The sequence below is a fragment of the Pantoea sp. CTOTU46764 genome (genome assembly GCF_031974595.1).
In the GTDB taxonomy this organism is placed as follows: domain Bacteria; phylum Pseudomonadota; class Gammaproteobacteria; order Enterobacterales; family Enterobacteriaceae; genus Pantoea; species Pantoea trifolii.
Genome location: NZ_DALYOQ010000025.1, coordinates 1 through 51891, shown reverse-complemented (window position 1 = coordinate 51891; position 51891 = coordinate 1). Strand labels below are relative to the sequence as shown.

Below are 51891 nucleotides of genomic sequence, written 5' to 3'. Positions count from 1 at the left end.
CGCAACTGGTTTGGGACCAGTGGGTCGGAGGTTCGAATCCTCTCTCGCCGACCATATTCGAAAAGCCTGCTTGAAAAAGCAGGCTTTTTTCGTTTGTACCCACCTTCCGCGTTCGCCACTCATCCCATCATTTCCCTTAAAACGTAATTCTGCACATTGTCGCTATTCAGATACATATAACTCACTGATTTATAATGGCATGACAATTCCTTGCATAGCTTGTCGTTTTACGGAGACAGCTTTTGGGCTATGTGTCGCGATTTACCGACAGCGGCTAACACGTGGATCGTGTGGTGGGTTGTATCCTGTTGATAGAAAATAACTTATTGCGATAACTGCAACTTTGGCACGTCTTGTGCAATAATCTCCCTGTAGATGCTCATTCCACCTCTTATGTTTGCTGATGCTACATAAACCTGGGAATGATGCAGAGCCCCTTACGGCATCCGTTGTCCAGCCTGGCAGTAATTGCGCACGCTTTACTGCAGTAAGAAGGACATTACGTTGAGTCGGATGCCATCAGTTGTCTGAACGACCTGATCTTACACCTGCTTATGGCAGGTGTTTTTTTGTCTGCAGTTTATGACAGGCAAAAAAAAGCCGGGACCAGCCCGGCGTGCACAAAAGTAACAATCGTAAAATCAAGCGCTTGGATTGTTCTTCAGCGTAAGTAGCAGGCCTTCGCGACGCATTTTGGCGGCGTCTTCCGGGCGATGCAGGCGGTCGTAAACATCGGCCAGCCAGGCATAATCAAACGCATCAGGACGCTGAGCCAGCGCTTGCTGAAACGCTTCTGCCGCCTGCTGCCATTCTCCATGACGCATGAGCATCTGTCCCAGCGTGCTGTGCAGCAGGGGCGTGGCGCCATGCTGTTTAATCTGCTGACGCAATGCTTTCTCCAGAGATTGCGGATCGCCACTTTTGATGCGCGGCATCAGCAACACCAGACGATCGTCATATTGACGCTTCAGACCTTCCAGCACGATGCTCTGCGCGGTGTCCGGATCGTCACACTCAATCAGATGTTCTGCCATCGCCACCTGCAAGGCGGTTTCCTGACGCGTTTTGCGGCTCTGGTTCTGCCACCATTTTTTCAAACCGTCGCTGCCTTGATCGGCCATCGCCTGGTTCATCAGGCCCAGCCAGGCTTGCTGCTGCAAGGCATCGCGCTGTGCTTCATCATTGATCTGCACTTTCTGCATTGCAGGCAGAATGTCGAGCAATGCACCCCACGCGCCGGTACGAATGTAGGCTTGTTCTGCCAGACGCAACACTTCCGGATGGCGCGGCGCGACTTCCAGCAGGCGGTCAACGCCGTGACGTGCAGCGTGATCTTCGTTGCGCGCCAGTTGCAGACGTACGCGCGTGATTTCAACCGGAATCGTGTCGTTCACTGACAACTCAGAAGCGCGCTCCAGGTGCTGATTAGCACGGATTTCGTCTCCGCGTTGCTGCGCCGCTTCGGCAGCCAGCAAGTAGTTTGCCACCGGCTGATCGGCGTGATCGGCATTTTTCGACAGCAGTTTTTCAGCCTGTTTGAAGTCACCTTCCGCCAGTTTCATCAACGCGCTTTGCGTGTGGCGCTGTGCGCTACGACGCTTGCGGCCAGTGAACCAGCCGCGTGTACGTGCGCCGGTGCGGAACAGGCGACGCAGAATCCATTCCACCAACAAGATCACCAGCAGGCTGAGAATCAAAATGATTGCCAGGCCGGTAACGCTGGTTTCAATGTTCCAGTTGTCGGTCTGGATCAGCACGTAGCCCTGATGGCCTGCAACCATCGGTCCAACCACAATGCCGGCAATCAGCAGCAGGAAAAGCACCAATACTTTCAGCATGGTTAGCCTCCCTGTTGATCAGCAGCAACCGATGGCTGAGCCAGCAAATTACGCACGCGAGTTTGCATCAGTTTTTCCAGCAGCGGCTGGCTTTCCAGCGTATCCGGCACATCCATCGAAATGCTTTGCTGGCTCAGTTCATCCAGCTGCGCAAGGAAGGCTTTGGTGGCGGCATCGTTGGTGTCGTACCAGGCACGAACCCAGGTTGATACCGCATCGATAGACTGTTTGTAGATCTCATCCTGATGACGCGGTACGGCCTGGGCGGCAATCAGCAGGCGCGAACGAATGTTTTCGCGCAGGTAGACGTCCTGATTCGGAGCCAGCAGCGGCTGTGCGGTGTTATCGCGGCGGCGGATGGTGATGAAATCATCCATAAAGTTGTGCCAGCTTTTCACCAGATTTTGACGCCACTCGTGCAGCGAACTGGAGAGCTCACCGCCATCGGCGTCCATAGGTGAATCATCGCTGTCGTTGTCAGCCAGACGCAGATTATCGACGCCGTTCGACAGCTGATTGAGCTTGAGGATGGTGCCGTCATAATCAATCTGGCTGACGGCGGAGAGTGAACTGATGTCCTGCGTTAGGGCGCGACGCACGTTCATTACGCTTGGATCGTTCATGTCTGCCAGGCTGGTATCGGCACTTTTCAGTAACGCTGCTGCAGTGGTGACATCCTGATCGCTCCACAGTTTGCGGCCCGCCAGTTTGACGAGGTAATCCGCCTGCGCCAGCAGCCAGGTACGCGTGTCGTTTCCAGAGATGGTGGCGACTTTATCGCGCAGGGTTTCCAGCTCTTTAGCGCTGTTATCCTGCTGCGTGCGCGTCTCCTGCAAGGCGCTGTTGGCGCTAGCCAGCTGTTGCGTCAGTTGCTGTTTGTCGCTGCCCAGTTGCTGCTGCAAGGTGCTCAGCTGCTCACTGAGATTCTGATTAGTTTGAGCCTGTAAATCGGCCTGGTGTTTCCCATTAAGGTAAAGTCCCGCCCCAATCGCCAGCGCAATCACAATCGCCACTGCACTCAGCACCTTGCCATCGCTTTTTTTATCGCGTGGTGGCTTAGTTGCTGGAGAGGGAGAATTGTCCGCTGGGGTGGTTTCTTCAACCATGGCGGAGGAGGCTTTTTGTTCCGTCATTATGGCTCATCCCATTGTTAAGTTCAGCGTAACGCGCGCAGCAGCGCGTCGTTATCGGCACCATCGGCTACATCAATGTCCTGCCAGCCTAGTTCAGCGGCTTGCGTAGCCAAACGTTCACTGACGACCACAAGCCGACAGTGTAGTAACCATTCCCGACGATCAATTGGCGGAAACAGAGAAAAGAGTTGTTGTAACATTTCGCCGCTGGTGACCACCAGCGTTGTAATGCCGCGATCGCGCCAGCGGCGGCCTTCCGTCGCGCCGTTGTAGTGCTTTTCACAGCGCTGATAACACTCGCAATATTGCACCTCAGCGCCGCGCTCAATCAGCGTTTCCGCCAGCAGCTCGCGCCCTGGGCTGCCGCGCAGAATCAGTGCGCGTTTGCCGCTAACCTGCTGCAGACGATTCAGACGCACCAGCTCTTCACTGGTCTCCCGCGCATGAGGATAGTCTACTTTTAGATTACTGACGGTATGCAGGGCTAAAGCAGTGCTGCGGCCAATAGCATAATAGTTGAGTGCTTCAGGCCACGTAGTCGCGCTCTGCTGTAAAGCGGGTTCGGCGAACGTAACGACCTGCTGCGACAGCAAAAACACCAGATCGCCTGGCTGGAGCGCAGCAAGTTGCTTAGGTAAATGAATAAGATCGCGACCCGGCGTGAATTGAATCAGCGGAAGGCTCCATGCCAGTTTACCCAGGCTGCGCAAACGCGAGACCAGTTCAGTGGCGGCCGGTTCCGGGCGGGTCACGAGGATGGTCATGCTGGCGGTTGACCTTGATAGACTTCACGCAGAATGTCGCGCGCGCCGCCATCCAGCAGCTCTTCGGCCAGCGAAATGCCCATTTTTTCGGCGTGATCGCGTGGACCCCGGCGCTCGCCCACCACCATTTGACTGCCGTCCGGTGAGCCGACTAATCCGCGCAGCCACAGCTGATCGTCTTCCAGCACCGCGAAGCTGCCGATTGGCACCTGACAACCGCCTTCCAGCCGCGTATTCATCGCACGTTCGGCACGCACGCACACGGCGGTATCGTCATGATTCAATGCCTGTAGCAGCGTAATTAATTGCTCATCATCCACGCGGCATTCAATGCCGACGGCGCCCTGACCCACAGCGGGCAGGGAAATCTCTGCAGGCATTGCCTGACGAATGCGATCTTCCAGACCTAAACGCTTCAAACCCGCCGCCGCCAGAATGATGGCGTCATATTCACCTGCATCGAGTTTGCCCAGACGCGTACCGACGTTGCCGCGCAGCGAGCGAATCACTAAGTCCGGACGGCGGGCGCTAAGCTGACACTGGCGGCGCAGGCTGGACGTCCCGACAACCGCGCCTTGCGGCAGCTCATCAATACTGTTGTAACGATTTGAGACGAAAGCATCGCGCGGATCTTCACGCTCGCAAATGGTCACCAGACCAAGACCTTCTGGAAAATCGATCGGCACATCTTTCATCGAGTGCACGGCGAGATCGGCACGCCCTTCCAGCATTGCCAGCTCAAGCTCTTTAACGAACAGCCCTTTGCCGCCAACCTTTGCCAGTGGCGTATCAAGGATGACATCACCTTTGGTGACCATCGGCAGCAGCTCAACTTGCAGACCCGGATGAGCCGCCATCAGGCGCTGTTGGACATATTGTGCCTGCCACAGAGCAAGGGGACTTTGTCTGGTAGCAATTCTGAAAATTTTGTTTAACATGCTGTTAACCATTTTGATCGTTCATCGAATATCCTATCATTGATAGGGGAATGCTGTCAGTTTCAACGGATTGAAAAGGCCGCGATGTCAGACTGCGCCTGGATCTTGAGGGTCGCAGTTGAGAGTCGAAGTCTGAAAAAAGCAGAGCTACGGTCGGAACATGCTAAACTGTTAAGTAGCGCAACTTTCTTTACGGTCAATCCTCCAGGTGTTAGATTGATCACGTTTCCAGCAATTATTTGCCCAATATCTTTATTATTAAGCGGCAAAATTCGGAAACAGGGTGCTTAACACTGGGACAATCAGGCGAAACGTCTTGTACCTCTACATTGAGACACTGAAACAGAGACTGGATGCGATTAACCAGCTGCGTGTAGATCGCGCACTGGCTGCCATGGGACCTGCTTTCCAGCAAGTCTACAGTCTGCTGCCAACATTATTGCACTACCATCATCCACTGATGCCTGGCTACGTTGAAGGTAACGTTCCGCATGGCGTCTGCCTCTACACGCCCGATGAAAACCAACTTCAGCTGCTGCAGAACTTAGCGGGCGGTCAAGCGCTCGAGCTCAGCTCTGCCGTGGCGGGCGAACGTCCGATTACCGGCATTTACTCAATGGGCAGCACTTCGTCCGTTGGGCAAAACAGCATCTCCGATCTTGATATCTGGGTGTGCCACCAATCGTGGCTGGATAATGAAGAGCGCCTCAATCTGCAGCGTAAGTGTACGCTGTTGCAGAAATGGTGTGTGTCGATGGGTGTGGAAGTCAGCTTCTTCCTGATTGACGAGAACCGTTTCCGCCATAACGAAAGCGGCAGCCTCGGCGGTGAAGACTGCGGTTCTACCCAACATATTTTGCTGCTGGATGAGTTTTACCGTACCGCCGTGCGTATGGCGGGTAAACGCATCCTGTGGAACATGGTGCCTGGCGAAGAGGAGCACCATTACGACGATTACGTCATGTCGCTCTATTCACAAGGCGTTCTGACGCCAAATGAGTGGCTGGATCTCGGCGGGCTTGGCACGTTGTCAGCGGAAGAGTACTTCGGTGCCAGCTTGTGGCAGCTGTATAAAAGTATCGATTCGCCGTACAAAGCGGTGCTGAAAACCCTGCTGCTGGAAGCCTACAGCTGGGAATACCCCAACACGCAGCTGTTGTCGATGGACATCAAGCAGCGCCTGCACGACGGCGAAATTGTCTGCTTCGGTCTCGATCCTTACTGCATGATGCTGGAACGCGTAACGCGCTATCTCACCAGCGTTGATGACATGGCGCGTCTTGATTTAGTACGTCGATGTTTCTATTTAAAAGTGTGTGAAAAGCTCTCGAGCGAAGATCACCATCATCAGCGCACCGGCTGGCGTCGCGAGATTCTTTCGCAGCTGGTTAAAGAGTGGGGCTGGGATGAGGAGAAGTTAGCGGTTCTGGATAACCGCGCGCAATGGAAAATCGAACGCGTACGCGAAGCGCACAATGAGTTACTGGATGCGATGATGCAGAGCTATCGCAACCTGATTCGCTTTGCGCGTCGCAACAATTTAAGCGTCAGCGCCAGCCCGCAGGATATCGGCGTGCTGACGCGTAAACTGTATGCCGCGTTCGAGGCGCTGCCGGGTAAAGTCACCTTAGTGAACCCGCAGATTTCGCCCGATCTTTCGGAAGAGAATCTCACCTTTATTCACGTCCCGGCGGGCCGCGCCAATCGCGCCGGTTGGTATCTGTATAACCAATCGCCGGACATGAGTTCCATCATCAGCCATCAGCCGCTGGAATATAACCGCTATCTGAACAAGCTGGTGGCGTGGGCGTGGTTTAACGGTTTGCTGACCAGCAAAACGCGTCTGCATATGAAAGGCAACGATCTGTGCGACCTGCCGCGTCTGCAGGAACTGGTGAACGATGTGTCGAGCCACTTTCCGCTGCGCGTGCCGGCACCGACGCCGAAAGCGCTCTATAGCCCGTGCGAAATTCGTCACTTAGCGATTATCGTCAATCTTGAGCACGATCCTACCTCGGCGTTCCGCAATCAGGTGGTGCATTTTGATTTCCGCAAGCTGGATGTGTTCAGCTTCGGTCAGCAGCAGCAATGCCTGATTGGCAGCATCGATCTGCTTTATCGCAACTCGTGGAATGAAGTGCGTACGCTGCACTTCAACGGCGAGCAGGCGATGATTGAAGCGCTGAAAACCATTCTCGGCAAAATGCATCAGGATGCTGCGCCGCCGGATACGGTGGAAGTGTTCTGCTACAGCCAGCATCTGCGCGGTTTAATTCGTACCCGTGTGCAGCAGCTGGTTTCGGAATGTATTGAGCTCCGTCTGTCGAGCACGCGTCAGGAACCGGGCCGCTTTAAAGCGTTGCGCATGGCGGGCCAAACCTGGGGCTTATTCTTCGAACGCATGAGCGTGTCGGTGCAGAAGCTGGAAAACGCCGTCGAATTCTATGGCGCGATTTCTAACAACAAGCTGCACGGCTTGTCGATCAAAGTGGAATCAAACCAGACGCCGCTGCCACCGGTGGTAAACGGCTACGCCAGCGAAGGCATCATTCAGTTCTTCTTTGAAGATACTAATGACGATCGCGGTTTCAACATCTATATCCTCGACGAAACCAACCGCGTTGAGGTTTACCACCATTGCGAAGGCAGTAAAGAAGAGCTGGTGCGCGACGTGAGTCGATTCTATTCGTCGTCGCATGACCGTTTTACCTACGGCTCCAGCTTTATCAATTTCAACCTGCCGCAGTTCTACCAGATTGTGAATACCGGCGAACGTTTCCAGGTGATTCCTTTCCGCAGCCAAACGTTAACGCAGCTCTGCGCTACGCAGCCTGACAACGACAACGGCGACTTCCAGCCACGCTACCAAATGCATTGATCCCGCCTGCGTTCGCGCGGCGGGATGCGCTGTAACTCTGACCTGCCGCAGGAAATGCGGCTATTTCCTGTTGCTTTTACAACGTCAACTGCGATGATAAGCAACCATGGCTTAAGGACAGAAGAGCAGACAGAATGATACGAGTGATGAGTCAGCTGGGTATGGCGCTGGCACTGGTCAGCCTGATAGGCTGTGGCCTGAAAGGACCGCTGTATTTCCCGCCGCAAGATCAGCCAAACAAGCCGAAACAGCAGGTCACCGAGCAGCAGCAAAAAGCCGCTCAGGATGCTGATGTCGGTGGTTTGGTTACCAGCAAGCCTGGTTCGCAGGCGAACTAAAATCTATGAGTAATCCGGCGGAGCAGAAAATGCAGTTCTCAAAAATGCACGGTCTCGGCAACGACTTTATGGTTGTGGATGCTGTGACGCAAAACGTCTTTTTTTCGCCGGAACTGATTCGCCGCCTGGCGGACAGAAATCTGGGGATCGGTTTTGATCAGCTGCTGATCGTCGAGCCGCCCTACGATCCGGATCTCGATTTCCATTACCGCATTTTCAACGCCGATGGCAGCGAAGTCGCGCAGTGCGGCAACGGCGCGCGCTGTTTCGCCCGCTTTGTGCGTCTGAAAGGGTTGACCAACAAAAGCGACATTCGCGTCAGTACGCAAACCGGCCGCATGGTGCTCAGCGTCACCAATGATGAGCTGGTGCGCGTCAATATGGGCCAACCGAACTTCGAACCGCAAAGCGTGCCGCTGCGTGCCAATAAAGCAGAGAACCTTTATTTGCAGCGTGTGGCCGATCAAACCGTGATGTTTGGTGCGGTATCAATGGGCAATCCGCACTGCGTGATTCAGGTAGAAAGCGTGAAAACCGCGCCGGTGGAAACGCTCGGTCCAGAATTGGAAAGCCACGAGCGTTTCCCGGAGCGCGTCAACGTCGGTTTCATGGAAGTAGTCAATCGTGAACACATCCGTCTGCGCGTATACGAACGTGGCGCGGGCGAAACCCAGGCTTGCGGCAGCGGCGCGTGTGCGGCGGTGGCCTGCGGCGTTCAGCAGGGCATTTTGGCGGAGAACGTTCGCGTCGATTTGCCGGGCGGAACGCTGCATATTGCCTGGAAAGGGGAAGGGCAACCGCTGTTTATGACCGGTCCTGCCACACACGTCTACGATGGGTTTATTCATCTATGAAAAATGTCGAAGAGCAGACCGAAAGCGAGGTTTTGCTGGACGATCAATCGGTAAGCGCATTTCTGCGTCAAAACCCCGATTTCTTTATTCGCAATGCGCGTCAGGTTGAACAGATGATGGTGCCGCATCCGGTACGCGGCAGCGTTTCGCTGGTGGAGTGGCATATGGCGCGTCAGCGCAACCACATCCAGCAGTTGGAAGAGGAGATCACGCTACTGATGGAGCAGGCAACGGCTAACCATCAGCTGTTTGATCGCCTGCTGGCGCTGCAAGGTCATCTTGCCGCCGCCGACAGCTTACAAGAGATGCTGACGCGTCTGCATCGCTGGGCGCGCGAACTCGGTCTGGCCGGTGCGCACGTGCGCGTGTTCAATGACAAATGGCACATCGGCGCGCCATCAGACTTCACCCAACTCGGCTTATCGCGTCAGGCATTCGAACCGCTGCGCATTCAGCGCTTCGGTAATGAACATCACTATCTCGGCAGCCTCAACGGCCCGGAACTGCTGCTGCTGTTGCCGCAGGCCAAAGCGATTGGCTCGGTGGCGATGTCGCTGATGGGCGAACGTGGCGAGCTGGGCGTATTGATGTTCACCAGCCGCGATAATCAGCACTATCAGGCAGGCATGGGCACGCTGCTGCTACAGCATCTGGCGCAAATGTTGCCGGATCTGCTGTCACGCTGGATTGAACGCGCATGAGTCACGTCAGTCCGCTGCTGCCGGCCGTGGATGACTTTCTGCGTTATCTCAAGGTCGAACGCCAGCTCAGTCCGCTGACGCAAAAGAATTACCAACGGCAATTGCAGGCGATTATGGCAATGGCCGATGAGATGAAGCTGACGAGTTGGTCGCAGCTGGAACCGGCGCAGGTGCGCAGCCTGGCGGCGCGCAGCCGCCGTGGCGGTTTGGGCGCCAGCAGTCTGGCGCTGCGCATGTCGGCACTGCGCAGTTTTCTCGACTGGCAAGTCCATCAAGGCATGCTGAGCGCCAATCCCGCCAAAGGCATTTCCACGCCGCGTAACGCGCGCCATCTGCCGAAAAACATGGACGTCGATGAAGTTAACCAACTGCTGGAGATCGATCTCAACGATCCGCTGGCGGTGCGCGACCGCGCGATGCTGGAAACCATGTACGGCGGCGGCTTGCGTCTCTCCGAGCTGGTGAATATGGATTGTCGTCACATGGATTTGGACGCGGGCGAAGTTCGGGTGCTGGGTAAAGGCAGCAAAGAGCGCCGCGTACCGATTGGCGGCACGGCGGTCACCTGGATTCAGCACTGGTTATCGCTGCGTGATAGCTTTGCGCCGCAGGATGATGCGGTGTTTGTCTCCAGCCGCGGCAGCCGAATTTCGACGCGCAACGTGCAGAAGCGTTTTGCCGAATGGGGCATCAAGCAAGGCGTTGCCAGCCATATTCATCCGCATAAACTGCGCCACTCTTTTGCCACGCATTTGCTGGAATCGAGCGGCGATCTGCGCGCGGTACAGGAACTGCTCGGCCACGCCAATCTGGCGACCACGCAAATCTATACCCATCTGGATTTCCAGCATCTGGCGACGGTTTATGATGCGGCCCATCCGCGTGCCAAACGAGGAAAGTCTTAATGAAGTTTTATCGTCCGCTCGGCCCGATCAAAGCGATCACTTTTGATCTCGACGACACCTTGTATGACAACCATCCCGTGATCCGCAAAACCACCGCCGAATCGCATGCTGCACTGCAGGCGTATCATCCGGCGCTGCGTGAATTCACCCCGGCAGATTATCAGGCGCTGCGTAATGAGTTGCTGGCGCGTGAGCCGGAAATTTATCACGACGTGTCTGAATGGCGCCGCCGCTCGGTGGAGCTGGCGTTGCTCAATGTCGGCTTATCGGCATCAGAAGCCAGTGCCGGTGCCCGCGACGTGATGAGCGTGTTCCATCAGTGGCGCAGCGAAGTGACGATGCCGGAAGAGACGCATCAAACGCTGACGTGGCTGGGCGAGCGCGTGCCGCTGGTGGCGATCACCAACGGCAATGCCTGCCCGGAAAAGCTCGGCATCCATCACCACTTCCAGTTCGCGCTGCGTGCCGGTCCGCACGGTCGCGCTAAGCCGTGGCAGGATATGTATCATCTGGCCGCTGAGCGTTTGGACATCGCGCCGCAACACATTCTGCACGTTGGCGACGATCTCACTACCGATGTTGCCGGTTCGCTGCGTGCCGGCATGCAAGCCTGCTGGATCAACCTGCGTGAAGGCAATCTGATGAAGATCGACGATGCGCGTTTGCTACCGCATGTTGAAATTGATCGGTTGGCATCTCTGACCTCGCTGCTATAATCAACAGCTGTAAATACATCCAGTCGTATCCATCATCATTCGACTTGCCGCCGCGTTGGCTGCGCGTGCTCACCCCGGTCACTTACTCAAGTAAGCTCCCGGGGATTCACACACTTGCCGCCTTGCTGCAAGCCGAATGATTTTGGATACGTATCTCAATTGTTAAAACGGTGCTTATGGACGTTTCTGATCTGCTTGACGGCTTGAATGACAAACAGCGCGAGGCGGTCGCCGCACCGCGCAGCAACCTGCTGGTGCTGGCCGGAGCAGGCAGTGGCAAAACCCGTGTGTTGGTGCATCGCATTGCGTGGCTGCTGTCGGTAGAGAACTGCTCGCCGTATTCGATTATGGCGGTGACCTTTACCAACAAAGCGGCGGCAGAAATGCGCCATCGTATCGATCAGCTGATCGGCACCAGCCAGGGCGGCATGTGGATTGGTACCTTCCACGGCCTGGCGCATCGTTTACTGCGCGCGCATCACCTTGATGCCGGTTTGCCGCAGGATTTCCAGATCCTCGACAGCGACGATCAGCTGCGTCTGTTGAAGCGCCTGATCAAAGCCATGAACCTTGATGAGAAACAGTGGCCTGCGCGTCAGGGCATGTGGTACATCAACGGCAAAAAAGATGAAGGTCTGCGGCCAAAACACATCGAAAGCTACGGCAATCCGGTTGAGCAAACCTGGCTGCGCATCTATCAGGCATATCAGGAAGCCTGCGATCGCGCCGGTTTAGTGGATTTCGCCGAGCTGCTGCTGCGCGCCCACGAGCTGTGGCTCAACAAGCCGCATATCCTCAATCATTATCGCGAGCGTTTCAGCAACGTGCTGGTGGACGAATTCCAGGATACCAACAACATCCAGTACGCATGGATTCGCATGCTGGCGGGTGATACCGGCCGGGTGATTATCGTCGGCGATGACGATCAGTCGATTTACGGCTGGCGCGGGGCGCAGGTGGAAAACATCCAGCGCTTCCTGCAGGATTTCCCCGGCGCGGAAACCATTCGCCTGGAGCAGAACTATCGCTCGACCAACAACATTCTGAAAGCCGCGAACACGCTGATCGCCAACAACAATGGCCGCCTCGGTAAAGAGCTGTGGACCGACGGCAGCGATGGCGAAAAGATCTCGCTCTACTGCGCGTTCAACGAGCTGGATGAAGCGCGCTTTGTGGTCAATCGCATCAAAAGCTGGCATGAAAACGGCAACGCACTGCAGGATTGCGCCATTCTCTATCGCAGCAACGCCCAATCGCGTGTGCTGGAAGAGGCGCTGCTACAGGGCAGCATGCCTTATCGCATTTATGGCGGCATGCGCTTCTTTGAGCGTCAGGAGATCAAAGATGCGCTGGCCTATCTGCGTTTGATGGCCAATCGCAATGACGATGCGGCATTTGAGCGTGTGGTGAACACGCCGGTGCGCGGCGTGGGCGATCGTACGCTCGACGTGGTGCGCCAGACCGCACGCGATCAGCAACTCACTTTATGGCAGGCCACGCGTGAGCTGTTACAGAACAAAGTCTTAGCCGGACGCGCCGCGTCAGCGCTGCAGCGCTTCTGCGAGCTGGTCGATTCACTGGCCAGCGAAACATCCGAGATGCCGCTGCATGTGCAAACCGATCGCGTGATTAAAGACTCCGGTTTATGGGTGATGTACGAGCAGGAGAAGGGCGAGAAAGGCCAGGCGCGTATTGAAAACCTTGAGGAACTGGTCACGGCAACGCGCCAGTTCAGCTATCAGGACGAAGACGAAGATCTGATGCCGCTGCAGGCGTTCCTGTCGCATGCGGCGCTGGAAGCGGGCGAAGGTCAGGCCGACAAATGGCAGGACGCGGTGCAGCTGATGACCATGCACTCGGCGAAAGGGCTGGAGTTCAGCCAGGTCTTTATCGTCGGCATGGAAGAGGGCATGTTCCCCAGCCAGATGTCGCTGGATGAAGGCGGTCGTCTGGAAGAGGAGCGTCGTCTGGCTTACGTTGGCGTGACGCGTGCGATGGTCAAGCTGACGCTCACCTATGCCGAAAGCCGTCGTCTTTATGGTAAGGAAGTGTATCACCGTCCATCACGCTTTATCGGCGAGCTGCCGGAAGAGTGCGTGGAAGAGGTGCGTTTGCGCGCCAGCGTCAGCCGTCCGGTGAGCCATCAGCGCATGGGCACGCCCATCGCGCAAAACGACAGCGGCTTCACGCTCGGCCAACGCGTGCGCCATGCCAAGTTCGGCGAAGGCACCATCATCAACCTCGAAGGCAGCGGCGAACACAGCCGTTTGCAAGTGGCGTTTCAGGGCCAGGGAATCAAGTGGCTGGTGGCGGCTTACGCCCGTCTTGAGACGGTGTAGCGCGGTTGCGCTACCTTGACGACTTTTTCGTCTCAGCGTAACATGCGCGCACTATTATCATGAGAGGACAATGCCTTGGACGCGCCCAGTCGATGCTGGCTCAATCACCTGTTTAACAGGAACTCCTAAGGTTACCTCTTTTAGCTGGTAGCCTTAGCGGTTATCAGCGACCTCCCTTTTTTACTCTCGTCGCGTGAGTTAGCACTGATTTACCCTTGAAGCGAAAGTTTCCGTGTTCAGGCTTCGCCGTGCCCGTAATCTACAGTGGTCACCGCCTTGTCCCATTCCGAAAAATGGGGAGTTATTGCTATGCTGAGCGCATTTAAACTCGATCGTAATCGCCTGACGCGCATCGAGCTGGAAGAAGACAACGACAAACTCAACACCTCTGTTTGGGTCGATCTGATCGAACCCGACGACAGCGAACGCGATCGTGTGCAGTGCGAGCTCGGCCAGAGCCTGGCAACGCGTCCGGAGCTGGAAGACATCGAAGCCTCGGCGCGTTTCTTCGAAGACGAAGACGGCCTGCACATTCACTCCTTCTTCTTCTTTGAAGATGCCGAAGACCACGCGGGCAACTCCACCGTGGCATTCACCATCCGCGAAGATCGCCTGTATACGCTGCGCGAACGCGAGCTGCCAGCTTTCCGTCTCTATCGCATGCGTGCGCGCAACCAGATGCTGACTGATGGCAACGCCTATGAACTGTTGCTGGATCTGTTTGAGACCAAAATCGAACAGCTGGCGGATGAGATCGAGAACATCTATAGCGCGCTGGAGAAACTCAGCCGCGTGATCATGGAAGGCCAGCAGGGAGAAGAGTACGACCAGGCGCTGTCACGTCTGGCGGAACTGGAAGATATCGGCTGGAAAGTGCGTTTGTGTCTGATGGATACCCAGCGCGCCCTCAACTTTCTGGTGCGCAAAGCACGTCTGCCGGGCAACCAGCTGGAGCAGGCGCGTGAAATCCTGCGCGATATCGAATCGCTGCTGCCGCATAACGAATCGCTGTTCCAGAAGGTTAACTTCCTGATGCAGGCGGCGATGGGCTTTATCAACATCGAGCAGAACCGCATCATCAAGATCTTCTCGGTGGTTTCGGTGGTGTTCCTGCCGCCAACGCTGGTGGCATCAAGCTACGGGATGAACTTCGAGTTTATGCCGGAGCTGAAATGGAGCTTTGGTTATCCGGGCGCGATTAGCCTGATGATCCTCGCCGGGCTTGCGCCGTATCTCTATTTCAAACGCAAGAACTGGTTGTAACCTATCTCAAGTCCAGGTCGTCATGAATGACGACCCTACAAAAACGCTCATGACAAACGAAGGGTCGCCATTTATGGCGACCTGGTAGATAAACTTCAATTTTCTGCGTAACCTGTTGGCTCTGCTCACTATCTGATTCTTTCCTTATGGCGCGCTTCTCATTGCGACTGCAATGGACACTTCTGCTGATTGCTTCGTTAGTGCTGGGGATGATCCTCCAGCTGTTCCACCTTCCTGCGGCATTGCTGCTTGGCCCAATGATCGTCGGCACCGCAATGGGTTTGTCCGGCGCCACCGTGCGCATCGATAAACGCCTCTTCGTGCTGGCACAAGCGGTGCTCGGCTGCATGATCGGCCAGACTTTATCGCCGGGCATTCTCACACCACTGATCCAGGATTGGCCGGTGGTGCTGGCGGTGCTGGTGCTGACGTTAGCCGCCAGCGGCCTGTCTGGTTTTCTGCTGGTGCGCTTCAGTAATTTGCCCGGCCCAACGGGCGCATGGGGATCGTCGCCCGGCGGTGCTTCGGCGATGGTGGCAATGGCCGGTGATTTCGGTGCGGATGTGCGGCTGGTGGCGTTTATGCAGTATCTGCGCGTGCTGTTTGTCGCTACCGCTGCTGCCGTGGTGGCGCGCATTGGCTTGGGTTCCAACGGCGGTGCTGCTGAACTGGTGTGGTTTCCCGCGCTGCACAGCAGCTTTCTGCTGACATTGCTGGTGATGTTCGCCGGTGCGTGGCTCGGCCAGAAGCTGCGCATTCCTTCCGGTGCTTTGTTGCTGCCGGCACTGATCGGCGCGGTGCTGCACGGCACCGATGTAGCGACCTTGCAGGTGCCAGAATGGTTGCTGGCGCTGGCTTATGCGTTGATTGGCTGGAGCGTGGGATTGCGTTTCACCCGGCCGATTTTCAAGCTGGCGCTGCGAACGCTGCCGCAAATGTTGCTGTCGATTTTCGGTTTAATGCTGCTGTGCGGTGGATTAGCCTGGATGCTGACGCGCGTTTTGCACGTCGATCTGATGACCGCCTATCTGGCAACCAGCCCTGGCGGGCTGGATACCGTGGCGATTATTGCGGCCGGCACGCGGGTCGATATGGCATTTGTCATGGCGCTGCAGACGCTGCGTCTGTTCACCATCTTGCTCACCGGCCCGGCGCTGGCGCGTTTTATTTCACGCTATGCGCATGCGCGCCCGAGCTGAGAACGCGACCGCATCGATAATGAACACGGCGAGCGCCAGCCAGATAAAGCCGAAGGTCACCATTTTATCCGGCGTCAGGCTCTCGCCGTAGAACAGTATCGCCAGCAGGAACATCAGTGTCGGGCCGAGATACTGGAAGAAGCCGACAGTCGATAAGCGCAGACGCGCGCAGGCGGCCGCAAACAGCATCAGCGGAATGGTGGTGATAATGCCCGCCGCGACCAGCTTGAGATTAAGGCTCATAGCGTTGGCGCTGAGATGACTGGTGGCGCTGTCGGCAAAGCCAAACAGGTAAATTGCCGCCAGCGGAAACAGCCACAACGTCTCGATCAGCATGCCGCTCTGCGCATCGACCTGAATCTTTTTGCGCACCAAACCGTACAATGCAAAACTCAGCGCCAGGCCAAGGCCGATAATCGGCAGCGATCCAAACTGCCACAACTGCACCAGCACGCCGGTTGTCGCCAGCAATACCGCCAGCCACTGCAAGCGGCGGAAGCGTTCACGCAGGAACAGCATGCCAAACACCACGTTAATTAGCGGGTTGATAAAGTAGCCGAGGCTAGCTTCCAGCATGTGCTGATTGTTCACCGCCCAGATAAACAGCAGCCAGTTGCCGCCAATGGTCACGGCGGTCAGCGCCAGCAGCAGCACCTTTTTCGGCTGCGCCAGCACGCTACGTACCTGCGTCCAGCTACGCGTCAGGGTGATCAGCAGCAGCATAAACAGCGCGGACCAAATCACACGATGCGTCATAATTTCGGTGGCGGGCACCGCTTTGACCAGCTTGAAGTAGGCGGGCGCGATGCCCCAAATAAAGTAAGCGCCGAGCGCGTAGCCAATACCCTGGCGAGTTTGTTGCGAATCCATCATGTCATTCCAAAAGTACTGATTAGCCAATCATGTAGGTGGCGGTAGCGGTAGCGATGTAATCGCCTTGCTGGTTATGTAACTCCACGCGCGCCACGGCAACTTTATTGCCGCCGCGCAGCAGGCTGCTGGTGGCGATAAAGCGCTCGCCGCGGCCAGGGCGCAGATAGTCAACGCGCATATCGATGGTGCCCATGCGGGACAGGCGCTGACGCAGTTCTTCCTCGGTAATGCTCTCCTCACGCGTCAGCGCATAGCTGACACACACCAGCCCGGCGGCGACATCCAGTACCGAGGCGATCACGCCGCCATGCAAAATCTGCTGCGCCGCGTTGCCGACCAGCATGGTTTTATTAGCGAAGCCGAGTTCGGCATAATCCGCTTCCAGTCGATCCAGCTCTAATCCGAGCGCCTGATTGAAAGGCATGTGATAAACAAAAATTTCGCCAATCAGACGGCGCGCTTCCTGCTGTGTCAGCAACGGGGATAACATAATTCCTGCCTTAAAATGTTAACGAGTTGTGTATATTATGCCGCGTTCGAGCCGCTTTCCAGTTTCGGAAATCGGCGCTGATCAACCGCAGGTTTTGCGTGTAGAATGGCCTGCTTTTTGAACCGTCACTTGACGATTACGACACGCAGTTCTCTGGAGAATTCTATGCGTAAGCATTACGCCTTGCTGGCCGCGGCGCTGATCCTTCCTGGCCTGGTGCAGGCTGAAGAAGCCACGATAAAAGAGGTTCATGATGCACCGGCAGTGAAGGGCAGCATTATCGCTAACCTGCTGGAGAAACACGATAACCCGTTCGTACTTTATCCTTACGAAAACAACTATCTGCTCTACACCTACACCACCGACATGAACAAAGAGGCGATCTCTTCGTACAACTGGGCAGACAAAGCTAAAAATGATGAAGTAAAATTCCAGCTCAGCCTGGCGTTTCCGCTATGGCGCGGCATTTTAGGCGATAACTCGGTGCTGGCGGCGTCCTATACTCAGCGCTCGTGGTGGCAGCTCTCGAACCGTGGTGCGTCATCACCGTTCCGTGAAACCGATTATGAGCCACAGATTTTCCTCGGCTGGGCCACCGATTACACCTTCGCAGGCTGGACCTTACGCGATGTGGAAACTGGCTTAGTGCATCAGTCGAACGGCCGCAGCGAGCCAACTTCGCGCAGCTGGAACCGCGTCTACGCGCGCTTCATGGCGCAGAACGGCAATCTGCTCGCGGAGATCAAACCCTGGTATCGTCTGCCAGAAAGTGAAAGCAATGACGATAACCCGGACATCACCAAATACATGGGTTACTACCGCGCCAAGCTCGGCTATATGATGGGCGAGAACATTTTCAGCGTGGAAGGTAACTACAACTGGAACAGCGGCTTCGGCGGTGCAACCTTCGCCTGGAGCTACCCAATCTCTGAACACGTGCGCTTTTACACGCAGGTGTTCAGCGGTTATGGTGAATCGTTGATCGACTATAACCATCGCCAGACGCGCTTCGGCGTAGGCGTGACGCTCAACGATCTGTTCTAACCCGCAACAAAGACAGGATTACCGTGGCAACATCGGCAGTGCTTAATCAGGAAATGCTGGCGCAGCAGGTATTACAAGATACCTTCGGCTATCAGCAGTTCCGCCCAGGTCAGCAAAACATCATCGAAACCGCCCTGTCAGGACGCGATTGTCTGGTGGTGATGCCGACTGGCGGCGGCAAATCGCTGTGCTATCAAATCCCGGCGCTGGTGCGCGAAGGGCTGACGCTGGTGGTTTCACCGCTGATTTCACTGATGAAAGATCAGGTCGATCAGCTGCTGGCCAACGGCGTGGCTGCAGCGTGCCTCAACTCAACGCAGACGCGTGAGCAGCAGCAGCAGGTGTTTGCGGATTGTCGTACTGGCAAGCTCAAGCTGCTGTATATCGCGCCTGAACGCCTGATGATGGACAACTTCCTCGATAGCCTGCACCAGTGGAATCCGGTGATGCTGGCGGTGGATGAAGCACACTGTATTTCACAGTGGGGCCACGATTTCCGTCCGGAATATGGCTCGATCGGCCAGCTGCGTCAGCACTTCCCTGATTTGCCGGTCATGGCGTTGACCGCCACCGCCGATGAAACCACGCGTAACGATATCGCCCATCTGCTGCAGATGGACGATCCGCTGATTCAAATCAGCAGCTTTGACCGCCCGAATATTCGCTACACGCTGGTGGAGAAATTCAAACCCACCGAGCAGCTTCTGCGTTATGTGCAGGATCAGAGGGGCAAAAGCGGCATTATTTACTGTAACAGCCGCGCCAAAGTGGAAGACACCGCCGCGCGCCTGCAGAGCCGTGGTTTGAGCGTTGGCGCTTATCACGCCGGTATCGATAGCGCGCAGCGTGCCAGCGTGCAGGAAGCTTTCCAGCGTGACGATCTGCAAATTGTGGTCGCCACCGTCGCATTCGGTATGGGCATCAACAAACCCAACGTGCGCTTCGTGGTGCACTTCGATATTCCGCGCAACATCGAATCCTATTATCAGGAAACCGGTCGCGCCGGGCGTGATGGCCTGCCTGCCGAAGCGATGATGCTTTACGATCCGGCCGACATGGCGTGGCTGCGTAAATGTCTGGAAGAGAAAGTGCCTGGCCCGTTGCAGGATATTGAACGCCACAAGCTCAATGCGATGGGGGCATTTGCCGAAGCGCAAACCTGTCGTCGTCTGGTCTTGCTGAACTATTTCGGCGAAGGTCGCCAGCAGCAGTGCGATAACTGCGATATCTGCCTCGATCCGCCACGTCGCTACGACGGCTTGCTGGAGGCGCAAAAGGCGCTTTCGAGCATCTATCGTACCGGCCAACGCTTTGGCATGGGCTATATTGTTGAAGTTTTGCGCGGCGCCAGTAATCAGCGTATTCGCGACAACGGCCACGACAAACTGCCGGTGTACGGCTTAGGCCGCGAGCACAGCCACGAACACTGGATCAGCGTGCTGCGTCAGCTGATTCATCTCGGCATGGTGACGCAAAACATCGCCATGCATTCGGCGCTGCAATTGACCGAAGCGGCGCGTCCGGTATTACGTGCCGAAGTGCCGCTGATGCTTGCGGTGCCGCGTATCGTGACGGTGAAAACGCGCGGCAGCAGTTCGCCGAAGGTGCACAGCGGCAATTACGATCGCCAGCTGTTTGCCAAGCTGCGTAAGCTGCGCAAAGCGATTGCTGATGAAGAGAATATTCCGCCGTACGTGGTGTTTAACGACGCCACGCTGATTGAAATGGCAGAACAAATGCCGATTAGCGCGTCAGAAATGCTCAGCGTGAACGGCGTCGGTCATCGCAAACTGGAGCGTTTTGGTAAGCCGTTCCTGGTGATGATCAAAGAACATGTTGATGAAGGTTAAAGGAAAAATTCATGCTGATGTTATTCGCCACCGTCGCGCTGGTGCATCTGGTTGCGCTGATGAGTCCCGGCCCGGACTTCTTCTTTGTGTCGCAAACGGCGGCGAGCCGCTCACGCAAAGAGGCGATGATGGGCGTTCTGGGCATTACCTTGGGCATTGTGATTTGGGCCGGTGTGGCGCTGATGGGCCTGCATCTGATCCTGGAAAAAATGGCCTGGCTGCATGAAATCATTATGGTCGGCGGCGGATTGTATCTGCTGTGGATGGGCTGGCAGCTAATGCGTTCAGCGCGTCAACGTCACAAGCAGCCGCAATCGGAAGCGCCGGTGGTGGAGCTGCCGAAAAGAGGCATGAGCTTCCTGAAAGGTTTCCTGACTAACCTGTCGAACCCAAAAGCGATCATCTACTTCGGTAGCGTGTTCTCACTGTTTGTTGGCAACGACGTCGGCGCGATGGAGCGCTGGGGCTTGTTCCTGCTGATTATTGGTGAGACGTTCGCGTGGTTTACGCTGGTAGCGGCGATTTTCGCTATGCCGTGGATGCGTGATAAGTATCAGCGGATGGCGAAGTGGGTGGATGGTATGGCGGGCGTGTTGTTTGCCGGATTCGGTATTCACCTGATTATTTCGCGTTAAGCCAGGTCGCCATTAATGGCGACCCTACGTAGGGTGGGCATTTATGCCAACCGGGTTGAATATCACGCCATTCTGCGTGCGCTGGCTAACAGCGCGCCAACCGCCATAAACAATCCACCAAAGGTGCGGTTCAGCAGCTTCATCTGCTTCGGTCCTTTAATCCAGCCGGCGATACGCGTTGCCAGCGTGGCGTAACCAATCATCACGATGATATCGACCACAATGGTGGTCACGCCCAGCACCAGATATTGCATCAGCTGCGGCTGGTGCGGCTGAATAAACTGCGGGAACAGCGCGGCAAGAAACACGATGCTTTTCGGGTTGGTGAGGTTCACCAACACGGCACGCTTAAACAGGCGGCGACGCGGCATGGCTTTGGCAACGGCGTCGAGATCGATACCGCCCGCTGAGCGCCACTGCTGAATGCCCAGCCACACCAGATAGGCTGCGCCAGCCCACTTCAGGACTTCAAACGCCAGAATCGATTGGGAAAACAGCGCACCCAAACCGGCGCCGACCAGCACAATATGAATCGCCAGGCCAAGCTGCAAGCCGGTAATTGACGCTACCGCGCCGCGATAACCGTGGCTGATACCGGTACTCATGGTGTTAATCGCACCGGAACCGGGTGAAAGGCTGAGGATAGTTGTGGTCAGCAGGTACGTTAACCACCATTCAATGGTCATGTGTGACATTCCCTGAAGTTAGCGAAGTGTGACACAATACGACAGAAAATCGCCGCACGCTACGCAGCACGGGCGCGCGAATCACGTTTTTTTCAGGGGGACGGATGCAGCAGCATAAACAGAGTTGGCTCGGACGTGAGCGAGGCTTTTCGGCCTTTGCCACCGGTCCGCTGCTCGACTTCTGGCGTCGCCGTGAAGAGTGTGAATTCACTGGCGTCGGCAACCTGAAGATTCGCTACGTCCGTTTCACCTCACCGCAACATCGCCGTGTCATTCTGGTCGTGCCTGGCCGCATTGAGAGCTATATCAAGTATCCCGAACTGGCTTACGACCTGTTCATGTGCGGCTACGATGTGGTGATTCTCGACCATCGCGGTCAGGGGCGCTCCGAACGTCTGCTGGAAGATTCACATCGCGGCCATGTGGTGGAATTTGGCGACTACGTTGACGATCTGGAAACGCTGTATCTGAAAGAGATAGTCAGCAACCGTTATCAGCAGCGCTACGTGCTGGCCCACTCGATGGGCGGCGCGATTCTAGCGCTGTTTCTGGCGCGTCAGCCGCAGGCGTTTCATGCTGCGGTGTTCTCCGCGCCGATGTTTGGCATTGTGCTGCCGCTACCGGACTGGATGGCGCACCGCATTCTGGACTGGACCGAAAAACTGCCCACGCTGCGTGAGGGCTACGCATTGGGCACCGGGCGCTGGCGCGCCAATCCGTTTGGCATCAACCGCCTGACGCATAGCCGCGAACGTTATCGCCGTAACCTGCGTTTTTACGCCGACGATCCGGCGCTTCGCGTTGGTGGTCCCACTTATCACTGGGTGCGCGAAGGCGTGCAGGCCGGGCGGGACATCTTCAATCAGGTAGCGAACATCACCACGCCGACCTTGCTGCTGCAGGCCAGTGAAGATGATGTGGTGGATAACCGCTCACAAAATCTCTTTTGTACGGCGATGGCCGAAGCAGGACATCCCTGCGCGGGCAACGCGCCGTATGTGATAAAAGGAGCGCGTCATGAGATCCTGTTTGAAACAGACGCGATGCGTGCCGAAGCGCTAAACGCGGTGGTCGATTTCTTTGAACACCACGCTTAATCAATTTTACTTTCCGATATCAACACCCGAGGTTTACATGTATCACATCGTCGCATCCGACCTGGATGGCACGCTGCTCTCTCCGGATCACCGCCTGACGCCGTTCGCTCGCACTACGCTGCAGGAACTGGTGGCGCGAGACATCCACTTTGTTTTTGCCACCGGCCGTCACTATATCGACGTCGGACAGATGCGCGATAAGCTCGGTATTCCGGCTTACATGATCACGTCTAATGGTGCGCGCGTGCACAACGCCGAGGGTGAGCTGGTGTTCAGCCACAACCTCGACGCCGACATCGCCAGCGATTTGTATGGCCTGCAATATCATGACGAGCACATCCTGACGCACGTTTATCGCGACGATGAGTGGTTCATGAGCCGTCATCGCCCAGATGAGCAGGACTATTTCCGCGAATCGGTATTTAACTATCAGGTTTACCAGCCGGGCATGCTGCCGACCGACGGCATCAGCAAAGTGTTCTTCACCTGCGAAGATCCGGAGCGCCTGGTTCCAATGGAGCAGGCGATTGAAGCGCGCTGGGGCGATCGCGTGAATGTCAGCTTCTCGCTGCCAACGTGCCTGGAAGTGATGGCGGGCGGCGTTTCCAAAGGTCACGCGCTGGAAGCGGTAGCGAAGCAGCTCGGCCACTCGCTGAAAGCGTGCATCGCTTTCGGCGACGGCATGAATGATGTGGAGATGCTCAGCATGTCAGGCAAAGGCTGCATCATGCGTAATGCACAGCAGCGCCTGAAAGATACCTTGCCGACGCTGGACGTGATTGGCAGCAACGCGGATGACGCCGTACCGCACACGCTGCGTAAATTGTTCCTCGCCTAAAAAAATGGGCCGGTTATCACCGGCCCGTTCTGGCTTATGTTCACTGACCATGGTGAGCAGCAGCAGAATTACCGCCAGCACCGATCCGCCAATCATCACAATAAATCCGCCGTCCCAGCCGAAGTAATCCACGGTATAACCGACAATGGCACTGGCCGCTACCGATCCGCCGAGATAGCCAAACAGCCCGGTAAAGCCCGCTGCCGTTCCGGCCGCTTTTTTCGGCGCCAGCTCCAGCGCGTGCAAGCCAATCAACATCACCGGACCGTAAATCAGGAAGCCGATCACAATCATGCACAGCATGTCGATGCCTGGATTGCCTGGCGGGTTCAGCCAGTACACCACGGTGGCGATGGTCACCAGCGTCATAAAGAACACGCCGGTTGCGCCACGGTTGCCGCGGAACACTTTGTCCGACATCCAGCCGCACAGCAGCGTGCCGGGAATACCGGCATATTCATAGAAGAAGTACGCCCACGATGATTTATCCAGCGTGAAGTGCTTCACCTCTTTCAGGTAGGTCGGCGACCAGTCGAGAATGCCGTAACGCAGCAGGTAAACAAACACGTTCGCCAGTGCGATGTACCACAGCAGCTTATTGGGCAGAATGTACTGCATGAAAATCTGCTTCGCCGTCAGCTCCTGCTCGTGCTCCTCGTTGTAATCCGGGGGATAATCATTCTTCCACGCTTCAATTGGCGGCAAACCGCAGGATTGCGGTGTATCACGCATCAATGCAAAGGCGATAATGGCGATGAGAATGGCGCCAAACGCCGGCATATATAGCGCGGCTTTCCAGTCGTTAAACCACGCCATGCCGAGCAGGAACAGCAGTGGAGTAATACCGCCTCCGACGTTATGCGCGCAGTTCCACACCGATACAATTCCGCCGCGCTCCTTCTGCGACCACCAGTGCACCATGGTACGCCCGCACGGCGGCCAGCCCATGCCCTGGAACCAACCGCACAGGAACAGCAGCACAAACATCACCATGATGCTGGAGGTGGCCCACGGCACGAACCCCATCACCAGCATCACCGCCGCAGCGAGAATTAATCCGGCGGGCAAAAACACGCGCGGATTCGAGCGGTCCGATACCGAACCCATAATGAATTTTGAGAATCCGTAAGCGATGGAAATGCCCGAGAGCGCAAAGCCGAGATCGCCGCGCGAAAAACCTTGTTCCACCAGATAAGGCATCGCCAGCGCAAAGTTCTTACGCACCAAATAGTAGGCGGCATAGCCAAAAAATATTCCCAGGAAAATTTGCCAGCGCAGGCGACGATAGAGTGGATCGACACGATCATCGGCCACTTGCGGGCGATGCGGTGCAGGTTTGAAGATACTCAACATGAGTGTGGCCCTCCAGGGCGCAATATAGTTATGGATTCCCAGCAGGTTGGGGCAAAAGCAACAGACGTTAAAAATGGAAAAGCGAAGTTTCCATTTCGCGCAAAGGATAGTGATGGTCACGCGCGGTTACTGTGACATGTGACACATATGTTACAGTTTTATGACATTAGAGAGCGATAAAAACCAGGAAATGTTGTATTTCGCGCATTTTTATCCAGGCGAATAGGCGATCAGTTAAAACTAATTGTCGTCATTTTGTACAATCGTAAACCAGATAGTTCACGCCAATCGCGACAGTTTGTTTACACTAACGCCACTGTTCATTTTGAGATCGTTACCGTGCCGTTACTGATCGTTACCACCATTCTGTGGGCTTTTTCCTTCAGTTTAATCGGGGAATACCTCGCAGGTCAGGTGGATTCCTGGTTCTCTGTGTTAATGCGTCTGGCGCTCGCCGCCATCGTCTTCCTGCCGTTCCTGCGCTGGCGCGGATATCGTGCTTCCACCATCCTGCTGTATATGCTGGTGGGCATGCTGCAGCTCGGCATCATGTACCTGCTGAGCTTTGAAGCTTATCTCTATCTGAGCGTGACCGAATTCCTGCTGTTCACTGTGATGACGCCGCTGTACGTCACGCTGATCTACGATTTGCTCAGCCGACGTCCGCTGCGTATCGGCTATGCTTTCAGCGCATTGCTGGCGGTCATTGGTGCGGCGATTATTCGTTACGACAAAGTCAGCGATCATTTCTGGTTCGGCTTGCTGCTGGTGCAGGCGGCAAATATCTGCTTCGCCATCGGCATGGTGGGCTACAAGCGTCTGCAGGAAACCCGTCCGATGCCGCAGCACACCGCGTTTTCGTGGTTCTATCTGGGCGCAGTGATTATCGCGGTGATCGCCTGGAGCTTGTGGGGCAATCCGAACAAACTGCCCACCACCTCGCTACAGTGGGGCATTCTGGTTTGGCTGGGCGTGGCGGCATCAGGCTTGGGCTACTTTATGTGGAACTACGGCGCAACGCAGGTGGATGCCGGCACATTGGGCATTATGAACAACATGCATGTGCCTGCAGGCTTGCTGGTGAATCTGGCGATCTGGCAGGAGAAACCGCATTGGCCAAGTTTTATCGCCGGTGCCACCGTGATTTTCGCATCGCTTTATGTACATAAACGCTGGGTATTAGGTAAGAAAAGCAACGCATAAAGCCAGAAGGGAAGGAAGTGGCCGCTGCGAAAAGCGAAGCGTCCGAGCCATGGATGGCGAGGGCGATCCACATGGATGTGATATTTCTTCGCGATCGAAGCGGCCACTTCCTGACCAGGCTCCGATCTGAAAGCGATTAACCCTTCTTAGCCGGCCCCGGACGATGAATCATCGTCAAACCTTTCAGGAAATTACGCAGAATCTGGTCACCGCATTCGCGGAAATTCTTATGATCTGGGTTGCGGAAAATCGCGCCAACTTCAGCCTGTGAAATCTTAAAGTTCGCTTTCAGCAGCACATCCGGGATATCGGTGGTCTTCAGCTCAAACGCGATACGCAATTTCTTCATGAAAATGTTGTTATTCATGCGGCGCTCAATCGAAGGCGCGGGCGCATCTTCACTCTTACCGCGACGGTAAAAAATCAGACCGTTGAGGAAATAACCCATCAACACATCCGGCAGCTTACGAAACGCAGCATCGTCATCCTTCTTCATCCACGCCTGCACGTCTTCCAGCGGCACTTCACTCCCCGCTAAGGCAAAAATCTCCACCACTTTGCTATCGCTCAAATCAAGCATATAGCGCACGCTGCGCAGAACATCGTTACTCATCATGGTGAAACTCTCTTGGTCGCGGGTTGAGGCGGCGCATTATAGAGCAGGCGGGACAGGGATAACAGCGCGGGCGACCTTCGCCGCCCAACAACATCAGGATGAGAGGGTTTGCAGTGAGCCGGGACGCGCGGCATCGCGCACGAAGGGCAGGTGTTCACAGGCGTGCTGACGGGCAAACCGCACAAAGGCTTCCATCACCGGTTGACGCTGCTCGCCTTCGCGTACGGCGGCATACAGGCGGCTCCAAAGGCCATCACCCAAGGTCTTGGTCACCACCAAACCCTGCTGCTCAAAATTCTCGACCACCCAATGTGGCAGCGCGGCGATGCCCATGCGTGCCGACACCATCTGAATCAGTAACAGCGTATTGTCCACGCTCTTCAAAGCCGGGCTTACGCCCGCAGGTTGCAGGAAATGGCGCCACACATCTAAACGCTGACGCTGCACCGGATAGATCATCAATACCTCATCGGCCATATCTTCCGGGGAAATATGCTCAAGCTGCGCCAATGGATGATCCGGTGCCATCACCAAACGCACTTCAAAATCGAACATCGGTGAATAGAACAATCCGCTGCGCGGCAGAATATCGGAGGTCAACACCACATCCAACTCGCCCTGCTGCAATGCGGGTTGCGGATCAAAGGTCACACCGGATTTGAAATCCATCACTACCTGCGGCCAGCTCTGGCGGAAATTATTCAGCGCAGGCGTCAGCCACTGAATACAGCTGTGACACTCAATCGCGATACGCAACGTGGCCTGATGCGGCTCATGACACGCCTGCAAAGCCTGTTGAATCTGCGGCAAAACCTGCTCGGCCAACTGCAGCAAAATCTCTCCCTGCGGCGTAAAACGCAGCGGCTGGCTTTTGCGCACAAACAGACGAAAGCCCAGCCGCTGCTCCAGATCGCTGAACTGGTGAGACAACGCCGATTGCGTCTGATGAAGCTGTGAGGCGGCGGCGGCTAACGAGCCGGTGTTCCGTAACGCCTGCAGCGTCCGCAGGTGTTTGAGTTCGATCATGAGAATCCTTCACATCGAGATTGAACAAATTGCGCTTGAGGAACATACAGTACCCGCAGATTATGGCGGTGTAAACATCTGGACGGCTAAACATCTCTGCACCCTACTCAGTTAAGAATATCTGGAGAACAGAAAATGACCATTCTGAACCACACTCTCGGTTTCCCTCGCGTTGGATTGCGTCGTGAATTGAAAAAAGCACAGGAAAGCTACTGGGCAGGTAAAAGCTCACAGGAAGAGCTGCTGGCGGTGGGGCGCGAACTGCGCGCCCGTCACTGGCAACAGCAGAAACAGGCGGGCGTCGATCTGTTGCCGGTCGGCGATTTTGCCTGGTACGATCACGTGCTGACAACCAGCCTGCTGCTGGGTAACGTGCCCGCACGCCACCAGAACAAAGATGGATCCGTTGATCTCGACACGCTGTTCCGCCTCGGTCGTGGCCGCGCACCAAGCGGTACACCGGCGGCAGCGGCGGAAATGACTAAATGGTTCAACACCAACTATCACTATATGGTGCCGGAATTCACGCAAGGCCAGCAGTTCAAACTGACCTGGACCCAACTGCTGGATGAAGTCGACGAAGCGCTGGCGCTCGGCCACAAGATTAAACCGGTGCTACTCGGCCCGGTTACCTATCTGTGGCTGGGTAAAGTGAAAGGTGTGCCTTTCGATCGCTTGTCATTGCTCAAAGACATTCTTCCGGTTTACCAACAGGTGCTGGCGGAACTGAAAAAACGCGGCATCGAATGGGTACAAATCGACGAACCTGCACTGGCGCTGGAATTGCCGCAGGCGTGGCGCGATGCATACAAACCGGCTTACGACGCGCTGCAGGGTGAAAGCAAACTGCTGCTCACCACCTATTTCGACAGCATCGGCCAGAACCTCGACGTGATCAAAGTGCTGCCGGTGCAAGGTCTGCACGTTGACCTGGTCCACGGCAAAGACGACATCCAACAGTTAAACCAGCAGATCCCGGCAGATTGGCTGCTCTCCGTCGGCGTGATCAATGGCCGTAACGTGTGGCGCGCGGATCTCAGCAGCTGGTTTGAACGCTTGCAACCGCTGGTGAGCCAGCGTCAACAATTGTGGATCGGATCATCTTGTTCGCTGCTGCACAGCCCAATCGATCTCAGCGTGGAAACGCGCCTCGATGAAGAGGTGAAAAGCTGGTTCGCCTTTGCCCTGCAGAAGTGTGCGGAGCTTGCACTGCTGAGTCAGGCGCTGAACAACAACGATGCCACTTCGCTGGTGGAGTGGAGCGCACCGATTCGTGCGCGTGCCAACTCTACGCGTGTGCACAATGCCGCAGTCGGCGAGCGTCTGGCGAAAATCCAGGCCAAAGATGTTGAACGTACCAGCCACTACACCGAACGCGCCAAAGCGCAGCGTAACCGCTTCAACTTGCCAGCGTGGCCGACCACCACCATCGGTTCATTCCCGCAAACCACCGAAATTCGCGGCCTACGTCTCGACTTCAAAAAAGGCAACATTGATGGCGGTAACTACCGTACCGGCATCGCCGAACACATCAAACAGGCGATTGTTGAGCAGGAACGTTTGGGCCTCGATGTGCTGGTGCACGGAGAAGCAGAACGTAACGACATGGTGGAATACTTCGGCGAGAACCTCGACGGCTTCGTGTTCACCCAAAACGGCTGGGTTCAGAGCTACGGTTCACGCTGCGTTAAACCCCCGATCATCATCGGCGACGTGAGCCGTCCACAAGCCATCACCGTTGAGTGGGCGAAGTACGCGCAGTCGCTGACCGACAAGCCGGTGAAAGGCATGCTGACCGGTCCGGTAACGATTCTTTGCTGGTCATTCCCGCGTGAAGATGTGAGCCGTGAAACCATCGCCAAACAGATTGCGCTGGCGCTGCGTGATGAAGTGGAAGATCTGGAAAAAGCCGGGATCGGCATTATTCAGATTGATGAACCGGCACTGCGTGAAGGGCTGCCGCTGCATCAGTCCGATTGGGCCAATTATCTGACCTGGGCGGTGGATGCATTCCGTCTCAATGCCGCCGTAGCGCAGGATGACACCCAGATTCACACCCACATGTGTTACTGCGAGTTCAATGACATCATGGACTCGATTGCCGCGCTGGATGCGGACGTTATCACCATCGAAACCTCACGTTCCGATATGGATCTGCTGGATACCTTTAAGGAGTTCGACTATCCCAACGAAATCGGTCCGGGCGTGTATGACATTCACTCACCGAACGTGCCGAGCGTGGAGTGGATGGAAGAGTTGCTGCGCAAAGCGGCGCAGAGCATTCCGGAAGCGCGTTTGTGGGTGAATCCAGATTGTGGCCTGAAAACCCGGGGCTGGACGGAAACCCGTCAGGCATTGGCGAATATGGTCAAAGCGGCGCAAAACCTGCGGGGTGAAACGGCTTAGTCGCGGTAAATGAGATTGGGGCGCAGAGGCGCCCCTTTTTATTAGGCGTTCGGCGCCACGCCATGCTGCGCGAACCACGCCAGCATACGTTGCCAGCCATCTTTGGCGGAATCGGCGTGATAACTGGCACGATAATCCGCATTGAAAGCATGTCCGGCATCCGGATATACCACGATCTCTGCTTTGGCGTTGGCGGCGTGCAGCGCCTGACGCATCTTATCAATACTCTCCAGCGGAATGCCCTCATCCTGACCACCGTAAAGACCCAGCACCGGCGCATTTAAATCAACCGCAACATCAATCGGATGCTTCTGCTGCTTCAGCGTCTTTTCACCGTCTAAACGGCCATACCACGCCACCGCCGCGCGCACCTGCGGATTGTGCGCGGCAAACAGCCAGCTAATGCGTCCGCCCCAGCAGAAACCGGTAATCGCCAGACGACGGATATCACCATCGTGGCGTGTAGCCCAGTTGGCCACATGATCGAGATCGGACAACACCTGCGAATCTGGAACTTTGCTCACCAGCTCTTTGAACAGCGTGGGAATATCGTTGTAATCGTTGGGATCGCCTTCACGAAAATAGAGTTCGGGCGCGATCGCCAGATAACCTTCCAGCGCCAGACGGCGGCAGACATCGCGGATATGCTCGTGCACGCCGAAAATCTCCTGCACCACCAACACTACCGGCAAGGTGCCTTGATATTCTTTTGGTCGGGCATAATAAGCAGGCAGATTTTCGCCCTGGCTTGGAACCGAGGTCTCGCCAGCATGAATGGCGTCGCTGCTGGTAATAATGGTGCTGCTTGCGGTGGGCTGAACGGCCGGTGCAAAGCCGCCGGGTGCCGTTTTTTGTGCCATATTGTCTTCGGTTTTCATTGTTCTCTCCGTGCTAGCAAATGCGCAATCACGTAACTATAGCCTGGCGAAGTAAAGCAAGGCTGGCGTAAGGTGCAGAGGGATTTTTTTCACGTGTGCTGCTTCTCTATTAACATTGCCACCAACACTTACACAGCACCGCTTGTAGCAATTCAGAATTGCACAGCGCTAATGTGTGATGTAAATCACATAATGTTTTTCTGATAATGTAAGTTTCATTATTGATGGTGAATTGAGTCACATATTTATGCCACCTGCTGACGTAGAGTGGCGCGCACATCCCCAATTATCAGGAGTCTGTTATGCCCCAGTCTGACGTTTTCCACCTTGGCATCACCAAAGCTGATTTGAAAGGAGCCACGTTGGCCATCGTGCCTGGCGATCCTGAGCGCGTGAAGAAAATCGCCGCGCTGATGGACAATCCACAGCATCTGGCTTCACACCGTGAATTCACTACCTATCTGGCCGAAGTGGATGGCAAACCGGTTGTGGTGTGCTCCACCGGTATCGGCGGACCTTCAACGTCGATTGCGGTTGAAGAGCTGGCACAGCTTGGCGTGCGCACTTTCCTGCGCGTTGGCACCACCGGCGCTATCCAGCCGCATATTAATGTGGGCGATGTGCTGGTCACCACCGCATCGGTGCGTCTCGACGGCGCCAGCCTGCACTTTGCGCCGATGGAATTCCCGGCCGTAGCTGATTTCACCTGCACCACCGCGCTGGTGGCAGCCGCAGAGGCGTGCGGTGCGAAAACCCACATCGGTATTACCGCCTCATCTGACACCTTCTATCCTGGTCAGGAACGGTACGATACCTTCTCCGGCCGCGTGGTGAATCGCTTCCAGGGTTCAATGGAAGAGTGGCAGCAAATGGGCGTCCTTAACTATGAGATGGAATCCGCTACACTGTTAACCATGTGCGCCAGTCAGGGACTGCGTGCCGGCATGGTGGCGGGCGTCATCGTGAACCGTACGCAAAAAGAGATCCCGGATGCCGCGACCATGAAACAGACCGAAAGTGATGCGGTGAAAATTGTGGTTGAAGCCGCGCGTCGCTTAATTTAGTGCGCCAGTCAGGGATGAATTCGAGACCAGGCTTATAAGGATTCCCGCTATTTCCTGATTAGAATGCGCGCAATTTCAGCAGCTACTGAGAAATTTCTTATGCGCAAAATGGTTTCTGTCTCACGTCCCAATTTCATGAATAATCCCGCTACTGCACAATCACGCGTTGAAGGTGCAGCAGCGAGATTTCGCCAGGCGATGGCGGTGAATAACTATCCTCTTGCGCGTCAGTGCTGTGAAGAAGTGCTGCGCGTCTTACCCAATCATATGCAGGTGCTGAGCGACTACGCGTTAACCCTGATGCGTGTGGGCGAGCACAAAAAATCCTATAAAATTTACCAGAAGATCTATCAGGCTCCGGCCGCGCAACGCGCGCAGGCGTCGGAAACCTGGCTGGATGGATTAACGGAAGTGTGTGGCTGGCTGAATAAAGAGGATGAGGTGGCGCGTTACGGCCTCGAATCACTGCAGAATTCCGATGTGACCTTCAGCAAAGGGGCGAAAGTAGCATTTCCTTCTGACGCACCACCGCCGATCAACCGCAACAATCCAGCAGAAAATATCATCTCCTTTAGCCTGTATGGCGGCCAACCACGCTACTGCGAAACCTTGATTAAAAACATCGAAGTGGCGCGCGAGTTCTATCCCGACTGGATTTGCCGCATCTATCTTGACGACAGCGTGCCGCAACACGTCTGGCAGCGCCTGAAGCAGCCAAACACCCAGCTAGTGGATATGTCGCATGAGAAAACCATTTTCCCAACGCTGTGGCGTTTCCTGGTGATGGATGATGCCAGCGTCAAACGCTACATCGTGCGTGACGCGGATTCCTTGCTCTCCGAGCGCGAAGTGGTGGCGGTAGAAGCCTGGCTGGATTCGCCTTACTGGTTCCATCATATGCGTGATTACTTCTCGCATACCGAGTTGCTGCTGGCGGGCATGTGGGGCGGCTGCCACGGCGTGTTCCACAATGTTGAACAGCAGATGCGTGACTTCATCGCGCAATATGAAGGCAGCGAACGCTTCACCGATCAGTACTTCCTCAAAGTGGCGCTGTGGCCAACGGTACGCGAAAGCATATTGAATCATGACGATATCTTCCGCTTCCACCATGCACAACCGTGGCCAGAGCATCAGCCAATTCGCTGGCAAACCGACAGTTTCCACGTCGGCAGCAACGCCGGTTTTGCCAGCATGGCGGGCCAGGTCGAAAACGCTGAGAACGGTTGGCAGCAGGTTGAGATCACCTACGACGGGAAAAGCTGGACTTATCCGGCCAAAATCCAGGGCGAAACCGAATGGGTGTTGCCGATGCCCTTCTTCCTGATTGATGCGTGGAAAGCGGGCGATCTGACAGTGAAAGCGCTTTAACATTCTTCTGGACATTCATACAGTACACCTCTACCTTTTCCCTCAGCGAGACGATCCGCGGGGGGGATTATGGATCAGCAACTTATCATTAGCGGCGCGCTGGCGCTGGCCGGTTTGGGCATTGGCTGGATCATTGCCCAACTGCGCGCCGGCCATCAGCACGCCAGCTTCACTACCGAGCGTCGTCTACTGGAAGAGGCGCAGCAGCGTCAACAGCAGCAGCTTGAACAGTTACAGCAGCAAATCCAGCAACGCGAACAGGAGATGCGCCAGCTACACGGCGCGCTCAGCGGTGCGCAGGAACGTTTGCAGCAGCTTGATTACTGGCGCGGCGAAAGTGAACAGCTCAGTCGTGAGCTGCGCAATCAGCTGGAAGTGAACAGCGCACAGGAAGCCGAACTGCGTGAAGTGACCATTCGTCTTGAAGAGACACGCTACGGTGCAGAAGAGAAGCAGCGCCTGCTGACCAACAGCGAACAGCGTCTCAGCGCACAGTTTGAAAATCTTGCCAACCGTATCTTTGAAAACAGCGGGCGGCGCGTCGATGAACAGAACCGTCAAAGTCTGAATAGCCTGATTGGCCCGCTGCGTGAACAGCTGGACGGTTTCCGTCGTCAAGTGACTGATAGCTTTGGCGTGGAAGCGCGTGAGCGTCACACGCTGACCCACGAAATTCGCCAGTTGCAGCAACTCAACGCGCAGATGGCGCAGGAAGCGGTCAATCTTACTAAAGCGCTGAAAGGCGACAACAAAATTCAGGGCAATTGGGGCGAAGTGGTGTTGGCCCGCGTGCTGGAAGCCTCTGGCTTGCGTGAAGGCTATGAATACCAAACGCAGGTCAGCGTGCAGCTGGAACAGCAGGGCAGGATGCAACCGGATGTGATCGTGCGTTTGCCGCAGGGCAAAGATGTGGTGATTGACGCTAAAATGACGCTGGTTGCCTACGAGCGCTACTTCAACGCCGACGATGAAGCCACGCGTGAGCAGGCGATTCAGGAACACGTTAGCGCCATGCGCGGACACATTCGCCTGCTGAGCCGTAAAGATTACCAACAATTGCCCGGTTTACGCTCTCTGGATTATGTGTTGATGTTTATCCCGGTGGAACCGGCGTTTCTGTTGGCGATCGATCGTCAGCCCGAGCTGATCAGCGAAGCGTTACAGCAGAACATCATGCTGGTCAGTCCCACCACATTGCTGGTGGCGCTGCGTACTATCAACAACCTCTGGCGTTATGAGCATCAAAGCCGCAACGCACAGCGCATCGCCGACCGGGCCACGCGGCTGTACGACAAAATGCGGCTGTTTGTCGATGACATGAGCGGCATCGGCCACAATCTCGACAAAGCGCAGCAAAGCTATCATCAGGCGATGAAAAAGCTGTCTGAAGGGCGCGGCAACCTGATCGCGCAAAGTGAAGCTTTCCGTTCGCTTGGCGTGGAGATCAAACGTCCAATTAATCCGCAACTGGTTGAACAAGCGCAGCCGGAAGAGGCGGATGAAGATTGGGCAGACGATCGCACCGGGGATGAAAACGTTGCAGAACCAACAACAGACTCGCTGCGCCGCATCAATGAATAGCACGGTGGTCGCGTGCTCGTGTAGCGCGACTCTGATACACTTCGGCAAGAATTGTTTGTGGAACAGGTAAAACCGATGGCAGATGAATCACAGCAGGAAACTACCCATTTTGGCTTCCAGACCGTCGCGAAAAGCGAAAAGGCCGATAAAGTCGCGGACGTGTTTCACTCCGTTGCGGCAAAATATGACCTGATGAACGATTTGATGTCGTTTGGCATCCATCGTGTCTGGAAGCGTTTTACCATTGACAGCAGCGGCGTGCGCCGTGGTCAACGCGTGTTGGATCTGGCGGGTGGTACCGGCGATCTAACGGCAAAATTCTCACGTCTGGTGGGCGAGACCGGCCAGGTTGTGCTGGCAGACATCAACAGCTCGATGCTGAAAATGGGCCGCGAAAAGCTGCGTAATCTCGGCGTATCGGGCAACGTTAGCTATGTGCAGGCCAACGCCGAAGCGCTGCCATTCCCGGATAACTATTTCGATTGCATCACCATCTCCTTCGGCTTGCGTAACGTGACCGAAAAAGAGAAAGCGCTGGCGTCGATGTTCCGCGTGCTGAAACCGGGTGGACGTCTGCTGGTGCTGGAGTTTTCGAAGCCGCTGCTGGAGCCGCTCAGCAAAGCTTACGATACCTACTCATTCCACATTCTGCCGCGTATTGGTCAGCTGGTGGCGCAAGACGCTGAAAGCTATCGCTATCTGGCGGAGTCGATTCGTATGCATCCCGATCAGGAAACCCTGAAAGCGATGATGAATGACGCGGGCTTTGAAAATACCACCTACTTCAACATGACGGGCGGTATTGTCGCGCTGCATCGCGGATTTAAATTCTAATCCATCATGACTTTAACTCCTCTCATCACCGGCGGTCTTGAGACCGCCCTGAACCGTGTTCTCTATCGCGATCGCAGCCTGAAAGCCGCACGCCAGCGTCTGGCGGGCAAAGTATTGATGCTGCGTCTGCAAGAGCTCGATTTTCCTTTGGTACTGGTGTTTAGCGAATCGCAACTCGATGTGCTGAGTGATTGGCAGGACAACAGCGACTGCACGGTGAGTTTGCGTGTCAGTACCTTGCCGAAACTGCGCGATCGCCAGCAGCTCACCAGCTTGATTCGTAGCGGTGAACTGGAGGTGGACGGCGATTTGCAGGTGGTACAGCAATTCTCCGCGCTGATGGATCTTGCCGAGCTGGATCCGGCGGAATACCTCGCGCCGTGGATGGGCGATATCGCCGCGCAAGGTGTAAGTCAGGCCGCGCAGCAGGCGCTGAAATTCGTGCAGCAGCAGTTTACCCGCCGCCAGGATTATCTTGGCCAGGTGCTGACGGAAGAGTGGCGTGTCGCGCCGGGCGCACTGGAGCTGGCATGGTTTTGCGAGGAAGTGGAAGCGATGGAACGTTCGCTCAATGCGTTTGAAACGCGTTTAGCACAGCTGGAGGCGAAATGACGTTGGGAGAAATTCGGCGCTTATACTTCATCATCAAGATCTTTCTGACTTACGGCCTTGATGAACTGATTCCCCGTATGCGCTTCACACTGCTTTTACGCTTGTGGCGGCGCTGTATTTTCTGGATCCCTAACCAACATAAAGACGCTTCCGCCGGCGTGCGCATCCGTTTAGCGATGGAGCAGTTGGGTCCGGTATGGATCAAATTCGGTCAAATGCTCTCTACGCGTCGCGATTTGTTCCCACCCGCGATTGCCGATGAACTGGCGGTGCTGCAGGACCGCGTTGCGCCATTTGATGGCGTGAAAGCCAAAGAACAGATTGAAAAGTCGATTGGCGGCCCGGTGGAAACCTGGTTTGAAGACTTCGATATCAAACCGTTGGCGTCGGCGTCTATCGCGCAGGTGCATACCGCCACGCTTAAATCCAATGGCCGCGCGGTAGTGATCAAAGTGATTCGTCCCGACATCCTGCCGGTGATCAGAGCCGATATGCGACTGATTTACCGTCTGGCGCGTTGGGTGCCGCGTTTGCTGCCGGATGGACGTCGTCTGCGTCCGGTGGAAGTGGTGCGTGATTACGAAAAGACCTTAATCGATGAGCTGAATCTGCTGCGTGAAGCGGCGAACGCCATCCAGCTGCGTCGTAACTTTGACCAGAGCCGCATGCTGTATGTGCCGGAAGTGTTCTCGGATTATTGCAGCGAGTCGATGATGGTGATGGAGCGCATTTACGGCATTCCTATTTCGGATATCGCCACGCTGGAGCAGCATGGCGTCAATATGAAACTGCTGGCCGAGCGCGGTGTGCAGGTGTTCTTCACGCAGGTGTTCCGCGACAGCTTCTTCCATGCCGATATGCATCCCGGCAATATCTTCGTCAGCTACGATCACCCGGAAGATCCGCAATACATCGGCATCGACTGCGGTATCGTCGGTTCGCTGAATAAAGAAGATAAGCGCTACCTCGCTGAGAACTTTATCGCCTTCTTCAACCGCGATTACCGCAAAGTGGCCGAGCTGCATGTGGATTCGGGCTGGGTGCCGCCCGATACCAACGTTGAAGACTTTGAGTTTGCCATTCGCACCGTGTGTGAGCCGATTTTCGAAAAGCCGCTGGCTGAAATTTCGTTTGGTCACGTGCTGCTGAACCTGTTCAACACCGCGCGTCGCTTCAATATGGAGGTGCAGCCGCAATTGGTGCTGCTGCAAAAGACGCTGTTGTACATTGAAGGGATTGGTCGCCAACTCTATCCGCAGCTCGACCTGTGGAAAACCGCCAAGCCGTTCCTCGAAGATTGGATCAAAGATCAGATTGGTATCCCGGCGATTATGCGGGCGGTGAAAGAGAAAGCACCGTACTGGGCGGAAAAACTGCCGGAGTTGCCGGAGCTATTTTACGACAGCATGCGCCAGCACAAATTATTGAAGCACAGTGTCGATAAACTCGTCACCGATTTAAACGTACAGCGAACACGCAATCATCAGGCGCGCTATCTGTTTGGTGTAGGCGCTACACTGTTATTAAGTGGCACCGCCGTGCTGTTAAGTCGACCGGATTGGGATTTCTTCCCGGCGCTATTAATGGCCGCTGGCATCGTCACCTGGCTTATTGGCTGGCGCAAGACAAACTGATTGTCTGCCTGGTACAAATCGCGTAATGTCGCAAGCTAAAGCCCGAAATCATACGGGCTTTCTGTGCGTTACAGTCAACAGTTTTTCACAGAATATTAGAGGCATATCTCATGGGCGGTATCAGTATTTGGCAATTGTTAATCATTGCCGTCATTGTTGTTCTTCTGTTCGGTACCAACAAGCTTCGCAACCTGGGTTCGGATTTAGGATCTTCCATTCGCGGCTTCAAAAAAGCCATGGGCGATGAAGACGATAAAAAGGATCAACCGAAAGAGCAGGACGCTGACTTCAACGCCAAAACTCTGGCAGACAAACAGCAAACCACGGCGACTAAAGACGACGCCCGGAACGACAAGCAGGTATAACTGTGTTCGACATTGGTTTTAGTGAACTGGTATTGGTGTTCGTGATCGGGTTGATTGTGCTTGGCCCGCAACGATTACCGGTTGCGGTGAAAACCGTCGTCGGCTGGATCAGAGCCATTCGCTCGCTGGCCGCGAATGTACAAAACGAACTGGCGCAAGAGCTGAAACTGCAGGAATTGCAGGACAGCCTGAAAAAGGTGGAAGAAGCGGGCCGTGGCACGCTATCACCCGAGCTGAAAGAGTCGATGGAAGAACTGCGTAAAACCGCCGACTCGATGAAGCGTTCGGTGCAGCAGAGTATCGATGTCGAAAAAGAGGAAGATGAAGCCAACACCATTCATCAAACTCAACCAGCAGCAGCGCAGCCCGTGACTTCACCTGCGGTCACGCCTGCTGCAGCGGAACATCAAACCAGTGCACCCGCACAGGCTCCGCAGCCAGACAACGTCGCTTCAGAAGCAGAAACCCATCCCGTCGCCAGTGCTCCTGAAAGCACCGCGAAGATTTCTCTCGTAAAAGATGAACGATAAACATGGCCGTTGAAGATACCCAACCGCTCATTAGCCATTTGATTGAGCTGCGCAAGCGTTTGTTGAATTGCATCATCGCTGTTTTAGTCATCTTTTTGTGTCTGGTCTATTTCGCGAATGATATCTACCATCTGGTCGCGGCACCGCTGATTAGCCAGATGCCAGCCGGTGCGAGCATGATCGCCACCGACGTGGCATCGCCGTTCTTCACGCCGATCAAGCTCACCATTATTGTTTCGGTGTTTCTGGCCGTGCCGGTGATTTTGTATCAGGTGTGGGCGTTTGTGGCGCCTGCGCTCTATCGCCACGAGCGCAAACTGGTGATGCCGTTGCTGTTCTCCAGTACGCTGCTGTTTTACGTCGGCGTGGCGTTTGCCTATTTCATCGTGTTCCCGCTGGCGTTTGGCTTTTTCGCCAAAACCGCGCCGCAAGGTGTGACCATCGCAACGGATATCACCAACTACCTCGACTTCGTCATGACGATTTTCATGGCGTTTGGCGTGGCGTTTGAGGTGCCGATTGCGATTGTGCTGCTGTGCTGGACCGGCATTACGTCACCCGAAGATTTGAAGAAGAAACGTCCTTATATGTTGGTTGGCGCGTTCGTGGTTGGGATGTTGCTCACACCGCCGGATGTTTTCTCGCAAACTTTGCTCGCTATTCCGATGTACTGCCTGTTTGAAGTCGGCGTATTCTTCTCCCGCTACTATGTGGGTAAAGGACGTCAGTCTTCGGATGAGGAACACAACACCGAATCCTGATGTCTTCGGTAAGATGCATCTAAACCGCCCCGTTGGGCGGTTTTTTATTGGGGAGAAAACATGTTTGATATCGGTGTAAACCTGACCAGCACGCAATTCGCAAAAGATCGCGATCAGGTGGTAAAACGTGCGCGCGAAGCAGGCGTCACCGGCCTGTTAATTACCGGCACCAATGCATTAGAGAGCCAGCAAGCGCGCCAACTGGCTACGCAACATGCAGGATATTGCTGGTCAACCGCTGGCGTCCATCCGCACCATGCCAGTGAATGGTCGGCGGAAACCGCGAATACCTTACGTCGCCTGGCGGAAAGCGAGCAGGTGGTCGCAATTGGCGAATGTGGCCTGGATTTCAATCGCAATCTCTCGGCCCACGATCAGCAGGAATACGCTTTCGATGCGCAGCTGGCGTTGGCCGCTGAGCTGCAATTGCCGGTGTTTCTGCATTGCCGAGAGGCGCACGATCGTTTTGTCGCGGTGCTTGAGCCGTGGCTGCCCAAGTTGGTAGGCGCTGTCGTTCACTGCTTTACCGGTACGCGTGATGAACTGCAAGCGTGTCTGGCGCTGGGATTGTCGGTGGGCATTACCGGCTGGGTGTGCGATGAGCGTCGCGGTATGGAACTGCGTGAATTGCTGCCGCTGATTCCGGCTGAGCGCCTGTTACTGGAAACCGACGCACCGTATTTACTGCCGCGCGATATGCATCCACGTCCCACTTCACGCCGCAATGAGCCGTGCTTCCTGCCGCATATTGTGCAGCAGGTGGCGAACTGGCGTGGCGAAGAAGCAGAAGCGCTCGGCGCGCAGGTAAATCTCAACGCGCGTCAGCTGTTCAAACTCGCTTAGAGTTTGCGGAACTGCTTGTTATCCACGCTGCGCATCACCTGTTTGTTCAGCATGTTGAGCAGCAGAACGGAGCGCGTTTCACCATCCGGCTCGGCAAAAATGGCGCGCAGCCCTTCAAAAGTGCCATCGGTGATGATCACTTCATCACCGCTCTGCGGGGTTTCCGGATCCAGTACGATCTGCGGTGCATCAGTTTGCAGCGCTTCGATCACATCATGCGATACGGTGGCCGGCATGGTGCCAAAGCGCACGAAGTGGCTGACGCCGCGCGTGCTGCTAATGGTGGTGGTGTGAATCGCTTCGGGATCGAACTCGATAAACAGATAGTTAGGGAACAGCGGCTCACTCACGGTGGTGCGTTTACCGCGCACAATCTTCTCCAGAGCGATCATTGGGCTGAGGCAATTCACCTCTTGCCGCTCAAGATGCTCTTTCGCGCGCAACAGTTGTCCACGTTTGCAATAGAGTAAGTACCAGGATTCCATAATCGCTCCCAAATAATGGACGCTAAGAATATCAAATCAGTTGTCAGAGTTATAGCGCATCGGCGGGTGGAAACCGGGTGCTGAAAACAATTTCACTACGATTTATCCGATTGATGCGGCTTATTTACGCTTTCTTGCAAGAAAATTGACGGCTGACGACCATCTGTATCAGACTCCATCCCCATCTTTCGATTGAAAAGGAGTGGCTGATGGAACTGTTCCTGTTAAGTAACGGCAAAGTGGCTGACGATGCGCCGCTGTTAGGTTACGCCCACCCGCAGCTGCACGCGATGATCGCCCAGCGCGGTATTACCTCGGCGGTGCTGGTGCCGTACGCGATTATTCGTGGCGATCATGCGCAGCGCGCGCAGGATTTATCCGCGTCGTTAGGCATTGAGGTGCGCACCGTGCACGAGTTCGCCTCGCCCGTTGCGGCGATTGAACACGCTGAGCTGATTCTGGTGAGCGGCGGAAATACCTGGTTCCTCAACCAAATGCTGCATGAGCACGGCTTGATCGTTGCCATCCAACGCGCGGTGCGCGAGCGTGATGTGCCGTACGTTGGCTGGAGCGCCGGTTGCAATGTGGCAACGCCTTCCATTCGCACCACCAATGACATGCCGGTGCGCAGCAGCGTAGTGTTGCCCGCGCTTGGGCTGTTCCCGGTGCAGATCAATCCGCATTATCTTGATGCGCACGTCAGCGGCCATATGGGCGAAACGCGTGACGAACGTCTGGCCGAGTTCTGTGCCGTTAATCCGCATGAATCGGTGATTGCGCTGCGCGAAGCCAGCTTCCTGCACGTGAGCGAGAATCGCCTGCGTTACTACAGCGCTCGCGGCGAAGACTTCAAAGTGTTCCGCCACGGCGAGCCGATTGCTGCGTATCACGATGTATTGGCGATTCAGTCGCTGGTGCCGTTTTCCTGTCAGCCTGCCTGACGCAAAACCTCAACATGTCAGCGTGAAACGCCCCTATAATGGCGCTTCACTCTGGCCGGAAAGCTAAAGCCGCATGAAATATCAGGATTTACGAGACTTCCTCGCATTGCTGGAACAGCGTGGCGAGTTAAAGCGCATCACTCAGGAGATCGATCCTGAGTTAGAGATGACTGAAATTGCCGATCGCACGCTGCGCGCCGGCGGCCCGGCGCTGCTGTTCGAAAACCCGAAAGGCTACGACATGCCGGTGCTGTGTAATCTGTTTGGCACACCGAAACGCGTGGCGATGGGCATGGGCCAGGAAGAGGTCAGTGCGCTGCGCGAAGTCGGCAAGCTGCTGGCGTTCCTGAAAGAGCCGGAACCGCCAAAAGGCTTCCGCGATCTGTTCGATAAGATGCCGCAATTCAAGCAAGTGCTGAACATGCCGACTAAGCGCCTGCGCAATGCGCCGTGCCAGGAAGAGATTTTCAGCGGCGATGAAGTCGATCTGTCGCGCATCCCGGTGATGAAATGCTGGCCGGGCGATGCTGCGCCGCTGATTACGTGGGGATTAACCGTTACGCGCGGCCCGCATAAAGAGCGACAAAATCTGGGTATCTATCGCCAGCAGGTGATCGGCAAGAACCGCGTGATTATGCGCTGGCTGTCGCATCGCGGCGGCGCGCTGGATTTCCAGGAGTGGTGTAAAGCACATCCGGGCGAACATTTCCCGGTGTCGGTGGCGCTGGGTGCCGATCCTGCTACCATTCTCGGCGCGGTGACGCCGGTGCCGGATACCTTGTCCGAATATGCCTTTGCCGGTTTACTGCGCGGTAACAAAACCGAAGTGGTGAAGTGTATTTCGAACGAACTCGAAGTGCCGGCCAGCGCGGAAATGGTGCTGGAAGGTTATATCGAGCCGGGCGATGTCGCGCCGGAAGGTCCGTACGGCGACCACACAGGCTACTACAATGAAGTAGACAGCTTCCCGGTGTTTACCGTGACGCACGTAACGCAACGTCGCAACCCGATTTATCATTCAACCTACACCGGACGTCCACCGGATGAACCGGCGGTGTTGGGCGTGGCGCTCAATGAAGTGCTGGTGCCGATTCTGATTAAGCAGTTTCCGGAGATTGTAGATTTCTATCTGCCGCCGGAAGGCTGTTCTTATCGCCTCGCGGTCGTGACGATCAAGAAACAGTATGCGGGTCACGCCAAGCGCGTGATGTTCGGCGTGTGGTCGTTCCTGCGTCAGTTCATGTATACCAAGTTCGTGATTGTGTGTGATGACGACGTCAACGCGCGCGACTGGAATGATGTGATTTGGGCGATTACCACGCGTATGGATCCGGCGCGTGATACGGTGCTGGTTGAGAACACGCCGATCGATTATCTCGACTTCGCCTCGCCAGTTTCCGGCTTAGGCTCGAAGATGGGAATGGATGCGACCAATAAGTGGCCGGGCGAAACCACGCGCGAGTGGGGCACGCCGATTGTGAAAGATCCGGCGGTGACCGCGCGCATTGACGCCATTTGGGATGAGTTAGCTATCTTTGCCGAGCCGCCGCAGCGCTAACGGCGGCAGACCAATTAGATCCGAAGAAAAAGGGAACGCATGACAACGTTAAGCTGCAAAGTGACTTCGGTTGAAGCGATTACGGACACGGTTTACCGCGTTCGTTTAATTCCGGCGGCGGATTTTAACTTCCGCGCCGGACAGTATTTGATGGTGGTGATGGATGAGCGCGATAAGCGCCCGTTTTCACTGGCTTCTACGCCAATGGAAAAGGACATCATCGAGCTGCACATCGGCGCGTCGGATCTCAATCTCTACGCGATGGCGGTGATGGACCGCATCAAGAACGATCGCCAGATTACCGTTGATATGCCGCACGGCGATGCCTGGCTGCGTGAAGATAGCGAGCGTCCGATCATTCTGATCGCGGGCGGTACCGGCTTCTCCTATGCGCGTTCTATTCTGCTGACCGCGCTGGCACAGCAACCCGATCGCGAGATCGCGATTTACTGGGGCGGCCGTGAGCTGATGCATCTGTACGATCTGGATGAGCTGAATGCGCTGGCGGTGAAGCATCCGAACCTGAAAGTGATCCCGGTGGTTGAACAACCGGCGGATGACTGGACCGGACGCAGCGGCACGGTGCTGACGGCGGTGATGCAGGATTTCGCGTCGCTCAGCGAGCACGATATCTATATTGCCGGTCGTTTTGAGATGGCGAAGATTGCGCGTGAGCGTTTCTGTGCTGAGCGCGGCGCGCTGGAAGCGCAGATGTTCGGCGATGCGTTTGCGTTTATCTGATGGCCGCCATAAAAAACCCGCCCGAAAGGGCGGGAACACGTGCAACATTAACGTATTAAACCCGTTCGAACACTGTGGCGATGCCCTGGCCTAAGCCAATGCACATGGTCGCCAGACCAAATTGCGCATCGCGACGCTCCATCAGATTCAGCAGCGTGGTACTGATACGCGCGCCGGAACATCCCAGCGGATGACCGAGCGCAATCGCGCCGCCATTCAAATTCACTTTCTCATCCAGCTGTTCCAGCAAGCCCATATCCTTGATGCACGGCAGCGCCTGTGCAGCAAAAGCCTCGTTGAACTCGAACAAGTCGATATCCTGCACGCTCAATCCGGCACGCTTGAGCGCCAGCTTGCTGGCGGGAACCGGACCGTAACCCATAATCGACGGATCGCAGCCGACCACCGCCATGCTGCGAATACGCGCGCGCGGCGTCAGACCGAGTTCGTGTGCGCGGCTTTCGCTCATGATCAACATCGCCGCTGCGCCGTCGGAGAGCGCGGAGGAGCTGCCTGCGGTCACGGTGCCGTTGACTGGATCGAACGCCGGGCGCAGCGCAGCCAATCCTTCGAGGCTGGTCTCTTCGCGAATCACTTCGTCGCTCTCGAAACGTTTCAACACGCCGTCGGCGTCATGGCCGTAGGTCGCCACAATCTCACGCTTGAAATCGCCGCGCTGGGTTGCCGCCCAGGCGCGCTGGTGTGAACGCAATGCGAAAGTATCCTGCTGCTCACGCGTGATGTGATGCATGCGCGCCAGCATTTCGGCGGTTAACCCCATCATGCCCGCCGCTTTCGCCACCGTGCGACCCAGGCCGGGATGGAAATCCACGCCATGGCTCATCGGCACGTGGCCCATATGTTCTACGCCGCCAATCAGGCAGCTATGCGCATCGCCAACCATAATGGCACGCGCCGCGTCGTGCAGCGCCTGCATCGACGAACCGCACAGGCGGTTGACAGTGCTGGCAGGCACGCGATGCGGGATCTCGGCCAGCAGCGCGGCGTTACGTGCAATGTTGAAGCCTTGCTCCAGCGTCTGCTGCACGCAGCCCCAGATAATGTCGTCCAGCGTGGCGGGATCGACCGCCGGATTGCGGCTCAGCAGCTCGCGCATCAAATGCGCCGAGAGATCTTCTGCGCGCACCTGGCGAAACGCACCGCCTTTGGAGCGTCCCATCGGCGTGCGGACCGCATCAACAATGACTACTTTTTCCATTTTCATTACCTCAGGCACTTTGCAGCGCCGCTTCGTCAATTGGTTGCACTGCGGGATACCAGCTCTGATGCTGATGGGCTTTTTGCAACAGCAGCTCCGGCAGCGCGTAAAGCGGACCGAGCGCGGTATAACGTTTGGCCTGATCGACCACGTTGCTGTTGCCCAGCGTATCCATGTAGCGGAACGCGCCGCCACGGAACGGCGGGAAGCCTAAACCGTACACCAGCGCCATATCGGCTTCGGCCGGTGAAGCGATGATCTTCTCTTCGAGGCAGCGCACCACTTCGTTGAGCATTGGCAGCATCATGCGGTTGGCGATCTCGTCATCGCTGAACACGCGCGTCGGCTGGCAAATCGGTTCCAGCAGCGCATCGACAGCCGCATCGGCCTTCTTCTGCGCCTTGCCTTTTTTATCCTGCTCCCAGCGGTAAAAGCCCTGACCGTTTTTCTGGCCGTAACGTTTGGCTTCGAACAGCACGTCGATCGCGTCGCGATAATCTTTCTGCATGCGAGACGGGAAGCCTTGCGCCATCACTTGCTGAGCGTGGTGCGCGGTATCAATGCCGACCACATCCAGCAGCCACGCTGGGCCCATCGGCCAGCCGAACTGTTTTTCCATTACGTTATCGACCTGACGGAAATCCGCGCCGTCGCGCAGCAGCAGGCTGAAAGCGGCGAAGTAGGGGAACAGCACGCGATTCACAAAGAAGCCGGGACAGTCATTCACCACAATCGGCGTCTTGCCCATTTTGCTCGCCCAGGCCACCACTTTGCTGAGAGTGGCTTCTGAGGTTTTCTCTCCGCGAATCACTTCAACCAGCGGCATACGCGGTACCGGATTGAAGAAGTGCATGCCGCAGAAGTTTTCCGGACGTTTTAAGGCTTGCGCCAGTTGGCTAATCGGAATGGTTGAAGTGTTGGAGGCAAGAATGGCGTCCTCGCGCAGATGCTGTTCGGTTTCTGCCAGCACTTTGGCTTTGATCTGCGGATTTTCCACTACCGCTTCCACCACTACATCGGTACGTTCGAATCCGGCGTAATCCAGCGTCGGCTGAATGGTGGTGAGTACGCTGGCCAGTTTGGCGCCGTCAATTTTGCCGCGCTCCAGCTGTTTGTTCAGCAGCTTGCTGGCTTCGGTCATGCCCAGCGTTAACGCCTGCGGATTGATATCTTTCATCATCACCGGCACGCCTTTCCATGCCGATTGATAAGCAATGCCGCCGCCCATAATCCCTGCGCCCAACACTGCAGCTTGCTGCGGCGCACCGGCCGCGCTGCTGTGCTTCTTCGCCAGGCCTTTGACGTACTGATCGTTCAGGAAGATACCGACCAGCGCACGCGCCACATCGCTCTGCGCCAGCGGCACAAACGCGGCGGTTTCCAGCTTCAGCGCATCATCACGTCCGAGGCTGGCGGCGGCTTCAATGGTTTTCACGGCAGTAATCGGTGCCGGATAGTGTTTGCCTGCGGTTTGCAGCACCATGCTTTTGGCGATGGTGAAGCTCATGGCGGCTTCAATCGGGCTGAGTTTCAGCGGCGCCAGCTTTGGCGCGCGACGTGCCTGCCAGTCGCCCTGCACAATGGCGTCTTGCAATACGGTAAGCGCAGCGTCACGTAGTTTGTCGCTGCTGACCACTGCATCCACCAGACCAAGTTTCAAGGCACTGTTGCCATCAACATCTTTACCGGCGGCGATGATTTCCATCGCGCTGTCGGCACCGAGCAGGCGCGGCAAACGCACGCTGCCGCCAAAGCCCGGCATGATGCCCAGTTTGGTTTCCGGCAGGCCAATGCGTGCGGTGGGTGTGGCAACGCGGAAGTCGGTCGCCAGTATGCATTCACAGCCGCCGCCCAGCGCATAGCCATCAATGGCGGCCGCGGTTGGCACCGGCAAATCCTCTAAGCGATTGAAGATGCTGTTGGCAAACGCCAGCCACTGACTCAGCTTCTCTTCTGGCGCATCAAATAGCGACAGAAATTCTGTGATGTCAGCACCGACGATAAATGCCGGTTTGGCCGACGAGAGCAGCAGACCGCGCAGCGCAGGTTGCTGTTCCAACACGCTTAATGCCTCGCCCAGTGAGGCAACGGTTTTGGTATCGAGTTTGTTCACCGAACCGGGCGCATCAAAAACCAGCTCGGCGATGCCGTCGTCAAGCCAGTGAACTGAAAGGGTATCGCCTTGGTAGAGCATGTCCGTCTCCTGAAACCGCGAAAGTTGATCTGGTCATACCAGATGAATTGGAGTGTGAGTCTGATGTTAATTATTTGCAAACGAGAGTTTGCTTATTTGATACAACGATCACAGCGCGTGCAGCACGGCATCGCTTACACGGCTGTGCTACACTGCGGCCACTTTCGCGACATCGGAGACAAGTCCATGGATTCACTGAAAACCCTGTATCACGCGCACATCAATACGCTGCAGCAGCGAGCGCAGCAGGTGCTGGCTCGCTTTAAGCTTGATGCCATGCTGATTCATTCCGGCGAGTTATTGACCGTTTTTCTCGACGATCACGATTATCCGTTTAAGGTGAATCCCCAGTTCAAAGCGTGGGTGCCGGTGACGCAGGTGCCAAACTGCTGGTTATGGATTGATGGCGTGAATAAACCCAAGCTGTGGTTCTATTCGCCGGTTGATTACTGGCACAACGTTGAGCCGCTGCCAAACAGCTTCTGGACCAACGATGTGGACGTGATTGGCCTGAAGAGTGCCGATGAGATCGCGCAGTTGCTGCCTGCACAGCGTGAAAACGTGGCCTATATCGGTCCGGTGCCATCACGTGCTTCACAGCTCGGTATTAACAGCGAGCAGGTGAACCCGAAAGGTGTGATCGATTTCCTGCATTATCATCGCAGTATCAAAACTGAGTACGAACTGGCGTGTATGCGTGAAGCGCAGAAGCTGGCGGTGGCGGGTCATCGCGCGGCCAAAGAGGCGTTCTTCTCGGGTATGAGCGAGTTCGATATCAATATCGCCTATCTGACCGCAACCTGCCATCGCGACACCGATGTGCCTTACGGCAACATTATCGCGCTGAATGAACATGCCGCAGTACTGCACTACACCAAACTGGATCATCAACCGCCGGCCAAACGTCACAGCTTCCTGATTGACGCCGGTGCGGAGTATCTCGGTTACGCCGCTGACCTGACGCGCAGCTATGCGGCGCAGAGCAAATCGCGCTATGCCGAAATGGTTGCGGCGATGGACAAGGAAGAGCTGGCGCTGATCGCTACCTTGAAAGCTGGCGTGCGCTATACCGATTATCATCTGCAGATGCATCAGCGCATTGCGCGTCTGCTGCTGAAGTTCGAACTGGTGAAAGGCCTGACCGAAGAGACGCTGGTGGCGGAAGATTTAACCGGCCCGTTTATGCCGCACGGCCTTGGACATCCGCTCGGCCTGCAGGTGCACGACGTGGCTGGCTTTATGCAGGACGACAACGGCACGCATTTGGCAGCGCCGTCGCAGTATCCGTACCTGCGTTGTACGCGCGTGCTGGAACCTGGCATGGTGCTGACTATCGAACCAGGCTTCTATATTATCGATTCGCTGCTGGCGAAGCTGCGCGGCGGCAAGTTCAGTCAATACTTTGACTGGGCGGCAATCGATGCACTCAAACCGTACGGCGGTATTCGTATCGAGGATAACGTGGTGGTTCACACCAATCGCATTGAAAACATGACGCGCGATCTGCACCTTGCCTGATGGATGCTTACGATATTCCCGCTGAGGCCGTGAGTCTCAGCGAGGAAACCATCAAGAAAAGCCGCTTCATTACCTTGCTGGCGCACACGGCGGGCGTGGAAGCGGCGCGCGCGTTTGTGCAGCAGGTGAAGCAGGAACATCCCACTGCGCGGCATCACTGCTGGGCGTGGGTAGCAGGCGCGCCGGATGATTCGCAGCAGTTGGGTTTCTCCGATGATGGCGAACCATCCGGCACCGCCGGCAAACCGATGTTGGCTCAGTTGATGGGCAGCGGCGTCGGAGAGATCACCGCAGTGGTGGTGCGTTACTATGGCGGCATCATGCTGGGCACCGGCGGGCTGGTAAAAGCGTATGGTGGCGGTGTGCAGCAAGGGCTGAAGCAACTGGCGCGTCAGCGTAAAGTGCCGATGGAATCTTTTACCCTGCAATGTGAGTACGCCCAACTGAGTGACATCGAGCGCCTGCTGCAACGTTTTGACGGCATTATAGAAGAGAGCCATTATCAGGATCGTATTGCGCTGCGTTTAGCGTTGCCGCATGCGCAGATTGATGGCTTTCGCCAAAACCTCTCTGATTACAGCCGGGGCGCGCTGACGCTCATCCCGCTGACAAACTAAAAGCTTCTGTTTAAAGGAAACGGCTGAATGCATTTTCGCGCCATTACCCGCATCGTGGGCCTGCTGGTGATTCTGTTCTCGGTGACCATGATTTTACCGGGCCTCGTCGCCTTGATTTACCGTGATGGTGCCGGGCGCGCGTTCAGTCAGACCTTTATGATGGCAATCTTCATCGGTTCGCTGCTGTGGTGGCCTAACCGCAAGCAGAAAAGCGAACTTAAGCCGCGCGAAGGCTTCCTCATCGTGGTGCTTTTCTGGACCGTGCTGGGCAGCGTCGGTGCGATGCCGTTTATCTTCGCCGAGCAGCCGCATCTTTCAATCACCGATGCGTTCTTTGAATCCTTCTCTGGCCTGACTACCACCGGCGCCACGACGCTGGTGGGGCTGGATACGCTGCCTAAAGCGATTCTGTTCTATCGTCAGATGCTACAGTGGCTCGGCGGCATGGGAATTATTGTGCTGGCGGTGGCAATTCTGCCGATTCTGGGCGTAGGTGGCATGCAGCTCTATCGCGCTGAAATGCCGGGTCCGCTGAAAGATAACAAGATGCGCCCGCGTATTGCAGAAACCGCTAAAACGCTGTGGCTGATCTACGTGTTGCTCACCGTCGCATGCGCGTTGGCACTCTGGCTGGCGGGCATGCCGATGTTTGATGCCATCGGCCATAGCTTCTCGACTATCGCGATTGGCGGGTTCTCAACCCACGATGCCAGCATCGGCTACTTTAATAGCCCAACCATCAATACCATCGTCGCGGTATTTCTGCTGATCTCGGGTTGTAATTACGGTCTGCACTTCTCTTTATTAAGCGGTCGCAACCTAAAAGTGTACTGGCGCGATCCCGAATTCCGCATGTTTATTGGCGTGCAACTGACCTTAGTGCTGATCTGTACCATCGTGCTGTGGTTCCACAATGTGTACGCCAGCGGCTGGCAAACGCTGAATCAAGCGTTTTTCCAGGTGGTTTCGATGGCGACCACGGCCGGTTTCACCACCGACAGCATTGCACGCTGGCCGCTGTTCCTGCCGGTACTGCTGCTGTGTTCGGCCTTTATCGGCGGCATGGCGGGTTCAACGGGCGGCGGTTTGAAGGTGATCCGTATTCTGCTGCTGTTCAAACAGGGTTCGCGTGAGCTGAAGCGTTTGGTGCACCCGAATGCGGTTTACACCATCAAACTGGGCAACCGCGCGTTGCCGGAACGTATCCTCGAGGCGGTGTGGGGTTTCTTCTCAGCTTATGCGCTGGTGTTCCTGCTCAGTATGCTGGCCATCATTGCCACCGGCGTGGATGACTTCTCTGCTTTTGCTGCCGTGGCCGCGACGCTGAATAACCTCGGGCCCGGTTTGGGTGTCGTGGCAGACAACTTCACTTCAATGAATGATGTCGCGAAGTGGATTTTGATTTTGACCATGCTGTTTGGACGCCTTGAAGTGTTCACGCTGCTGGTGCTGTTCACGCCGACCTTCTGGCGCGAATAATAAAATAGGATTAAGTAATGAAAGCGTTGATTCTGTATTCCAGCCGCGATGGGCAAACCCGTGACATTGCCGCGCGCATTGCGCAGACGTTAGTGCCGCATCAACTGTGTGACGTGATCGATCTGCTGGAGGCAAACCAGATTGATTGGTTGCAGTACGATCGCGTGCTGATTGGTGCTTCGATCCGCTACGGTCATTTCAATCCGGCGTTGCTTAAGTTTGTTACGCAGCACAGAGCACAGTTGCAGCAGCGCGTAAGCGGCTTCTTTAGTGTTAACCTCACAGCGCGTAAAGCCGATAAGTGCACGCCAGAGACCAATGCGTATACGCGCAAGTTCCTGGAGCAGTCACCGTGGCAACCCGATTGCTGTGCGGTTTTCGCTGGCGCGTTGCGTTATCCGCGTTATCGCTGGTTTGATCGCGTCATGATTCAATTCATTATGCGTATGACCGGCGGTGAAACCGATGCATCGAAAGAAGTGGAATACACTGATTGGAATAAAGTGGCGCTTTTTGCCCAGGATTTTGCGCAGTTACCAGGCAAATCGTTGTGAAATACAGCGTTGTGGCGAAATTTAGGTCGAACAGTAATTTATTTGCAATAAACCCTTGTCAGCTCCGAATAACCCCCTATAATGCGCCACCACTGAGACGGCAAAGCGGCAACGCAGACGGCTCAGCAG

At 55.8% G+C, this 51891-nt stretch carries 46 protein-coding genes and 1 pseudogene; 33 read left to right on the top strand and 14 right to left on the bottom strand.

The genetic code is table 11. The features are described 5' to 3' along the window. Positions 1-641 precede the first annotated feature (641 nt). Genes hemY through hemC form a run of 4 tightly spaced genes read right to left on the bottom strand, consistent with a single transcriptional unit; the run spans position 642 to position 4673 of the window. Complete coding sequence (hemY, locus tag RTM06_RS10990) at positions 642-1838, bottom strand: protoheme IX biogenesis protein HemY (RefSeq protein ID WP_312182126.1); 1197 nt, start codon at positions 1836-1838, stop codon at positions 642-644. Between the two features lie 2 nt (positions 1839-1840). Then, the gene (gene hemX, locus RTM06_RS10985) at positions 1841-2971 is read right to left on the bottom strand and encodes a uroporphyrinogen-III C-methyltransferase (protein ID WP_008105767.1); all 1131 of its coding nucleotides are present in this window, start codon (positions 2969-2971) and stop codon (positions 1841-1843) included. 23 nt (positions 2972-2994) lie between these two features. Next, positions 2995-3735, bottom strand: coding sequence for a uroporphyrinogen-III synthase (gene hemD / locus RTM06_RS10980; RefSeq protein WP_312182123.1), 741 nt, complete (start codon positions 3733-3735; stop codon positions 2995-2997). After that, positions 3732-4673, bottom strand: coding sequence for a hydroxymethylbilane synthase (gene hemC / locus RTM06_RS10975; RefSeq protein ID WP_036648709.1), 942 nt, complete (start codon positions 4671-4673; stop codon positions 3732-3734). Before hemC ends, hemD begins: the two co-directional genes overlap by 4 nt. A gap of 316 nt (positions 4674-4989) precedes the next feature. On the opposite strand from hemC, the gene RTM06_RS10970 reads away from it, so the two are divergent. The 9 genes from RTM06_RS10970 to RTM06_RS10930 all read left to right on the top strand — a co-directional run bounded on the left by RTM06_RS10970 (position 4990) and on the right by RTM06_RS10930 (position 15866). Further along, entirely contained in the window at positions 4990-7551 is a 2562-nt protein-coding gene (locus RTM06_RS10970; protein WP_293795726.1) for a class I adenylate cyclase, read from the top strand. 134 nt (positions 7552-7685) lie between these two features. After that, on the top strand, positions 7686-7889 hold the full coding sequence (gene lptM, locus RTM06_RS10965) for an LPS translocon maturation chaperone LptM (protein ID WP_312182119.1): 204 nt from the start codon (positions 7686-7688) through the stop codon (positions 7887-7889). Between the two features lie 29 nt (positions 7890-7918). Further along, complete coding sequence (gene dapF / locus RTM06_RS10960) at positions 7919-8743, top strand: diaminopimelate epimerase (protein ID WP_008105772.1); 825 nt, start codon at positions 7919-7921, stop codon at positions 8741-8743. Continuing rightward, complete coding sequence (locus tag RTM06_RS10955) at positions 8740-9444, top strand: DUF484 domain-containing protein (RefSeq protein WP_256698042.1); 705 nt, start codon at positions 8740-8742, stop codon at positions 9442-9444. The genes dapF and RTM06_RS10955 overlap by 4 nt, the downstream gene beginning before the upstream one ends. Then, positions 9441-10349: a tyrosine recombinase XerC gene (xerC, locus tag RTM06_RS10950; protein WP_256698044.1), complete on the top strand. Its 909-nt coding sequence runs from the start codon at positions 9441-9443 to the stop codon at positions 10347-10349. The genes RTM06_RS10955 and xerC overlap by 4 nt, the downstream gene beginning before the upstream one ends. Beyond that, entirely contained in the window at positions 10349-11065 is a 717-nt protein-coding gene (gene yigB / locus RTM06_RS10945; RefSeq protein WP_256698046.1) for a 5-amino-6-(5-phospho-D-ribitylamino)uracil phosphatase YigB, read from the top strand. The genes xerC and yigB overlap by 1 nt, the downstream gene beginning before the upstream one ends. 176 nt (positions 11066-11241) lie before the next feature. Beyond that, a complete protein-coding gene (uvrD, locus tag RTM06_RS10940; protein ID WP_008105776.1) occupies positions 11242-13404 on the top strand; it encodes a DNA helicase II in 2163 nt (720 codons plus the stop codon). 309 nt (positions 13405-13713) lie between these two features. Continuing rightward, positions 13714-14667, top strand: coding sequence for a magnesium/cobalt transporter CorA (gene corA / locus RTM06_RS10935; protein WP_008105777.1), 954 nt, complete (start codon positions 13714-13716; stop codon positions 14665-14667). Between the two features lie 146 nt (positions 14668-14813). Next, positions 14814-15866, top strand: a complete 1053-nt coding sequence (locus RTM06_RS10930; protein WP_312182114.1) for an AbrB family transcriptional regulator — start codon at positions 14814-14816, stop codon at positions 15864-15866. Here RTM06_RS10930 and rarD read toward each other — a convergent pair. Both rarD and RTM06_RS10920 read right to left on the bottom strand, forming a co-directional pair. Next, entirely contained in the window at positions 15837-16736 is a 900-nt protein-coding gene (gene rarD / locus RTM06_RS10925; RefSeq protein ID WP_256698468.1) for an EamA family transporter RarD, read from the bottom strand. The two genes, RTM06_RS10930 and rarD, sit on opposite strands and share 30 nt — an antisense overlap. Positions 16737-16758: 22 nt before the next feature. Next, a complete protein-coding gene (locus RTM06_RS10920; RefSeq protein WP_312182112.1) occupies positions 16759-17229 on the bottom strand; it encodes a thioesterase family protein in 471 nt (156 codons plus the stop codon). Between the two features lie 165 nt (positions 17230-17394). Here RTM06_RS10920 and pldA point away from each other — a divergent pair, with 165 nt between their 5' ends. From pldA to rhtC, 3 genes are read left to right on the top strand one after another with little or no spacing between them, the layout of a single operon-like run. After that, complete coding sequence (gene pldA / locus RTM06_RS10915; protein WP_222185719.1) at positions 17395-18273, top strand: phospholipase A; 879 nt, start codon at positions 17395-17397, stop codon at positions 18271-18273. A gap of 23 nt (positions 18274-18296) precedes the next feature. Beyond that, positions 18297-20123 carry an ATP-dependent DNA helicase RecQ gene (recQ, locus tag RTM06_RS10910; protein ID WP_061719374.1) on the top strand — a complete coding sequence of 609 codons (1827 nt, stop codon included), beginning with the start codon at positions 18297-18299 and terminating at the stop codon, positions 20121-20123. A gap of 11 nt (positions 20124-20134) precedes the next feature. Next, positions 20135-20758 carry a threonine export protein RhtC gene (gene rhtC / locus RTM06_RS10905; RefSeq protein ID WP_008105783.1) on the top strand — a complete coding sequence of 208 codons (624 nt, stop codon included), beginning with the start codon at positions 20135-20137 and terminating at the stop codon, positions 20756-20758. Positions 20759-20820: 62 nt separating this feature from the next. On the opposite strand, the gene rhtB is transcribed toward rhtC, so the two are convergent. Beyond that, positions 20821-21444, bottom strand: a complete 624-nt coding sequence (rhtB, locus tag RTM06_RS10900) for a homoserine/homoserine lactone efflux protein (RefSeq protein ID WP_008105784.1) — start codon at positions 21442-21444, stop codon at positions 20821-20823. A 104-nt stretch (positions 21445-21548) separates the two neighbouring features. On the opposite strand from rhtB, the gene pldB reads away from it, so the two are divergent. Both pldB and yigL read left to right on the top strand, forming a co-directional pair. Continuing rightward, a complete protein-coding gene (pldB, locus tag RTM06_RS10895) occupies positions 21549-22541 on the top strand; it encodes a lysophospholipase L2 (protein ID WP_312182105.1) in 993 nt (330 codons plus the stop codon). A 37-nt stretch (positions 22542-22578) separates the two neighbouring features. After that, positions 22579-23379, top strand: coding sequence for a sugar/pyridoxal phosphate phosphatase YigL (gene yigL / locus RTM06_RS10890; RefSeq protein WP_256698054.1), 801 nt, complete (start codon positions 22579-22581; stop codon positions 23377-23379). Between the two features lie 21 nt (positions 23380-23400). On the opposite strand, the pseudogene glpT reads toward yigL, so the two are convergent. Next, positions 23401-24732, bottom strand: a pseudogene (gene glpT / locus RTM06_RS10885) (glycerol-3-phosphate transporter); the annotation flags it as partial. 339 nt (positions 24733-25071) lie between these two features. Here glpT and RTM06_RS10880 point away from each other — a divergent pair. After that, complete coding sequence (locus RTM06_RS10880) at positions 25072-25935, top strand: carboxylate/amino acid/amine transporter (protein WP_312182103.1); 864 nt, start codon at positions 25072-25074, stop codon at positions 25933-25935. 136 nt (positions 25936-26071) lie between these two features. Here the strand turns inward: RTM06_RS10880 and RTM06_RS10875 are convergent, their stop codons facing one another. After that, positions 26072-26551: a DUF1456 family protein gene (locus RTM06_RS10875; RefSeq protein ID WP_101763741.1), complete on the bottom strand. Its 480-nt coding sequence runs from the start codon at positions 26549-26551 to the stop codon at positions 26072-26074. 93 nt (positions 26552-26644) lie between these two features. Continuing rightward, the gene (metR, locus tag RTM06_RS10870) at positions 26645-27577 is read right to left on the bottom strand and encodes an HTH-type transcriptional regulator MetR (protein ID WP_008105792.1); all 933 of its coding nucleotides are present in this window, start codon (positions 27575-27577) and stop codon (positions 26645-26647) included. Between the two features lie 135 nt (positions 27578-27712). On the opposite strand from metR, the gene metE reads away from it, so the two are divergent. Then, positions 27713-29983: a 5-methyltetrahydropteroyltriglutamate--homocysteine S-methyltransferase gene (metE, locus tag RTM06_RS10865; RefSeq protein WP_312182101.1), complete on the top strand. Its 2271-nt coding sequence runs from the start codon at positions 27713-27715 to the stop codon at positions 29981-29983. Positions 29984-30024: 41 nt separating this feature from the next. Here metE and RTM06_RS10860 read toward each other — a convergent pair whose 3' ends face one another. Then, complete coding sequence (locus tag RTM06_RS10860) at positions 30025-30861, bottom strand: dienelactone hydrolase family protein (RefSeq protein WP_312182099.1); 837 nt, start codon at positions 30859-30861, stop codon at positions 30025-30027. A 302-nt stretch (positions 30862-31163) separates the two neighbouring features. Between RTM06_RS10860 and udp the strand changes: the two genes are divergently transcribed. The 10 genes from udp (at position 31164) to tatD (ending at position 40456) form a co-directional block, all read left to right on the top strand. Beyond that, a complete protein-coding gene (gene udp / locus RTM06_RS10855; protein WP_312182097.1) occupies positions 31164-31925 on the top strand; it encodes a uridine phosphorylase in 762 nt (253 codons plus the stop codon). Between the two features lie 99 nt (positions 31926-32024). Further along, positions 32025-33296 carry a tetratricopeptide repeat protein gene (locus RTM06_RS10850; protein ID WP_312182095.1) on the top strand — a complete coding sequence of 424 codons (1272 nt, stop codon included), beginning with the start codon at positions 32025-32027 and terminating at the stop codon, positions 33294-33296. A gap of 69 nt (positions 33297-33365) precedes the next feature. Continuing rightward, the gene (rmuC, locus tag RTM06_RS10845; RefSeq protein ID WP_312182093.1) at positions 33366-34877 is read left to right on the top strand and encodes a DNA recombination protein RmuC; all 1512 of its coding nucleotides are present in this window, start codon (positions 33366-33368) and stop codon (positions 34875-34877) included. Positions 34878-34952: 75 nt separating this feature from the next. Next, positions 34953-35711 (top strand): bifunctional demethylmenaquinone methyltransferase/2-methoxy-6-polyprenyl-1,4-benzoquinol methylase UbiE, encoded by a 759-nt coding sequence (ubiE, locus tag RTM06_RS10840; protein WP_008105805.1) that lies wholly within the window; start codon positions 34953-34955, stop codon positions 35709-35711. A gap of 6 nt (positions 35712-35717) precedes the next feature. Then, a complete protein-coding gene (locus tag RTM06_RS10835; RefSeq protein WP_265301712.1) occupies positions 35718-36323 on the top strand; it encodes an SCP2 domain-containing protein in 606 nt (201 codons plus the stop codon). Next, positions 36320-37957 carry a ubiquinone biosynthesis regulatory protein kinase UbiB gene (ubiB, locus tag RTM06_RS10830; protein WP_256698069.1) on the top strand — a complete coding sequence of 546 codons (1638 nt, stop codon included), beginning with the start codon at positions 36320-36322 and terminating at the stop codon, positions 37955-37957. The genes RTM06_RS10835 and ubiB overlap by 4 nt, the downstream gene beginning before the upstream one ends. 110 nt (positions 37958-38067) lie before the next feature. Further along, the gene (tatA, locus tag RTM06_RS10825; protein ID WP_008105810.1) at positions 38068-38322 is read left to right on the top strand and encodes a Sec-independent protein translocase subunit TatA; all 255 of its coding nucleotides are present in this window, start codon (positions 38068-38070) and stop codon (positions 38320-38322) included. A 2-nt stretch (positions 38323-38324) separates the two neighbouring features. Then, positions 38325-38852: a Sec-independent protein translocase protein TatB gene (gene tatB, locus RTM06_RS10820; RefSeq protein WP_008105812.1), complete on the top strand. Its 528-nt coding sequence runs from the start codon at positions 38325-38327 to the stop codon at positions 38850-38852. 2 nt (positions 38853-38854) lie between these two features. Continuing rightward, positions 38855-39613 carry a Sec-independent protein translocase subunit TatC gene (gene tatC, locus RTM06_RS10815; RefSeq protein ID WP_008105814.1) on the top strand — a complete coding sequence of 253 codons (759 nt, stop codon included), beginning with the start codon at positions 38855-38857 and terminating at the stop codon, positions 39611-39613. Between the two features lie 60 nt (positions 39614-39673). Next, positions 39674-40456: a 3'-5' ssDNA/RNA exonuclease TatD gene (gene tatD / locus RTM06_RS10810; protein WP_256698072.1), complete on the top strand. Its 783-nt coding sequence runs from the start codon at positions 39674-39676 to the stop codon at positions 40454-40456. Here the strand turns inward: tatD and rfaH are convergent. Further along, a complete protein-coding gene (rfaH, locus tag RTM06_RS10805; RefSeq protein WP_008105818.1) occupies positions 40453-40941 on the bottom strand; it encodes a transcription/translation regulatory transformer protein RfaH in 489 nt (162 codons plus the stop codon). The two genes, tatD and rfaH, sit on opposite strands and share 4 nt — an antisense overlap. Positions 40942-41150: 209 nt before the next feature. On the opposite strand from rfaH, the gene pepE reads away from it, so the two are divergent. The 3 genes from pepE (at position 41151) to fre (ending at position 44181) form a co-directional block, all read left to right on the top strand. Beyond that, positions 41151-41882, top strand: a complete 732-nt coding sequence (pepE, locus tag RTM06_RS10800) for a dipeptidase PepE (protein ID WP_312182087.1) — start codon at positions 41151-41153, stop codon at positions 41880-41882. Between the two features lie 73 nt (positions 41883-41955). Continuing rightward, complete coding sequence (ubiD, locus tag RTM06_RS10795; RefSeq protein ID WP_312182085.1) at positions 41956-43440, top strand: 4-hydroxy-3-polyprenylbenzoate decarboxylase; 1485 nt, start codon at positions 41956-41958, stop codon at positions 43438-43440. Positions 43441-43479: 39 nt separating this feature from the next. After that, positions 43480-44181: an NAD(P)H-flavin reductase gene (fre, locus tag RTM06_RS10790; protein ID WP_101763727.1), complete on the top strand. Its 702-nt coding sequence runs from the start codon at positions 43480-43482 to the stop codon at positions 44179-44181. Positions 44182-44236: 55 nt separating this feature from the next. Here fre and fadA read toward each other — a convergent pair whose 3' ends face one another. Both fadA and fadB read right to left on the bottom strand, forming a co-directional pair. Further along, positions 44237-45400, bottom strand: coding sequence for an acetyl-CoA C-acyltransferase FadA (gene fadA, locus RTM06_RS10785; protein ID WP_312182080.1), 1164 nt, complete (start codon positions 45398-45400; stop codon positions 44237-44239). A 10-nt stretch (positions 45401-45410) separates the two neighbouring features. Then, positions 45411-47594 (bottom strand): fatty acid oxidation complex subunit alpha FadB, encoded by a 2184-nt coding sequence (gene fadB / locus RTM06_RS10780; protein ID WP_312182078.1) that lies wholly within the window; start codon positions 47592-47594, stop codon positions 45411-45413. Positions 47595-47780: 186 nt separating this feature from the next. Between fadB and pepQ the strand changes: the two genes are divergently transcribed. From pepQ to hemG, 4 genes are read left to right on the top strand one after another with little or no spacing between them, the layout of a single operon-like run. Further along, entirely contained in the window at positions 47781-49112 is a 1332-nt protein-coding gene (gene pepQ, locus RTM06_RS10775; protein WP_312182076.1) for a Xaa-Pro dipeptidase, read from the top strand. Further along, on the top strand, positions 49112-49729 hold the full coding sequence (locus RTM06_RS10770; RefSeq protein WP_154194511.1) for an IMPACT family protein: 618 nt from the start codon (positions 49112-49114) through the stop codon (positions 49727-49729). The genes pepQ and RTM06_RS10770 overlap by 1 nt, the downstream gene beginning before the upstream one ends. Before the next feature lie 27 nt (positions 49730-49756). After that, positions 49757-51208 carry a Trk system potassium transporter TrkH gene (gene trkH, locus RTM06_RS10765; protein WP_312182073.1) on the top strand — a complete coding sequence of 484 codons (1452 nt, stop codon included), beginning with the start codon at positions 49757-49759 and terminating at the stop codon, positions 51206-51208. Between the two features lie 17 nt (positions 51209-51225). Then, positions 51226-51762, top strand: a complete 537-nt coding sequence (hemG, locus tag RTM06_RS10760; RefSeq protein ID WP_293795768.1) for a menaquinone-dependent protoporphyrinogen IX dehydrogenase — start codon at positions 51226-51228, stop codon at positions 51760-51762. The last annotated feature ends 129 nt before the right edge of the window (positions 51763-51891 follow it).

Excerpts from the sequence above, each read along its gene's own strand:
- lptM (WP_312182119.1), top strand. The coding sequence starts at position 7,686 with ATGATACGAGTGATGAGTCAGCTGGGTATGGCGCTGGCACTGGTCAGC.
- fre (WP_101763727.1), top strand. The coding sequence starts at position 43,480 with ATGACAACGTTAAGCTGCAAAGTGACTTCGGTTGAAGCGATTACGGAC.
- RTM06_RS10850 (WP_312182095.1), top strand. The coding sequence starts at position 32,025 with ATGCGCAAAATGGTTTCTGTCTCACGTCCCAATTTCATGAATAATCCC.
- metE (WP_312182101.1), top strand. The coding sequence starts at position 27,713 with ATGACCATTCTGAACCACACTCTCGGTTTCCCTCGCGTTGGATTGCGT.
- yigL (WP_256698054.1), top strand. The coding sequence starts at position 22,579 with ATGTATCACATCGTCGCATCCGACCTGGATGGCACGCTGCTCTCTCCG.
- yigB (WP_256698046.1), top strand. The coding sequence starts at position 10,349 with ATGAAGTTTTATCGTCCGCTCGGCCCGATCAAAGCGATCACTTTTGAT.
- hemD (WP_312182123.1), bottom strand. The coding sequence starts at position 3,735 with ATGACCATCCTCGTGACCCGCCCGGAACCGGCCGCCACTGAACTGGTC.
- ubiB (WP_256698069.1), top strand. The coding sequence starts at position 36,320 with ATGACGTTGGGAGAAATTCGGCGCTTATACTTCATCATCAAGATCTTT.
- rmuC (WP_312182093.1), top strand. The coding sequence starts at position 33,366 with ATGGATCAGCAACTTATCATTAGCGGCGCGCTGGCGCTGGCCGGTTTG.
- RTM06_RS10920 (WP_312182112.1), bottom strand. The coding sequence starts at position 17,229 with ATGTTATCCCCGTTGCTGACACAGCAGGAAGCGCGCCGTCTGATTGGC.
- RTM06_RS10860 (WP_312182099.1), bottom strand. The coding sequence starts at position 30,861 with ATGAAAACCGAAGACAATATGGCACAAAAAACGGCACCCGGCGGCTTT.
- hemX (WP_008105767.1), bottom strand. The coding sequence starts at position 2,971 with ATGACGGAACAAAAAGCCTCCTCCGCCATGGTTGAAGAAACCACCCCA.
- uvrD (WP_008105776.1), top strand. The coding sequence starts at position 11,242 with ATGGACGTTTCTGATCTGCTTGACGGCTTGAATGACAAACAGCGCGAG.
- ubiE (WP_008105805.1), top strand. The coding sequence starts at position 34,953 with ATGGCAGATGAATCACAGCAGGAAACTACCCATTTTGGCTTCCAGACC.
- pldA (WP_222185719.1), top strand. The coding sequence starts at position 17,395 with ATGCGTAAGCATTACGCCTTGCTGGCCGCGGCGCTGATCCTTCCTGGC.
- xerC (WP_256698044.1), top strand. The coding sequence starts at position 9,441 with ATGAGTCACGTCAGTCCGCTGCTGCCGGCCGTGGATGACTTTCTGCGT.
- udp (WP_312182097.1), top strand. The coding sequence starts at position 31,164 with ATGCCCCAGTCTGACGTTTTCCACCTTGGCATCACCAAAGCTGATTTG.
- RTM06_RS10875 (WP_101763741.1), bottom strand. The coding sequence starts at position 26,551 with ATGATGAGTAACGATGTTCTGCGCAGCGTGCGCTATATGCTTGATTTG.
- tatC (WP_008105814.1), top strand. The coding sequence starts at position 38,855 with ATGGCCGTTGAAGATACCCAACCGCTCATTAGCCATTTGATTGAGCTG.
- rhtB (WP_008105784.1), bottom strand. The coding sequence starts at position 21,444 with ATGACCATTGAATGGTGGTTAACGTACCTGCTGACCACAACTATCCTC.
- pepQ (WP_312182076.1), top strand. The coding sequence starts at position 47,781 with ATGGATTCACTGAAAACCCTGTATCACGCGCACATCAATACGCTGCAG.
- rfaH (WP_008105818.1), bottom strand. The coding sequence starts at position 40,941 with ATGGAATCCTGGTACTTACTCTATTGCAAACGTGGACAACTGTTGCGC.
- fadB (WP_312182078.1), bottom strand. The coding sequence starts at position 47,594 with ATGCTCTACCAAGGCGATACCCTTTCAGTTCACTGGCTTGACGACGGC.
- corA (WP_008105777.1), top strand. The coding sequence starts at position 13,714 with ATGCTGAGCGCATTTAAACTCGATCGTAATCGCCTGACGCGCATCGAG.
- tatA (WP_008105810.1), top strand. The coding sequence starts at position 38,068 with ATGGGCGGTATCAGTATTTGGCAATTGTTAATCATTGCCGTCATTGTT.
- RTM06_RS10835 (WP_265301712.1), top strand. The coding sequence starts at position 35,718 with ATGACTTTAACTCCTCTCATCACCGGCGGTCTTGAGACCGCCCTGAAC.
- RTM06_RS10770 (WP_154194511.1), top strand. The coding sequence starts at position 49,112 with ATGGATGCTTACGATATTCCCGCTGAGGCCGTGAGTCTCAGCGAGGAA.
- hemY (WP_312182126.1), bottom strand. The coding sequence starts at position 1,838 with ATGCTGAAAGTATTGGTGCTTTTCCTGCTGCTGATTGCCGGCATTGTG.
- dapF (WP_008105772.1), top strand. The coding sequence starts at position 7,919 with ATGCAGTTCTCAAAAATGCACGGTCTCGGCAACGACTTTATGGTTGTG.
- trkH (WP_312182073.1), top strand. The coding sequence starts at position 49,757 with ATGCATTTTCGCGCCATTACCCGCATCGTGGGCCTGCTGGTGATTCTG.
- fadA (WP_312182080.1), bottom strand. The coding sequence starts at position 45,400 with ATGGAAAAAGTAGTCATTGTTGATGCGGTCCGCACGCCGATGGGACGC.
- tatD (WP_256698072.1), top strand. The coding sequence starts at position 39,674 with ATGTTTGATATCGGTGTAAACCTGACCAGCACGCAATTCGCAAAAGAT.
- ubiD (WP_312182085.1), top strand. The coding sequence starts at position 41,956 with ATGAAATATCAGGATTTACGAGACTTCCTCGCATTGCTGGAACAGCGT.
- RTM06_RS10955 (WP_256698042.1), top strand. The coding sequence starts at position 8,740 with ATGAAAAATGTCGAAGAGCAGACCGAAAGCGAGGTTTTGCTGGACGAT.
- hemG (WP_293795768.1), top strand. The coding sequence starts at position 51,226 with ATGAAAGCGTTGATTCTGTATTCCAGCCGCGATGGGCAAACCCGTGAC.
- pepE (WP_312182087.1), top strand. The coding sequence starts at position 41,151 with ATGGAACTGTTCCTGTTAAGTAACGGCAAAGTGGCTGACGATGCGCCG.
- metR (WP_008105792.1), bottom strand. The coding sequence starts at position 27,577 with ATGATCGAACTCAAACACCTGCGGACGCTGCAGGCGTTACGGAACACC.
- rhtC (WP_008105783.1), top strand. The coding sequence starts at position 20,135 with ATGCTGATGTTATTCGCCACCGTCGCGCTGGTGCATCTGGTTGCGCTG.
- RTM06_RS10930 (WP_312182114.1), top strand. The coding sequence starts at position 14,814 with ATGGCGCGCTTCTCATTGCGACTGCAATGGACACTTCTGCTGATTGCT.
- pldB (WP_312182105.1), top strand. The coding sequence starts at position 21,549 with ATGCAGCAGCATAAACAGAGTTGGCTCGGACGTGAGCGAGGCTTTTCG.
- hemC (WP_036648709.1), bottom strand. The coding sequence starts at position 4,673 with ATGTTAAACAAAATTTTCAGAATTGCTACCAGACAAAGTCCCCTTGCT.
- rarD (WP_256698468.1), bottom strand. The coding sequence starts at position 16,736 with ATGGATTCGCAACAAACTCGCCAGGGTATTGGCTACGCGCTCGGCGCT.